The sequence below is a fragment of the uncultured Tenacibaculum sp. genome (assembly GCF_947499065.1).
Taxonomy (GTDB): Bacteria; Bacteroidota; Bacteroidia; order Flavobacteriales; family Flavobacteriaceae; genus Polaribacter.
On the sequence record NZ_CANMMT010000016.1, the window covers coordinates 1 to 57,671 of the forward strand.

Annotated in this window: 56 protein-coding genes and 1 riboswitch (1 of these 57 running past the window's edge); of the genes, 41 read left to right on the forward strand and 15 right to left on the reverse strand. The window is 30.1% G+C overall.

From position 1 onward, the window contains the following. Positions 1-323 precede the first annotated feature (323 nt). The 27 genes from Q0958_RS18350 (at position 324) to Q0958_RS18480 (ending at position 31,967) form a co-directional block, all read left to right on the forward strand. Positions 324-3,551, forward strand: a complete 3,228-nt coding sequence (locus Q0958_RS18350; RefSeq protein WP_299125879.1) for an RHS repeat domain-containing protein — start codon at positions 324-326, stop codon at positions 3,549-3,551. A 6-nt stretch (positions 3,552-3,557) separates the two neighbouring features. Then, entirely contained in the window at positions 3,558-9,014 is a 5,457-nt protein-coding gene (locus tag Q0958_RS18355; protein ID WP_299125882.1) for a DUF6443 domain-containing protein, read from the forward strand. Positions 9,015-9,019: 5 nt separating this feature from the next. Then, positions 9,020-9,538, forward strand: coding sequence for a hypothetical protein (locus tag Q0958_RS18360; protein ID WP_299125884.1), 519 nt, complete (start codon positions 9,020-9,022; stop codon positions 9,536-9,538). A gap of 141 nt (positions 9,539-9,679) precedes the next feature. Next, positions 9,680-10,540 carry an RHS repeat-associated core domain-containing protein gene (locus Q0958_RS18365; RefSeq protein WP_299125886.1) on the forward strand — a complete coding sequence of 287 codons (861 nt, stop codon included), beginning with the start codon at positions 9,680-9,682 and terminating at the stop codon, positions 10,538-10,540. A gap of 3 nt (positions 10,541-10,543) precedes the next feature. After that, the gene (locus tag Q0958_RS18370) at positions 10,544-11,173 is read left to right on the forward strand and encodes a hypothetical protein (RefSeq protein WP_299125889.1); all 630 of its coding nucleotides are present in this window, start codon (positions 10,544-10,546) and stop codon (positions 11,171-11,173) included. Between the two features lie 210 nt (positions 11,174-11,383). Continuing rightward, positions 11,384-12,016, forward strand: coding sequence for a hypothetical protein (locus tag Q0958_RS18375; RefSeq protein ID WP_299125892.1), 633 nt, complete (start codon positions 11,384-11,386; stop codon positions 12,014-12,016). A 195-nt stretch (positions 12,017-12,211) separates the two neighbouring features. Beyond that, positions 12,212-13,153, forward strand: a complete 942-nt coding sequence (locus Q0958_RS18380; RefSeq protein ID WP_299126027.1) for an RHS repeat-associated core domain-containing protein — start codon at positions 12,212-12,214, stop codon at positions 13,151-13,153. 3 nt (positions 13,154-13,156) lie between these two features. Next, the gene (locus tag Q0958_RS18385) at positions 13,157-13,666 is read left to right on the forward strand and encodes a hypothetical protein (RefSeq protein ID WP_299125895.1); all 510 of its coding nucleotides are present in this window, start codon (positions 13,157-13,159) and stop codon (positions 13,664-13,666) included. A 270-nt stretch (positions 13,667-13,936) separates the two neighbouring features. Next, positions 13,937-14,533 (forward strand): hypothetical protein, encoded by a 597-nt coding sequence (locus Q0958_RS18390; RefSeq protein WP_299125898.1) that lies wholly within the window; start codon positions 13,937-13,939, stop codon positions 14,531-14,533. Between the two features lie 162 nt (positions 14,534-14,695). Beyond that, positions 14,696-15,037 (forward strand): hypothetical protein, encoded by a 342-nt coding sequence (locus Q0958_RS18395; protein ID WP_299125900.1) that lies wholly within the window; start codon positions 14,696-14,698, stop codon positions 15,035-15,037. A gap of 112 nt (positions 15,038-15,149) precedes the next feature. Then, positions 15,150-15,584 carry a hypothetical protein gene (locus tag Q0958_RS18400; protein WP_299125903.1) on the forward strand — a complete coding sequence of 145 codons (435 nt, stop codon included), beginning with the start codon at positions 15,150-15,152 and terminating at the stop codon, positions 15,582-15,584. 491 nt (positions 15,585-16,075) lie between these two features. After that, positions 16,076-16,522, forward strand: coding sequence for a DUF4265 domain-containing protein (locus tag Q0958_RS18405; RefSeq protein WP_150901333.1), 447 nt, complete (start codon positions 16,076-16,078; stop codon positions 16,520-16,522). A gap of 81 nt (positions 16,523-16,603) precedes the next feature. Beyond that, positions 16,604-16,945, forward strand: a complete 342-nt coding sequence (locus tag Q0958_RS18410; RefSeq protein ID WP_299125906.1) for a cytochrome c oxidase assembly factor Coa1 family protein — start codon at positions 16,604-16,606, stop codon at positions 16,943-16,945. A 167-nt stretch (positions 16,946-17,112) separates the two neighbouring features. After that, complete coding sequence (locus Q0958_RS18415) at positions 17,113-17,481, forward strand: hypothetical protein (RefSeq protein ID WP_299125909.1); 369 nt, start codon at positions 17,113-17,115, stop codon at positions 17,479-17,481. 101 nt (positions 17,482-17,582) lie between these two features. Then, the gene (locus Q0958_RS18420; RefSeq protein ID WP_150901331.1) at positions 17,583-17,912 is read left to right on the forward strand and encodes a YegP family protein; all 330 of its coding nucleotides are present in this window, start codon (positions 17,583-17,585) and stop codon (positions 17,910-17,912) included. 94 nt (positions 17,913-18,006) lie between these two features. Continuing rightward, complete coding sequence (locus tag Q0958_RS18425; RefSeq protein WP_299125913.1) at positions 18,007-18,456, forward strand: hypothetical protein; 450 nt, start codon at positions 18,007-18,009, stop codon at positions 18,454-18,456. Positions 18,457-18,555: 99 nt separating this feature from the next. Beyond that, a complete protein-coding gene (locus tag Q0958_RS18430) occupies positions 18,556-18,912 on the forward strand; it encodes a DUF6678 family protein (protein WP_299125915.1) in 357 nt (118 codons plus the stop codon). A 261-nt stretch (positions 18,913-19,173) separates the two neighbouring features. After that, entirely contained in the window at positions 19,174-20,196 is a 1,023-nt protein-coding gene (gene ruvB, locus Q0958_RS18435) for a Holliday junction branch migration DNA helicase RuvB (RefSeq protein ID WP_299125918.1), read from the forward strand. A 15-nt stretch (positions 20,197-20,211) separates the two neighbouring features. Continuing rightward, positions 20,212-21,513 carry a hypothetical protein gene (locus Q0958_RS18440; RefSeq protein ID WP_299125921.1) on the forward strand — a complete coding sequence of 434 codons (1,302 nt, stop codon included), beginning with the start codon at positions 20,212-20,214 and terminating at the stop codon, positions 21,511-21,513. Further along, positions 21,514-23,244, forward strand: coding sequence for a solute carrier family 26 protein (locus tag Q0958_RS18445; protein ID WP_299125924.1), 1,731 nt, complete (start codon positions 21,514-21,516; stop codon positions 23,242-23,244). A 9-nt stretch (positions 23,245-23,253) separates the two neighbouring features. After that, positions 23,254-24,663, forward strand: coding sequence for a rhodanese-like domain-containing protein (locus tag Q0958_RS18450; protein ID WP_299125927.1), 1,410 nt, complete (start codon positions 23,254-23,256; stop codon positions 24,661-24,663). A 6-nt stretch (positions 24,664-24,669) separates the two neighbouring features. Then, positions 24,670-25,047, forward strand: coding sequence for a rhodanese-like domain-containing protein (locus Q0958_RS18455; RefSeq protein WP_299125930.1), 378 nt, complete (start codon positions 24,670-24,672; stop codon positions 25,045-25,047). 2 nt (positions 25,048-25,049) lie between these two features. Then, positions 25,050-25,319, forward strand: a complete 270-nt coding sequence (locus tag Q0958_RS18460; RefSeq protein ID WP_299125932.1) for a heavy-metal-associated domain-containing protein — start codon at positions 25,050-25,052, stop codon at positions 25,317-25,319. 207 nt (positions 25,320-25,526) lie between these two features. Continuing rightward, a complete protein-coding gene (locus tag Q0958_RS18465) occupies positions 25,527-26,240 on the forward strand; it encodes a hypothetical protein (protein ID WP_299125934.1) in 714 nt (237 codons plus the stop codon). A gap of 13 nt (positions 26,241-26,253) precedes the next feature. Beyond that, positions 26,254-29,001 carry a carboxypeptidase-like regulatory domain-containing protein gene (locus tag Q0958_RS18470; RefSeq protein ID WP_299125936.1) on the forward strand — a complete coding sequence of 916 codons (2,748 nt, stop codon included), beginning with the start codon at positions 26,254-26,256 and terminating at the stop codon, positions 28,999-29,001. Between the two features lie 2 nt (positions 29,002-29,003). Further along, complete coding sequence (locus tag Q0958_RS18475) at positions 29,004-30,236, forward strand: DUF4249 domain-containing protein (RefSeq protein ID WP_299125938.1); 1,233 nt, start codon at positions 29,004-29,006, stop codon at positions 30,234-30,236. 12 nt (positions 30,237-30,248) lie between these two features. Beyond that, the gene (locus Q0958_RS18480; protein ID WP_299125941.1) at positions 30,249-31,967 is read left to right on the forward strand and encodes a hypothetical protein; all 1,719 of its coding nucleotides are present in this window, start codon (positions 30,249-30,251) and stop codon (positions 31,965-31,967) included. A 210-nt stretch (positions 31,968-32,177) separates the two neighbouring features. Here Q0958_RS18480 and Q0958_RS18485 read toward each other — a convergent pair whose 3' ends face one another. Next, positions 32,178-32,417: a hypothetical protein gene (locus Q0958_RS18485; RefSeq protein WP_299125943.1), complete on the reverse strand. Its 240-nt coding sequence runs from the start codon at positions 32,415-32,417 to the stop codon at positions 32,178-32,180. A gap of 231 nt (positions 32,418-32,648) precedes the next feature. Between Q0958_RS18485 and Q0958_RS18490 the strand changes: the two genes are divergently transcribed. The 3 genes from Q0958_RS18490 (at position 32,649) to Q0958_RS18500 (ending at position 35,119) form a co-directional block, all read left to right on the forward strand. Further along, on the forward strand, positions 32,649-33,446 hold the full coding sequence (locus Q0958_RS18490) for an MBL fold metallo-hydrolase (protein ID WP_299125945.1): 798 nt from the start codon (positions 32,649-32,651) through the stop codon (positions 33,444-33,446). Positions 33,447-33,717: 271 nt separating this feature from the next. Continuing rightward, entirely contained in the window at positions 33,718-34,590 is an 873-nt protein-coding gene (locus Q0958_RS18495) for an AraC family transcriptional regulator (RefSeq protein ID WP_299125948.1), read from the forward strand. A gap of 73 nt (positions 34,591-34,663) precedes the next feature. Then, complete coding sequence (locus Q0958_RS18500) at positions 34,664-35,119, forward strand: hypothetical protein (protein WP_299125950.1); 456 nt, start codon at positions 34,664-34,666, stop codon at positions 35,117-35,119. Between the two features lie 233 nt (positions 35,120-35,352). On the opposite strand, the gene Q0958_RS18505 is transcribed toward Q0958_RS18500, so the two are convergent. From Q0958_RS18505 to Q0958_RS18520, 4 genes are all read right to left on the reverse strand, one after another. Then, positions 35,353-36,054: a DNA-binding domain-containing protein gene (locus Q0958_RS18505; RefSeq protein WP_299125952.1), complete on the reverse strand. Its 702-nt coding sequence runs from the start codon at positions 36,052-36,054 to the stop codon at positions 35,353-35,355. Positions 36,055-36,241: 187 nt separating this feature from the next. After that, positions 36,242-36,640, reverse strand: coding sequence for a hypothetical protein (locus Q0958_RS18510; RefSeq protein WP_299125955.1), 399 nt, complete (start codon positions 36,638-36,640; stop codon positions 36,242-36,244). A 39-nt stretch (positions 36,641-36,679) separates the two neighbouring features. Continuing rightward, a complete protein-coding gene (locus tag Q0958_RS18515; protein ID WP_299125958.1) occupies positions 36,680-36,862 on the reverse strand; it encodes a hypothetical protein in 183 nt (60 codons plus the stop codon). A 52-nt stretch (positions 36,863-36,914) separates the two neighbouring features. Further along, the gene (locus Q0958_RS18520) at positions 36,915-37,838 is read right to left on the reverse strand and encodes a hypothetical protein (protein WP_299125961.1); all 924 of its coding nucleotides are present in this window, start codon (positions 37,836-37,838) and stop codon (positions 36,915-36,917) included. 164 nt (positions 37,839-38,002) lie between these two features. Between Q0958_RS18520 and Q0958_RS18525 the strand changes: the two genes are divergently transcribed. Beyond that, the gene (locus Q0958_RS18525; RefSeq protein ID WP_299125964.1) at positions 38,003-38,749 is read left to right on the forward strand and encodes a hypothetical protein; all 747 of its coding nucleotides are present in this window, start codon (positions 38,003-38,005) and stop codon (positions 38,747-38,749) included. A gap of 5 nt (positions 38,750-38,754) precedes the next feature. Here the strand turns inward: Q0958_RS18525 and Q0958_RS18530 are convergent, their stop codons facing one another. Continuing rightward, positions 38,755-39,684, reverse strand: coding sequence for an MBL fold metallo-hydrolase (locus Q0958_RS18530; protein WP_299125967.1), 930 nt, complete (start codon positions 39,682-39,684; stop codon positions 38,755-38,757). A 212-nt stretch (positions 39,685-39,896) separates the two neighbouring features. Between Q0958_RS18530 and Q0958_RS18535 the strand changes: the two genes are divergently transcribed. The 8 genes from Q0958_RS18535 to Q0958_RS18570 all read left to right on the forward strand — a co-directional run bounded on the left by Q0958_RS18535 (position 39,897) and on the right by Q0958_RS18570 (position 43,859). After that, positions 39,897-40,346 (forward strand): hypothetical protein, encoded by a 450-nt coding sequence (locus tag Q0958_RS18535; RefSeq protein ID WP_299125970.1) that lies wholly within the window; start codon positions 39,897-39,899, stop codon positions 40,344-40,346. Between the two features lie 116 nt (positions 40,347-40,462). Next, positions 40,463-40,867 carry a hypothetical protein gene (locus tag Q0958_RS18540; protein ID WP_299125973.1) on the forward strand — a complete coding sequence of 135 codons (405 nt, stop codon included), beginning with the start codon at positions 40,463-40,465 and terminating at the stop codon, positions 40,865-40,867. Then, entirely contained in the window at positions 40,839-41,606 is a 768-nt protein-coding gene (locus Q0958_RS18545; protein ID WP_299125975.1) for a hypothetical protein, read from the forward strand. Before Q0958_RS18540 ends, Q0958_RS18545 begins: the two co-directional genes overlap by 29 nt. Position 41,607: 1 nt before the next feature. Then, complete coding sequence (locus Q0958_RS18550; RefSeq protein ID WP_299125977.1) at positions 41,608-42,033, forward strand: hypothetical protein; 426 nt, start codon at positions 41,608-41,610, stop codon at positions 42,031-42,033. 47 nt (positions 42,034-42,080) lie between these two features. After that, complete coding sequence (locus tag Q0958_RS18555; protein ID WP_299125979.1) at positions 42,081-42,596, forward strand: ClbS/DfsB family four-helix bundle protein; 516 nt, start codon at positions 42,081-42,083, stop codon at positions 42,594-42,596. A gap of 7 nt (positions 42,597-42,603) precedes the next feature. Continuing rightward, positions 42,604-43,020, forward strand: coding sequence for a hypothetical protein (locus Q0958_RS18560; RefSeq protein ID WP_299125982.1), 417 nt, complete (start codon positions 42,604-42,606; stop codon positions 43,018-43,020). Positions 43,021-43,055: 35 nt separating this feature from the next. After that, a complete protein-coding gene (locus tag Q0958_RS18565; RefSeq protein ID WP_299125985.1) occupies positions 43,056-43,400 on the forward strand; it encodes a hypothetical protein in 345 nt (114 codons plus the stop codon). 51 nt (positions 43,401-43,451) lie between these two features. Beyond that, entirely contained in the window at positions 43,452-43,859 is a 408-nt protein-coding gene (locus Q0958_RS18570; protein ID WP_299125988.1) for a hypothetical protein, read from the forward strand. 385 nt (positions 43,860-44,244) lie between these two features. On the opposite strand, the gene Q0958_RS18575 is transcribed toward Q0958_RS18570, so the two are convergent. Both Q0958_RS18575 and Q0958_RS18580 read right to left on the reverse strand, forming a co-directional pair. After that, positions 44,245-44,949 carry a LytTR family DNA-binding domain-containing protein gene (locus tag Q0958_RS18575; protein WP_299125990.1) on the reverse strand — a complete coding sequence of 235 codons (705 nt, stop codon included), beginning with the start codon at positions 44,947-44,949 and terminating at the stop codon, positions 44,245-44,247. Beyond that, positions 44,946-45,752 carry a histidine kinase gene (locus Q0958_RS18580; protein ID WP_299125992.1) on the reverse strand — a complete coding sequence of 269 codons (807 nt, stop codon included), beginning with the start codon at positions 45,750-45,752 and terminating at the stop codon, positions 44,946-44,948. Before Q0958_RS18580 ends, Q0958_RS18575 begins: the two co-directional genes overlap by 4 nt. A gap of 482 nt (positions 45,753-46,234) precedes the next feature. Between Q0958_RS18580 and Q0958_RS18585 the strand changes: the two genes are divergently transcribed. Beyond that, complete coding sequence (locus Q0958_RS18585; RefSeq protein WP_299125995.1) at positions 46,235-48,409, forward strand: DUF5916 domain-containing protein; 2,175 nt, start codon at positions 46,235-46,237, stop codon at positions 48,407-48,409. 72 nt (positions 48,410-48,481) lie between these two features. Here Q0958_RS18585 and Q0958_RS18590 read toward each other — a convergent pair whose 3' ends face one another. The 6 genes from Q0958_RS18590 to Q0958_RS18615 all read right to left on the reverse strand — a co-directional run bounded on the left by Q0958_RS18590 (position 48,482) and on the right by Q0958_RS18615 (position 53,762). Then, the gene (locus Q0958_RS18590; protein WP_299125998.1) at positions 48,482-50,827 is read right to left on the reverse strand and encodes a TonB-dependent receptor; all 2,346 of its coding nucleotides are present in this window, start codon (positions 50,825-50,827) and stop codon (positions 48,482-48,484) included. 161 nt (positions 50,828-50,988) lie between these two features. Then, positions 50,989-51,081, reverse strand: a riboswitch (TPP riboswitch). 87 nt (positions 51,082-51,168) lie between these two features. Continuing rightward, positions 51,169-51,573 carry an alternative ribosome rescue aminoacyl-tRNA hydrolase ArfB gene (gene arfB / locus Q0958_RS18595; RefSeq protein WP_299126001.1) on the reverse strand — a complete coding sequence of 135 codons (405 nt, stop codon included), beginning with the start codon at positions 51,571-51,573 and terminating at the stop codon, positions 51,169-51,171. Position 51,574: 1 nt separating this feature from the next. Further along, the gene (locus Q0958_RS18600) at positions 51,575-52,228 is read right to left on the reverse strand and encodes an ATP-binding protein (RefSeq protein WP_299126003.1); all 654 of its coding nucleotides are present in this window, start codon (positions 52,226-52,228) and stop codon (positions 51,575-51,577) included. Next, the gene (pnuC, locus tag Q0958_RS18605; protein ID WP_299126005.1) at positions 52,189-52,821 is read right to left on the reverse strand and encodes a nicotinamide riboside transporter PnuC; all 633 of its coding nucleotides are present in this window, start codon (positions 52,819-52,821) and stop codon (positions 52,189-52,191) included. Before pnuC ends, Q0958_RS18600 begins: the two co-directional genes overlap by 40 nt. Further along, complete coding sequence (locus tag Q0958_RS18610; RefSeq protein ID WP_272151282.1) at positions 52,805-53,065, reverse strand: thiamine-binding protein; 261 nt, start codon at positions 53,063-53,065, stop codon at positions 52,805-52,807. The genes pnuC and Q0958_RS18610 overlap by 17 nt, the downstream gene beginning before the upstream one ends. A gap of 70 nt (positions 53,066-53,135) precedes the next feature. Continuing rightward, positions 53,136-53,762 (reverse strand): 4'-phosphopantetheinyl transferase superfamily protein, encoded by a 627-nt coding sequence (locus Q0958_RS18615; RefSeq protein WP_299126009.1) that lies wholly within the window; start codon positions 53,760-53,762, stop codon positions 53,136-53,138. A gap of 63 nt (positions 53,763-53,825) precedes the next feature. On the opposite strand from Q0958_RS18615, the gene ahcY reads away from it, so the two are divergent. Continuing rightward, on the forward strand, positions 53,826-55,142 hold the full coding sequence (ahcY, locus tag Q0958_RS18620) for an adenosylhomocysteinase (RefSeq protein WP_299126010.1): 1,317 nt from the start codon (positions 53,826-53,828) through the stop codon (positions 55,140-55,142). A 55-nt stretch (positions 55,143-55,197) separates the two neighbouring features. Here ahcY and Q0958_RS18625 read toward each other — a convergent pair whose 3' ends face one another. Beyond that, positions 55,198-57,671, reverse strand: partial view of a T9SS type B sorting domain-containing protein gene (locus tag Q0958_RS18625; protein WP_299126012.1) — the 3' portion only. It continues 1,345 nt past the right edge of the window; only the last 2,474 of its 3,819 coding nucleotides appear in the window; the start codon falls outside the window, past its right edge; its stop codon occupies positions 55,198-55,200.

Consider the following 57,671-nt stretch of genomic DNA (forward strand, 5'->3'; position numbering starts at 1 on the left):
AGTAGGTCGTTGCCTTTCTTTTTAACCTCAATCTTATACAATAAGATTGAGGTTTTTTTTTGCCCTAAATCTAAATACTTACTGAAAGAGGTTTAAATTTTTGTTATTATAATACAACTCGATACTTCGATGTTTTACCGTAAAAAAGAAACATAATCATTTCTTAATATAACTTGTAAAAAGGACTTAAAGGTATGCTAAATCACTTCATTTACACTTTATTAGGAATAATTTAAAACCAGAGGTTTTTGTAAAGTCAAAATTAAGATTATATCTTTGTTTAGCTATAAAAAATCAAATTGCTAATATTCAATACAAATTTTATGAAAAAAACAGATCTGAGCATTATTATAATGCTTTTGTTCGTGTGGGTGGGATATTCACAAGATTTTAAAGATAATTTAAACTTTTCTCCAACCACACCAGAGGTTTCAAATTTAGGGAAATTTATAGAAACACCTGTTTCATTATATACAGGTATTCCAAGTATTTCCATTCCTTTAGGAGAAGTAAAAAGTGGTTCACTTTCTTTACCAGTAGGATTAAGTTATCATGCAGGGGGAGTAAAGGTAGAGGGAGATGCTTCATGGGTAGGAACTAATTGGAATTTAAATGCTGGAGGTTCAATTTCACGAGTTGTTAGAGGAAATCCAGATGATTCTCCGGGAGGATATTTAAATACATCACATAAAGTATCTTATTTATCAAATTTAATTAGTAATAGGTTTAATACCTCAGAAATTAATTGTGTTTCTCCAGGGGGGACAGGTACTACAACTTATGTTGAATGTATAAATAACCATGTTCAAGGTTCAATAGATGGGATTTCAGATTATGAGCCAGATATGTATAGTTTTAGTTTTGGTAATTATTCAGGGAGTTTCTTTTTTGATCAATCAGAAAACATCTATGTAACTCCACATACAGATATAAAAATTGTACCTGTAAAAGATTCGGTAAAAAAAATTATAGGTTGGAAAGTAACTACGCCAGATGGGAATACATATTATTTAGGAATATCAAAAGACCAAAACAGGAAAGCGGTAGAAGAAGTGGTGTTAACTACTCCATCAGGAAATAAAGGAACAACTTTAGGAAGTATCAATAGCTGGAAGTTGTTAGATATTGAGGATTTTACAAAGAAGAATAATATAAAGTTGACCTATACAGATGTTTTTTACACAACATGTTCTCGTTCTGGTCAAGAAAGAAATATAAATATTACACAACATGATAACTCAAACCTATATCCGGTTCCAGCTATAACACCAATAACATACTTTACAACAGATGTTAAAACATCTAAGATAGTATCTATCGAAGGGAGTCAGGGAAAAATCTTATTTATAAAGAGTAGTTTAAAGAGAGAGGATTTACAAGATGATTATTCTTTACAAGAAGTTATAACGCAAGATGTACATGGAAAAGAGATAAAAAAGACAAAATTAAATTATACATATAAGGTAAGTTCGTTGCCTTCATTTAATAACCCATGTCAGGGTCAAGGAAATTTTTCGGGAGTAAATAAACGCTTGTTTCTACAATCTGTTCAAGATTTCGATTTTAAAGGTGATAGTAATTCACCTTATTTATTTGATTATATAGGAGGAGATTTACCACATAAACTATCATTTGCACAGGATTATTGGGGAGGATATAATGGAAAAACCTCCAATACTAATTTGATACCTACGGTAGATTATTTAGGAGTAAAATATATAAGTTCAGATAGAACAGTTAGTACAAACGAGGCCCAAATAGGTACCCTAAACAAAATAACCTATCCAACAGGAGGGTATCATTTTTTTGAATATGAAAGTAATACATTAGGTCAAGCAGCATATGCAAATTTATTTGCAGAAAAGCAAAGAACTCTAGTAGCTGATATTAGGTATAATTCTAATGCTTTTGAGTATAATAAGGCCTTTTCAATTACCAATGGTCCTAAGATAGTAGATGTTGTAACTCAAATCCCTTGTGATCCACAACAAAGAGATTGTGGACTAACTTTTTATATTCAAAATATAAGTACAGGAATAAAATATCCAATAATAGGAAATCGACAATTAAATTTAGTTTCAGGGAATTATGTTTTAAAAGGAGAAGCTTTAGGATTTTTAGGTAATGATTTTTCTGTAAAAATATTTAAGGAAGATGTTTTAAATAGAACAAATTATAAAGCAGGAGGCTTAAGAGTCAAAAAAATTACAATTAATGATGGAGTAAAAAGTATAGTTAAAAAATTTAAATATAATACATTTAATAATCCAAATAATAGTAGTGGTTTTATGGGGTCAACCCCTGTTTTTATAGAGCCTAATAGGGTTGTTAATATTGGAGGAAGTAGTTTTTATATAAGTAGTGTTATATCATCTAATAGTAATATTCCATTTACAACAACCAAAGGAAGTACTATAGGTTATTCAAATGTTTCACAAGAAATAGAAGGAGGAGGAAAAACAACATATAGGTATTCACAAAGTTTAGATGGAATAGGAGGGAATAATAGGGTATATCCATTTACACCCGAAATGAATTTAGAATGGAAAAGAGGTCAACTATTAGAGGAAAAGAAATATAATTCATCAGATTTATTACTAGAGAAAAAAGTATTTAATTATCAATATTATTCAAATAACAATGATATTTTTAAGAAGCTAGTTAAAGGAATAAAAGTAGCCAAAAATTACTCTGGTAGAACTTTTCTTGAATATAATGGAGGCTTAAGAGAGTGGTATAAATTAGATCATAGTATAACAACGAGTTATTTAAATGGGATAGAGGTTGTACAACGTGTGGATAATATATATCATAATAATTCTCAAAAACATGTAATGCCAATTGGAAGCATTACAACCAATAGTAAAGGAGATGTAGTGTTGAGTAAAACCGTGTATCCACAAGATAAGGTTTCTCCAACAGCAATAGAACAAGCATTAATAAATGCTTATAGGTTTACTCCAATAGAGAGCTATAGTTATAACGATTTAAATAAAGACAATATAGGTTCAAACAATGAGCTGTTATCAAGTCAGAAGACTATATATAATAATACTCATAACCCAGTAGGATTATATTTACCATCAAAAATTCAAACATCAAAAGGTACAGGAGTATTAGAAGACCGAGTAATTTACCATAGTTATGATGATAAAGGAAAGCCAACAGAGGTAAGTAAAAAGGATGGAACTCATATAGTTTATATCTGGGGATATCATAAAACACAACCAGTAGCAAAAATAGAGAACGCTAGATTATCAGATATTCCAAGTAATACCATTATAAGTATACAAAATGCATCCAATTTAGATAAAGATGCAGCAAGTGAAAATGCACTACGTACAACTTTAAATGCTCTAAGAACAGTTCCAGCTTTATCAAAAGCACAAATAACCACATTTACTTATAATCCATTAGTAGGGGTAACTAGTATTACAGACCCTAGAGGACAAACTATATATTATGAGTATGATAGCTTCAATAGATTAAAATATGTAAGAGATAATGAAGGTAAGCTATTAAAAGAAACAAAATACAACTATAAAAACTAGAGAGCTATGAAAAGACTAGGTAAACAAATCTTCTTCTTATTATTATTTTTAGGAGGAGTTATTTATGGGCAAATAGGTTTAAGCCCAGGAGGACCAGGAGGTGGATTTGCAACGATAACAGGAAGTTCACATGTTACACAAAATGATGTTAAAACCTATACTGTAAGTATATCAGGGGTTAGTATTTACTCAGGTGTTTGGGATATCTCAGGAGCAACTATTTTAAGTCAAAATGCAACAAGTGTAACTGTAAAATGGACAAGTTCAGGAAATAAGACAATATTATATACAGCGACTAATACTAGTAATGGCTTGATAGAAGGAGTTTATTATGTAACAGTACAAGGAGCTTCAGCACCATCTACACCGTCCGCTCCTTTATTATCGAGTCAAAATTGTAGTAATGCAGTTTTGTTAAGAGGAACACCACCATCAGGAGTTACTTGGTATTGGCAGGGAGCTAATAGCCAAGGGACTAGTATGTCGAATTCAAGTAGTACATATACGGTTTCTTCTTCAGGAGTTTATTATTTACGAGCTCGTAATAGCAGCGGTATATGGAGTTCAAATTCGTCATCTATCCAAGTAAATGTTTTTACAATACCATCAATACCTCCAGCAGCATCAGTAGTTAATAACTGTGGAAGTTCAGTATTATCAAAAGGAGGTCAACCAAGTGGTATTACATTTTACTGGCAATCGAGTGCAGGTGGAACATCAACAAGTAATTCATCAAGTAGTATAACAAGAACCAGTGGTTCTGTATATTATTTAAGAGCGAGAAATAACAGTACAGGCTGTTGGAGTTCAGCAAGGGCGGTAAGTTATAGTATCAAAAGTATTCCATCAATACCTCCAGCAGCGTCAGTAGTTAATAACTGTGGAAGTTCTGTATTAACTAAAGGCAGCCAACCAAGTGGAATTACATTTTACTGGCAGTCAAGTGCAGGTGGGACATCAACAAGTAATTCATCGAGTAGTATAACAAGAACCAGTGGTTCTGTATATTATTTAAGAGCAAGAAATAACAGTACAGGATGCTGGAGTTCAGTAAGATCGGTAAGTTATAGTATAAAAACAATTCCTTCAGTACCGCCAGCAGCATCAGTAGTTAACAACTGTGGAAGTTCAGTATTAACCAAAGGAGGTCAACCAAGTGGAATTACATTTTACTGGCAATCAAGTGCAAGTGGAACATCAACAAGTAATTCATCAAGTAGTATAACAAGAACCAGTGGTTCTGTATATTATTTAAGAGCACGTAATAATAGTACAGGGTGTTGGAGTTCGGCAAGAGCTGTAAGTTATAGTATTAAAAATATTCCATCAATACCTCCAGTAGTATCAGTGGTAAACAATTGTGGAAGTACAGTATTAACCAAAGGAAGTCAACCAAGTGGAATTACATTTTACTGGCAGTCAAGTTCAAGTGGAACATCAACAAGTAGTTCATCAACAAGTATTACAAGAACCAGTGGTTCTGTATATTACTTAAGAGCGAGAAATAATAGTACAGGATGCTGGAGTTCAGCAAGGGCGGTAAACTATAGTGTAAATACGATACCATCAGTACCAGCAATTCCAACGATTACAAATAATTGCGATAATACAGTATTAACCAAAGGAAGCCAGCCAAGTGGAATTACATTTTACTGGCAGTCAAGTGCAAGTGGAACATCGACAAGTAATTCATCAACAAGTATTACAAGAACTAGTGGTTCTGTGTATTATTTAAGAGCAAGAAATAATAGTAGTGGTTGCTGGGGAAGTTCAAGAATAATAAGCTATACAATCCAACAATCATCAATATGGTATGCAGATACGGATGGCGATGGTTATGGAAATGCATCAAGTACTAAAAGAGCTTGTTCAAAACCATCGGGTTATGTTTCGAATTCAAGTGATTATAACGATGGCACAGTGAATATAACTAACATAGCTCCACAAACATTTTATTTAGATGCGGATAATGACGGCTTTGGAGATCCAAACAATAGTGTTTATTACAGTGTAAAACCAGCAGGTTATGTAACGAATAATACCGATGCTTGTCCAAATGAAGCAGGAACCAATAATGGATGTACTTATACGCCAGTAGTTTTTAGCAATGAAAACTATGTGTTTAGTAGAACCTATAGAAAAGCAATGACAAGTCCATCAGAAATTACTAGCTCAAACGATGTTTTAGAGAGTATTGCTTATTTTGATGGATTAGGAAGAGGGAAGCAAAATATAGGCATCCGTCAAGGAACTAGCGGAAAGGATATTGTTACCCATATGGAATATGATGCATACGGACGTCAAACCAAAGAGTATTTACCTTATACAGCAACTACTCAAAACGGACAGATAAGAGCAGGGGATGTAGCAACAGAAACTAAAGGTTATTATCAAGCTAATTATAGCGATGATTTTGCAGGTGTGTCTTTACCTAATGTAAATGCCTATTCAGAAAAAGTATTAGAAAGTTCACCATTAGCCAGTGTATTAGAACAAGCAGCACCAGGAAAGGATTGGGCAAAGGGAACAAGTTATTCATCAAAAGGTTATACCAATAACAGTCATAGTATTAAGTTTGAATATCAAACAAACGCAGCAAATGAGGTAAAAATATTTGGAGTAGTAACAACGTTTGCAAATAATACTTATACCCCAAGTTTAACAGGAGGAACCGCTTTTTATCCAGCAAGAACTTTGTATAAAACAGTTACCAAGGATGAGAATTGGACGTCAGGTTTAGATCATACTACCGAAGAATTTAAGGATAAGCAAGGACAGGTAATTTTAAAACGTACCTATAACAATAACCAAAAACACGATACTTATTATGTGTATGATGATTATGGAAACTTAACCTATGTGTTACCACCAAAAATGCAAGGGACTACAGCATTGTTAACTACAATTAACAATAAGTTAAACGACTTAGGGTACCAATATAAATATGACTATAGAAACCGTTTGGTAGAAAAGAAAATACCAGGAAAGGATTGGGAGTATATTGTATATGATAATTTAGACAGACCAGTACTTACCCAAGATGCAAATTTACGAGTACAAAAGAACTGGCTATTTACCAAGTATGATGCCTTAGGTAGAGTTGTGTATATAGGGAATTATACCGATAGTAGTAACAGAACAAGAGCACAATTACAAGAGGTTTTAAAGAACTTTACATCAAATAATTTATATGAAGAGGTTACAGGTTCAAATACGATAAGTGGTATACCAGTATTTTATACATATAAATCATTTCCAAACACTAATGCAGTAACAGTATATACCCTAAACTATTACGATAGTTATGTAGATTTACCAACAGGATTAACACCTACAGTAACTACAAGTTATGGTAAAGCATCAACAGCAAATACAAAAGGATTAGCTACTGGAAGCAAAGTACGTGTATTAGGAACAAATAACTGGATAAGCACAGTAACTTATTACGATGAAAAGGCACGACCAATTTATGTGTATTCAAAGAATGACGAATTACATACGGTAGATATTGTAGAGAGTAAGTTAGATGATTTTACAGGAAGAGTATTAGAAACAAAAACTACACATAAAAAGACAGGGAAAGCAGATATAGTAACTGTAGATAAGTTTTACTATGACAATTTAGATAGACTAACCAAACAAACCCAAACTATAGGAAGTAATACAGAGGTAATAGCAGAGAATAGTTATGATGAATTAGGCCAGTTAATAGAAAAGAAAGTAGGAGGGAAAACAGCCCAGTCTAGATTACAAACAGTAGATTACAAATACAATGTACGAGGATGGTTAAAAAACATTAACCAAGATGCAAATAATGACAACGATTTATTTAACTTTAGCCTAAAGTATAACGATATAACAAATGCTAACAAGCGTTTGTATAACGGAAACATTAGCCAAACAAGTTGGAATACTTTAAATACAGATACAAGTTCAAAAACATATACCTATAGCTATGATGCATTAAATAGAATTACAAATGCAACGGGGGCTACAACCTCAAACTATGATATAGGAAGCATTTCTTATGATAAAAATGGAAACATTTTAACTTTAGTTAGAAAAGGACATATCAATAGTGCTACAACTACTTTTGGAAATATGGATGTATTGTATTATTTCTATGACGCAGGAAATAAACTTACAAAAGTAAGAGATGACGGTAATGATACTTATGGATTTAAAGATGGAGCAAATCTAGGAACAGAATATGTTTACGATGCCAATGGAAATATGGTTCGTGATTATAATAAGGGAATAGGTACTTCATCGATAAATGGTATAACTTATAATCATTTGAATTTACCAACAGAGGTTAAGTTTAATAATTCAGATGCTCAAAAAATTAGTTATGTGTATGATGCAAGTGGAGCAAAGTTAAAAAAGGTTGTTAATAACAATGGAAACATAACTACTACTGAATACGCAGGAAACTACATCTATGAGAATAATGTTTTACAATTCTTTAACCACCCAGAGGGGTATGTAAAGAAAGAAAATACAGGTTTCAAATATGTATACCAATACAAAGACCATCTTGGGAATGTTCGATTATCCTATACAGATAGTAACAACGATGGTGTTATTACTTCAAGTACTGAAATTATAGAAGAATCTAATTACTATCCGTTTGGACTTAAACACAAAGGGTATAATGGGAATGTGTCTTCTTTAGGGAATAGTGTTGCGCAGAAATTTGGATATAGCGGAAAAGAGTTAAATGAAGAATTAGGAATTCAATGGCATGACTTTGGAGCAAGAAATTATGATGCTGCTATAGGTAGATGGTTTAGTATAGATAATGAAGCTGAATTATATGTTGGAAATTCCACTTACCATTATTCAGCTAATAACCCTATTTATTTTAAAGATGTTGATGGTAATTATTATGTAGGTGCTGATGGCAAAAGAGTAACAACAAGTGTAGCTAAAGATGGCTCTATTAAACTTAGTAGTAATGCATCAACTGATTTAAAAAAAATGGCTAATCTAATAAATAAGAGTGGTAGCAAAACAGCTATTTCACAATTTAATAAAGTAGGGAATAATAACACTAAAGTTCATTTTAGGTTTTCACAGGAAATAATTCAAGATGAAGATGGTGCAGTTCTATTTGGTCTTCACCAAGCTCATGATAGTGATGGGAATATTTTAAAATGGGATAATGATACAGGTACATTTGATGGAAAAGTAGCTTTTGAAACTGATGAAGATGGGAATATTATTTATAAAGAAGCTACCATAACTATTTTTGAAGCAGCAATTCGATTTTTAAACATTACAAATGAAGATGGGGAAATAGTAGTAGTAAATGCACATGAGAATGAACATAATTTGAATAAAAAAGACATAAAGGCAATTAAAGAAAGACAAAAAGGAAAATCCAATAAAAGAGATGTTGAAAAAAAAGCTACAGAAATAGAAGAAAAAACAAGAAAAGAAATCAAAAAAAATAAAAATTAATAAAAATGAAAAATGATACTCTAATTATTTATTGTTGTTTTATAATCTTTTTTTTTAGTTGTTATTCTCAAAAAAAAGAAGTAGATGATAATAAATTATTGAATTCTATGGCAGAAATTTTAAATCAATCAATCCCTATTTATAAAGAAGTTTATAAAGAAAAAGGGTTTTATGTATCAGATAAACAGCCTAAAAACTTTTTTGTATATGATTTAATTAATATAGATGATAACTTAATTAAATCACCTGTTAATTTAAAAAATGGAGGTATTTATCATTTTTCAGCTTTACACTTCAGATTTTCTTACAGCCATATAGCTGTAATTATAGATGGAGAGTTGAAAATCTTTAGCTTTCTAAACTGTGATGATAAAGGAGATAAAATAGAAGATGTTATATCTTACCTGAAAAAAAACTTTAATTTAACTAATGAAGTGTTAAACCAAGTTAAAAATTATAGAAAGTATGGAGTTTATTACAAGGTAGATTCTCAAGAAAAGCTTCAATGTGAAAGAGGTAAATAGTTGGTAGTGTAGAAAAATAGGTCATGAGATATTTCATGATTGTAAATGAATAAAAGTCAGTAGTTAGTAAAAATTCTAGCTACTGATTTTTCAAGTTCATTGATATATTATGAGAGTTGAAAATTTCTTAAAAGTGATATAATGGCGCAGAAATTTGGGTATAATGGAAAAGAGTTAAATGAAGAACTAGGAATCCAATGGCATGACTTTGGAGCTAGAAATTATGATGCTACTTTAGGTAGGTGGATGAATTTAGACCCTCTTGCTGATCAGATGAGAAGACATAGTCCTTACAATTATGCCTTTGATAATCCTATATATTGGATAGACCCTGATGGTATGGCACCAATGGGTCCTCAAGATGATTTTTATTATAATAAGCAAGGTGATTTGGTGAGCAGAGTTAAAAACAATCAACCAGATAGATTTTTTGTTCAAGTTGATGAAGCCTCTCCACCACCAGCAGTATCTTCTGAATTGGATGGTTCTGGAGCTCAGTCAACTCCAATCTATGAAGAGATTTCTCTTGATAGTGATCTTGGACACATGGCTAGAACGGTATATGCGGAGAGTGCTGGTCAATCGAAAGAAGGCAAAGTTGCAGTAGCCGAAGTAATTCGAAACAGAGCTGATGATGATACCACTAGGTCAAGTAGTAATGACTATAATGCTGCATTCTCTGGAGTTTCTACTTTTGAAGAAGTTGTCACACAGAAAGGGCAATTTGAATCTGTTGGATCAAATACAGCTAGATATAGCGACCCATTATCAGTAACTGGTGGTGATGGAGAAGGAGGTGCTAGACGAAATAGTATCGAAACTACAGCTTTTTCGGATAGTGTTGGTGCTTCAATTGAAGCAACAAATCAAAACACCAATACTGCTCAGGGAGCTACATATTTCTTTTCGCCATATATAGCAACACCAAATTGGGCAAAAAATATGTCAGAAGTTACAATCCCAGGTGTTCAAAAAACTGATTTTAAATTTTATAAATACTAATCAATGAAGAAGATATTTTTAATAATCCTACTAATCGTCGTTTCTATATCATGTAAAGACAAAAAAAAATCTAAAATAGATGAAACAGATAAGGCTGAGATTAAAACGCAAGTTAAACCTGAGGTTTCTGTCGATAAGAATATTGTTTTTCATAGAAATGACACCATCATTAAATTTTATAATATAGAAAATAGTTACGGCGTTTTTAAATGGAGCGTTGATGGTAAATTTGAAAACCAAGGAAAAGATACTTTATCATTTGATGAAACTAAGATTAATAAAATCAGGAAAATCGGAGATAGTTTTATCTATACTGATGGATGTGGTTCAGCTTGTGATTATATACTAATCTCTAAATTCATTTCAGAAGACAAAGGGACTACTTTCCTGTATCCTCTTCTTGTTGATGAGAAAAAAGAATTAATTATATATAAAGGAGACAAAGAGAATGTTTTACTTTCAATATACGATCTTAAGACTGGCGAGATTAAGGAAGTTATTGAAGATTTTGATAAAACTATACGTCCTCCCAAAAATGTTGTTGAACAAGTAAGTATTAATGAAAAAGGTAACCTTGTTATCGAATGGGTTAAACCTAATTCGATAAAGACCAAAAAGGAAATAGTTTTATAAGATTAATAGAGATGATTAAAAACGCTCACTTGAAAAAGTGGGCGTTTTTTATTTACACTCTCTGGTAGTGTAGTAAAATAGGTCATGAGATATTTCAAGATTATAAATGAATAAAAGTCAGTAGTTAGTAAAAATTTTAGCTACTGATTTTACAAGTTCGTTGATATATTATGAGAGTTGAAAATTTCTTAGAAGTGATATAATCAGGGATTGTTATTCCAAGATGCAAATAATGACAACGATTTATTTAACTTTAGCCTAAAGTATAACGACATAACAGATGCTAACAAACGTTTGTATAACGGAAACATTAGCCAAACAAGTTGGAATACTTTAAATACAGATACAAGATCAAAAACATATACCTATAGCTATGATGCTTTAAACAGAATCACAGTAGCTACAGGGAGTTTAACACATAATTATACTCTTTCTTCTGTTTATTATGATAAAAATGGTAATATCACTTATTTAAGCAGAAATGGACATACCAATAGTAATGCTACTTCTTTTGGTTTAATGGATCAACTTTATTACAGTTATGATGCTGGAAATAAATTACTGGGTGTACGTGATGATGGTAATGATACCTATGGTTTTAAAGATGGTACAAATACAGGAAACGATTATATGTACGATGCCAATGGAAATATGCTTCGTGATTATAATAAAGGAATAGGAACCTTATCAACAGATGGTATTACCTATAATCATTTGAATTTACCAACAGAGGTTAAGTTTAATAATTCAGATGCTCAAAAAATTAGTTATGTGTATGATGCTAGTGGAGTAAAGTTAAAAAAGGTTGTTAATAACAATGGAAATATAACCACTACAGAGTAAGCTGGAAACTACATCTATGAGAATAATGTTTTACAATTCTTTAACCACCCAGAGGGTTATGTATCATCAGTAAATGCTAATGATATATCACAAGGTTTCAAATATGTATACCAATACAAAGACCACTTAGGTAACGTTCGTTTATCATATACTGATAGTAACAACGATGGTGTAATTACACCAAGTACAGAAATTATAGAAGAATCTAATTACTATCCATTTGGTTTAAAACATAAAGGGTATAATGGAAATGTTTCTTCTTTAGGGAATAGTGTTGCTCAGAAGTTTGGGTATAACGGAAAAGAGTATGAAGAAGGACTAGGATTAGATTTGTATGAAATGGATATGCGTCAATATGACCCAGCCATTGCTAGATGGACTTCAACAGACCCAGTTACTCATTATTCGGCAAGTACATATAATGCTTTTGATAACAATCCTGTTTTCTTTGCTGACCCAAGTGGTGCTGATTCCATATATAATTTTGAGACTGGTCAGTATGTGATAAATGGGACAGTAGTTTCATTTGATGAAGCTATGGCTTACGCTCAAAACGGAGGTAATGCAGATGGAGGTAATAATAATACTCCTAATAAGGATTCAAAAAGTGAATCGAAGAAGGATGGTGATGAACCAATAGATAGAACTTATAAAGGTAAAAAACAGACTGGTCCAGCAACACCATTGGTAATTGAAGGTATATTTAGTGATTTTTACAATATTGATGCATATAATTGTCATTCTTTTGCGTGGTGTAATTCTCAAGGAGATCCTGCCGATCCGGCAAACGCATACTGGGTGAAAAGAGGGGTTACTAAATGGGATAATAACCCTTTAAACAATATGAAAGGGTATAGAGCACTAAAATTTGATGACTCTAATCAAGTAGGTGATAGAGTTATATATTATGCATGGAGTTCTTATTCTGGTAAGGTTGAACCCACACATTCAGCTATTGTTACTAAAGTAAATGAAAAGGGTAATGTTATTGAAGTCGAAAGCAAATGGGGGACACTACCTAGATATAAGCATCATCCACGAGATATTCCTGCAGATTATGGAGCAAAAGCTCCTACCTTTATAGCTCCAGATGGAAAAAAATATGAAAGTAGAATATATTATAGAAAAAAACCTTAAAAAATGAATAAAGTTTTTATTATACCAATATTGTTTTTTTTTCTTAGCTGTACTAATAGCTATGATTTAATCTTAAATGGACTATCCAATAATTATGTTTTACTATTCGATGAAATGGATAAGAATATTTATTTAGAGCATTACAATTTAACAGAAGTTAGTCATAAAACTAAATTTAAGGAGTACAGAAATGCAGTAAGTAATTTTTATGCAGCAGACAAAGATATTTTAACTTATTTGTTAAAATATGAGAAAGATACAGTTAATGTTTGTGATTGGATAAAAACAAGAAATCCATTGTCTTCTAAGCTGAATGAAATGGATTTTATAACTAATTCTAAAGGAGCTTTAGTTCTTTTTGATAATTTTCTTTCTAATGAATCTGATATAAGAATACCAGACTATATAGATAAGTTATCTTACAAGGGTATTGTGCATTTTTATTCTAGTAATAAAAATCTTTCGAAGGAAGAATTAAAAAAAGAATACAGAAGCTATATAAAAGGGTTGTAATTTTTGGTAGTGTAGTAAAATAGGTCATGAGATATTTCATGATTATAAATGAATAAAAGTCAGTAGTTAGTAAAAATTCTAGCTACTGATTTTACAAGTTCGTTGATATATTATGAGAGTTGAAAATTTCTTAAAAGTGATATAATCAGGGATTGTTATTCCAAGATGCTATGATTTATATTGAACTTTATTTAAAAAACTAATTGTGTTTACCACTAGACAGAGACTAGCAGTAGTGTGAGGTAATAAATTGAATAAATAGTAATAAACATGAAATTTAAAAAGGTATTTAATTTAATTATTTTATTAGTTTTAATTTGTAGTTGTTCCAACTTACAAAAAGAGAAAAAATTTATACTAAAGAATAATATTGTTTTCTTAAAAACAGAGTTAAATTCAGATTCAAAAATAGGAATGTATGATTTTTTTAAAAATGTTACTTCCTTATCTGAAAATGAGAAGATAGAATTAATAGAAGAGCTTTTGAAGTATAAAGGAAATAATAGAGTAAGTAAACCTTTTATACTTTGTTATAATAAAAATCTATCCCAAATGTATTTAGGTAATATTAAGAATACTACTGTTGAAATAGAGGCTTTATTATTTATTAATCAATTATATTTTGATAACCCTTTTTATTATTCACCTTATCCTATAATTATTGATTCAAATCAAAAAGCAATTAATAATAATCAAAAAGCCATGGATAGTGTATATAATTCTTACATTAAATGGTTTGAAATAATTAAAAAGAAAGGTATAAATAAAGCAAAAAGAGAGAATATATTACCTCTTTTAAATACTGATTATAAATGGATTTATGGTATAGATGTATCACCTATTTCTAAGCTTCAATTCAAAATATAAAAAGAATAAAGAAGTATAGTAACAATAAATTGAAACAAAAAAATGGACTTAGATTCCTCGCTCCCGCATGATTGCATTGTGTGGTAAAAAGAAATCAGAATTTTTAATAAAGAAAAACTACTTTAAGAAATTGAAGTAGTTTTTTATCCGTTGGCTGAACAAATGCGTAGACATAGTCCGTATAATTATGCATTTAATAATCCTATTTTCTTTATTGATCCTGATGGGATGAAGCCTTTAGGGTACGATGGTATCTTTGTAGATGAAAATGGTAATAAAATAGGTGATGACGGGATTGATGATGGCAAGGTTTATGTTGTAAAGACAGATGTAAAGAGTGTTGAGACTGGTGCATCAATAGATGGTATTTCAACAGAAGAAAAAAACAATACAGTATCATTTATTAAAGAGAACAGTGGTAATACAGCACCCCAGGTTCTGGAGATGCAAGTAATGAAAATTCTGGTTATTTATCGGCTCATAAAAAGACCAACGATATTTTGAAAGAAAGTGGAAAAGCTATTAATCCAAAAGGGGCTATAATTACAGTTAATAGAGCTAATGGTAAAGTTGTTATAACAAATAAAAATAGAGAATATAAAGAATTGAATTAGTTATGAGAAAAATAACATTTATTACAGTAATTATAATAATTGTAATGAATTTTTCTAATTGTTATGTTAGAAATGTTCAAAATAACGAATATTCGGAGTTGGTATATAAACCTCTTGATAATAATATTAACGCCTCTGCAGAAGTATTAAATCAAATTAATTTTATAGAGAGACAATTAAAAAGAAAATTAGACGGTAGGAACTATATCAATTACGGTGTTGTTGAAAATATTATAATCTTATCAAAGATAGAAACTAAAATAACAGCTTTAGGGACTTTTGGAAATTCGTATGAAATAACTAAGGAAAGTTTATCCAAATGGAAAAAATGGTATAAAAATAATAGCAAATACTTTTTTTTTCGTAATGAGGGGAATGACAAATTTTTAGGAATAAAATATCCAAATGGAGAAAAAATAGTACTTATCGATAAATAGGTTGTAAAGTAAATTACCCCTTCCTGTCTCTCACTCTCGCACGATTATATCGTGTGGTTGAGTAAGAGTAAGCAACAAGAGTAAGTTAATAATTAAAACAATCAAGAAGATGGACTTAGGTTCATCTTTTTGTCTTCTTAAAATGTTGTATTTTCACTTAAAAGTTCTTTGAAAGAAATTATTGAAGAAACCCGATAGCGCGGATATAGATATAGGCACACAACCCGATAGCGCGGAAATGTTTTCCGTGCCGAGTATGAGTAAGTAAATAGAATTTAAATTATTAAAAATAAATAAAGCCACAGCAAAAATGTTGTGGTTTTTTTCCCCGCTCCCACACGATTGATTGTATCGTGTGGTAAAAGGAACTGAGAATTAATTTCAGAATTTTTAATAGAGAAAAACTACTATAAGAAATTGAAGTAGTTTTTTTATTTTAGATAAAAATTGTAAAATGCTAAGAGTTTCGTAGAGTTTTATTAAATAAAAATATGAAGAAAATACTTTTTGAATATGAAATATTGGATGAGTTTGGAGTAGAAAGTATTTGGACTACAAGCTTAGGGAATGATGTTTATAGAATAGAAAATATTCCTTTTTATGCTAAAGAATATGCTTACAAGGACCTAGTAAAAGTGAAAAAAATAAATGATAGTCTTTATGTTGATGTTTTATACGAAGAATCGGGAAATAGTGTTATAAGAATATTATTTAATGAGGAAGATTTAGATTTGAAACAAGAAGTAACATCTGAATTAGAAAGATTAGGTTGCGGCTGGGAAGGAAGTAATATAGATAGATTGATATCAATTAATGTTCCTAAAAATATAGATTATTCTGAAGTTGAAGATTTTTTAATTAAAGGAGAATTATTAGAAACTTTTGAATATGAAGAAGCTTGTATTTCAGAAAAGCATCAAGAGGATAATAATGAATAAAGTATATAAGGTCGGTATTACTCCGTTCTCGCACGATTGCATCGTGTGGTAAGAGGAAAATAAAAAAAGAACTAGATTAAAATGAATAAAAAAATAGTAAAAAGACTTATACTTATTATTACTATTATCATTAGTTTGATGATTATAGTTACAGTCGGCAGTGCTATCAAAATAAAAAATTCAGAAGCATATCCTTTTGCTAAGGAGTACATAATTAATGATAAAGAAGTACATGAAAAAACAGGAGACATATTAGCATTTGGTAGCTTTCCTTCTGGTTTAATAAGAGAGGATTATAGAAAAATTAAAGCACAAATAGAAATTGATGTAGAAGGTACAAAGTGGAGCGGAAAAATTATAGTTATAATGGAAAGAAGTAAAGATTCTATTAAATGGAAATATAAAAAAGTACATTATTTATAAAAATAAAATATAGTATAATTATTGTTTCTTTCTATTAATACTGCTCCCGCACAATTGCACCATGTGGTAAAAGGAACTAAGAATTAATTTAAGAATTTTTAATAGAGAAAAACTACTTTAAGAAATTGAAGTAGTTCTTTTAATTTAGACGAAAATTGTAAGATGCTATGAGTAATAATACTATAACAGATGATTTCAAAGATTTTTTTTCATACTTAAATGAATCTTTACCTGATAGTACTAACTATATGGATTTATCTAATTTGTGTATAACAATGTTTTTTACAGTAGATTTTTTACCAGAAGAGTTTAAATCATTAGAACTTAAAAAAGAGGCATTGTCAATTGTTTTTTCAAAAATATGTGAAAAAAGAAATATAGCTACTTATCCATACGATGCTTATATTTATGGAGCTTCGTTTCATAATACCCATGATAAAGGGCATTGGTTAGAGGTATTAGCAAGTACTTTAAAATTAAATACCAAACCAGATATAGAAGAGGCAAAAAAATTATTGTTAAAGACGAAAGAATGATGCCGTAAAAAAGTTTTCTTAAAAATTAAAACAGTTTTTTCAACAATACGTATGAGAATACACATATTTGTGTATTTTTATTGGTACAAAAATTACATAACATGGGAAAATTCGAAATTAAAACAGATAAATCTGGGCAATTCAGATTTAACTTAAAAGCGGGAAATGGACAAGTAATTCTTTCAAGTGAAGCTTATACTACAAAAGCAGCTTGTAATAACGGAATTGACTCTGTAAAAACGAATTCGCAAAATGATGCTAGATTCGATAGACTAGAAGCAAAAAACGGAAGTCCATATTTTAACTTAAAGGCAGCTAACGGACAAGTAATTGGAAATAGCGAAATGTATTCAAGTAAAGATGCGATGGAAAACGGAATAGCTTCAGTGAAAAAGAATGCACCAGATGCAACAGTAGAAGATAATTCTTAAAAAGAATATATACTTACAATAAAAAAGATGAACCTAGGTTCATCTTTTTTGTTTTTAGAAAAATGTTATTTTAGAATTTCAAATTAAGTTAGCTATGAACAAGAAATATATTATTTACATGATAACTGTTGTTGTACTTATAATAGTAACCAGATTTATGTACAATATGTATCAATTTGCAAAAGGAGTAGAAGAAGATATAGGAAAATATACTAGGTTGAAAGACACAATTCATATTAATACAGATACGATTAATCACATTCCTAATAAAGAACAACAGAAAAAATTAAAAGCTTTGCTAAACGGAGTTTGGGCAGAAAATGAAGAAGACAATGCATTATTTCAAATCGAAGGAGATACATTAAGGTATGTAGAATATTATAATACACCTTATTTAGCTTTTTTAAACGAAAACTATTTTGAAATAAGATATTTAGATAATAAGGTGTTATCAAAAAGTATAATTTTAAAATTAACTAAAGACAGTTTAATCCTAAAAACAGCAGCAGAAAAACCATTAAGATTATTTAATAGAAGGGAATAATTAAGTAAAGATGAACTTAGGTTCATCTTTTTTGTTTTTAAAAGAATATGATTAATTTTCGCAAAATTGTATTACAACATATATTTTAAGTTGATAATTATGAAAAGTAAAAAGATGTTAGAGAAGATATATGAAATAGTTAAAGAGAAAAACTGTACAATTAGATTAAACTGGTTTTATGATCCAGACTATGAAGTATCAGATTGGAATAGTTATTTGAACTTTCCTATAGAAGGATATTTTGAGCCTCAGCACATTGGACCTATAAAAGTTAATCAATGGAAATGGTTGGAAATAAACCCTATTGAAATTAAAATTATAGGAAAATTAATTCAGAACAAAGAAGTTGATCATTCAATAGAAATAATTAGAATGTTAAAAGAGAATAACATTAGTTTCTCTCAAAACAGGAAATATTTAAGGGTAGAAAATACTTGGTTTGTAGCAGAAACATAAGAAGAGGTTATTTAATAGAGTTTAACATATAAATTACAATTGTAAGTAAAAAAGAGACACTTCTAACGATAAAACAAAACTTTTTTAACCTTCCCAAAAGAATAAATTCAATAGCCTAAGCAACTTAGAAAAAAGCGCAGGTTTCAGAGGCTTTTTAGGGCTAAAACATTAAGTACTAATATGTATCTTAGCAGCCATAAAGTGATCAAAGTAACTTTTATTACAAACCTAAAATAATATTTCAAGTATATTTGTGCGTGTATGAATGAAAATCTAAATCCTGAAAATACAAACTTTTCAAATGAAGAATTAGACGTAGAAAAGAAGTTACGTCCGTTGTCATTTGACGATTTTACAGGTCAAGATCAAGCGATTGAGAATTTAAAAATATTTGTAGAGGCTGCCAATCAAAGAGACGAGGCATTAGACCATGCATTGTTCCATGGACCTCCAGGTTTGGGAAAAACAACCCTAGCCAATATTTTAGCAAATGAGTTGGGAGTAGGCATCAAAATAACTTCAGGTCCAGTATTAGACAAGCCAGGAGACTTAGCTGGATTGTTAACCAACTTGGACGAGCGTGATGTATTATTTATAGATGAGATTCACCGATTAAGCCCAATAGTTGAGGAGTACTTATACTCGGCAATGGAAGATTATAAAATAGATATTATGATCGAATCAGGGCCTAATGCACGTACGGTACAAATAAACTTAGAGCCTTTTACATTAGTAGGAGCCACAACGCGTTCAGGATTACTTACAGCTCCAATGAGAGCACGTTTCGGAATCAGCAGTCGTTTACATTATTATTCAACAGAATTACTAACTACCATTATACAGCGTAGTGCGCATATATTGAGAGTACCAATTTCAATGGAAGCAGCTATAGAAATAGCGGGGAGAAGTAGAGGTACACCACGTATAGCCAATGCATTGTTACGAAGAGTACGAGATTTTGCACAAATAAAAGGCGATGGAACTATAACCATTGAAATAGCAGTATATGCATTAAAAGCATTGAATGTAGATGCCCATGGATTGGACGAAATGGATAATAAGATATTAACAACAATTATCGATAAGTTCAAGGGAGGGCCAGTAGGAATAACCACATTGGCAACAGCAGTAGCAGAAAATGCAGAAACCATAGAAGAGGTGTATGAACCATTTTTAATTCAGCAAGGATTCATAATGCGAACACCTCGAGGAAGAGAAGTAACTGATTTAGCCTATAAACATTTAGGTAGAATCAAAGGAACAAGTCAAGGGGAATTGTTTTAAAAAGAAAAGGTACAAATGGGAGAAAATAAAGGAAATAGTAATAATACGTGGTTACAACGTTTAAAAGACGAAAGTTGGGAGGCAGAACTATTGGTATCGGCCATCGCAATATTTGGTACATTTAAATTGTTTGATATGATTGCGTGGGTTACCAATTTCTTTATAGATACCTTACATCCAAGTCAGTACTTTATAGCATATTTTATAGTCACTTTTGGATTGTTAGCCATAAGCATACTGGCGGCAATGTTTGTAATCCATTTTGTGTTACGAGCCTATTGGATAGGATTGGTCGGATTAAACTCCGTGTTTCCCGATTATAGTATAGAAGACAGTGCCTATTCTAAGATATATACAGAAAAGATACTATCTATATTACCAAAGTTAAAAGACTCCATAAAAAAGGTAGACGAACTGTGTAGTGTAATTTTTTCAGTAGCCTTTACATTTCTACTAATCTATACCTATGCAGCTATTTTTTCGAGTTTGTATTTATTGTTATTCAATTTGTTGGTGCCTTATGTAGATGCATTCATACTACTAATTCCAGCAGGAATTATCATCATAGGAGCCTTTACACAAACCATTCTAACATTTTTCTCCAACCTTAAAATGAATAAGGAAAAAGAAGGCTTACAAATTCTAAACTTTAAACTAGTAAAGTTTGTATCCATAATTATGTTTGGACCCCTGTATAAAAATATACTACAGGTTTCCATGATATTTGGTTCTAACTTTAAGAAGAAAAAGAGTATAGTGTATTTAATATTTGTTTTTGTTATAGGAGGAATATTCATGTTTGCAGTACAATTAAAAGATACAAATACGCTTCATTTAATTGCAAAAAAAAATAGATACGATAGTACAAGAGCTTATGCTGATTTTTACAAATCGGACAATGAGAAAAACGATTTCTTACTAACTCCAGAAATAGAATCGCATAAGGTAACTTCCAATACATTAGAGCTATTTATACCAGTGTATGAATACGAATTAAAAATACGAAAGGAGAATTGTGGAGAGTATCAAGAAGACGATAAGAAATCAGATATAGAACAAAAAGAAGCAAGAATACAGCATTTATTAGATTGTTATAAATCATACAACATAGTTTCATTAGATGGAAAGAAATTAGACGTAGAATTTTTACGTTATAATAATCACCCAAGAACCAATCAGTTTGGTTTGGTATGCTATTTAGATTTAAATGAAATATCTAAAGGAATGCATAAAATAAAGGTAGAAAAGAAAAGTTATGATAAGAATTATTTAGAATGGACCATTCCGTTTTATTATAATTTTAATGAAAAGAGATAAATGAAGTTATTAAAAAAGCTCATACCAATACTAGAGTGGTTACCCAACTATAGGAAGTCGCAATTAAGAGGCGATGTAGTAGCGGGTATAACTGTGGCTATAGTATTAATTCCACAAGGAATAGCCTATGCATTAATTGCAGGCTTACCACCTATATACGGATTATACGCAGCTTTGGTACCACAGTTAATGTATGCAGTTTTCGGATCGTCGCGCCAAGTGGCCATAGGACCAGTGGCAATGGACTCGTTAATAGTAGCTACAGGTGTTTCTACTTTAGCCTTAATCGGTTCCGAAAGTTATATAGCCATTGCCATATTGCTAGCTTTGCTGGTAGGAGGAATACAGTTTTTAATGGGGATTTTCCGTTTAGGGTTTATTGTAAACTTTTTATCAAGACCCGTAATTATTGGGTTTACATCAGCAGTAGCATTGATTATCGGATTAAATCAGTTTAGAAATTTATTAGGCGTAGAGTTTTTACAAAGCGATCAAATTCACATTTTATTAGAAGACATCATTTCTAGATTCATGTATTTCAATACACCAACAACCATTATTGGTATTATAGCGTGTATTATTATCATGATTTTTAGAAAGATTAATAAAAAAATACCCAATGCCTTAATTGTAGTGGTCTTAGGAATTGTAGCAGTTCGATATTTCGGGAATCACTTTTCAGAAGTAGCCATTGTAAAAGACATTCCTTCAGGATTACCAAAGTTTGTAATGCCGGTAATAGATATTGCCTTAATTAGAGAATTAATGCCTATTGCCGGAACCTTAGTAATGGTAGGATATTTAGAAACTATTTCTATAGGAAAAACCTTAGAAGTAAAGCAAGACGAATATAGAGTGCGACCAAATCAGGAATTGGTAGCTTTAGGATTGAGTAATATTGTAGGGTCGTTGTTTCAATCCTATCCTTCAACATCAAGTTTTTCGCGTTCGGCAATCAATGAAGAAGCGGGAGGAACAACAGGAGTATCGGCAATAATATCGGCTATCATTGTAGTGCTTACCTTATTGTTTTTAACACCGGTATTTTATCACTTACCAAAAACAATCTTAGCAGCTATAATTATTGTAGCGGTATTTAACTTAATTAATGTAAAAGAAGCCAAAAGGTTATGGAAAGCTAACAATTTAGATTTCTGGCTGTTGGTAGCTACATTCTTTTCAACATTAATCTTTGGTATAGAATATGGTATTGTAATCGGAGTAGGATTATCGTTGGTAGTCTTAATATTTAGAACATCAAGACCCTATGTTACCGAATTAGGAAAAGTACCGAACTCAGATTTTTACCGAAACAAAAACAGATTTAACGAAGTAGAAATAGACAAAGAAGTATTGGTATTCCGTTTCGACGCCCAATTATTTTATGCCAATGCCAATTACTTTAGAGATACCTTAGAGGAAATGACCGAAGAAAAGGGAGAAGCTTTAAAGTTAATCGTGTTAGATGCAGAAAGCATTAACCGCGTAGATAGTACAGGAATAGAAATGCTTAAAGAACGAATTAAGTATTATAATAAAAGAGGAGTAGAGTTTTATTTAGCAGGAGTTAAAGGACCTGTTAGAGATGCATTCTTTAGAGGAGGTTTATTAGACATTATTAGTATAAACCATCTTTTTATGAGAGTAAATGGAGCAGTAAACTTCTTTAAAACAGGAGATAATCAAAATCAAAAGAAATACGCACAGTATATACACCAAGCGTATGAATAATTTAATATTATGAAGATAGAGCAAATTTATACAGGTTGTTTAGCACAAGGAGCATACTACATTGAAAGTAATGGAGAGGCTGCTATTATTGATCCCTTAAGAGAGGTACAACCTTATATAAACAGAGCTGAAAAAGATGAAGCGAAGATTAAGTACATTTTTGAAACTCATTTTCATGCCGATTTCGTGAGTGGTCACGTAACTTTAGCAGAGAAAACAGGAGCTTCAATTGTATTTGGACCTACGGCAAACCCAAAGTTCAACACGCATATTGCAACAGACAACGAGGAGTTTACCATAGGAAATGTAACTATAAAAGCATTGCATACTCCAGGACATACCATGGAGAGTACTACTTATTTATTAATAGATGAGGAAGGAAAAGAGCATGCAATATTTAGTGGAGATACTTTATTCTTAGGAGATGTAGGACGTCCAGACTTAGCACAAAAAGCAGCAAGCTTAACGCAAGAAGAGTTAGCGGGAATGTTATACGATAGCTTACGAACTAAAGTAATGACTTTAGGAGATGATGTAATAGTATATCCAGGACACGGAGCAGGATCGGCATGTGGAAAGAACCTAAGTAAAGAAACAGTAGGGTCTATAGGAGAGCAAAAGAAAACCAACTATGCTTTACGTGAAAACATGACACGTGAAGAGTTTATTGCTGAGGTAACAGATGGATTGTTACCACCGCCAGCATACTTCCCATTAAATGTAAAAATGAACAAGGAAGGATACCAATCTATAGATGAGGTAATTAAAAGTGGAGCCAAAGCATTATCGGTAGATGAGTTTGAAAAAGCAGCTAACGATACTGAGGTAATTGTATTAGATGTACGTCACCAATTCGATTTTATCAAAGGATTCATTCCACAATCAATATTTATAGGATTAGGCGGAACCTTTGCACCATGGGTAGGAGCTTTAATAAAAGACGTAGCACAACCAATTTTATTAGTAACACCAAAAGGAGAGGAAGAAACAACCATTACACGTTTATCGAGAGTAGGATTTGATAATGTAGTAGGATATTTAGATGGAAGTTTTGAGGCTTGGGCAGCATCAGGAAAAGAAGTAGATACATTACGTTCGGTATCGGCAGTAGCATTAGAAGAAGCAATGAAAAACGATGCGAAAGTATTTGATGCACGTAAACCAGGAGAGTATGCCAATGAGCATATTGTAGACGTACCAAGTACACCGTTAGATTTCTTAAACGATCATGTAGCGGAGTTCCCAACAAAAGAAGATTTTTATATCCACTGTGCAGGAGGATACCGTTCGGTAATCGCAGCATCAATCTTAAAAGCAAGAGGATATCATAATGTAATAGATGTAGCAGGAGGATACAAGGCAATAAAAGAAACTAATATTGAGAGAACAGCCCAAGTTTGTCCTTCAACATTAAAATAATTTAAGATGAAAAAGTACGTTTTAATACTAGTAAGTTTACTAGCCATTGTAATGTCGTGTAAATCGAAAAACGAAGGCGTAAAAGATATTACGGTAGAAGATTTACAAGTGGTTTTAAAAAACGAAGCCAACATTCAGTTGTTAGATGTACGTACACCACCAGAATGGGCACACGGTATTATTAAAAATGCGACAGAAATAAATGTAACATCAGATGGTTTTAAAGAGGAAGCTTTAAAAAAGTTAGACAAAACAAAACCAGTATATATTTATTGCCGATCGGGTGGAAGAAGTAAAATAGCTTCGGAAATGTTATCGAAAGAAGGCTTTGAAACTTATAATATTTTAGGAGGCTATTTAGAATGGCAAGAGAAAAATAAGTAATCATGAAACAAGAAGTATATATAGAAAACCTAAAATGCGGTGGTTGTGCAAATACCATTGTAAACGGAGTAAGTAGCATAAAAGGAGTGGACAACGTTGCCGTAAGTGTAGATAATTCCTTAGTTACCTTTGTAAGTAACGAAGCTACATTAGGATTGGTAAAAGAAAAATTATCAAAACTAGGCTATCCAGAAGTAGGAGCAGACAATACGGTACTGCACAAAGCAAAATCGTTTGTAAGCTGTGCTGTAGGAAGAGTACAAAAATCATAAACAAAAATCCCGAGTGAAGAACTCGGGATTTTTTTATTAGAATAAAAAAACAATTATAATGTTTGTTATAAAATTTTTATTTGAAAGTTTTCGAGCTATGATTTTACAGCTTATTACGTAATTTTCATTTTACGATATTTATTGTAATATTTTGATATTGTTGATGTTTTGATAAAAAAAATATATATTTACAACAAAAAAAATGTTATGATGTATGATTTAAAGATAATACTGTTTTTTTTGTTTTTTACTTTTTTAAGCTATGGTCAAGACAAAAAAGACTTATACAGCTGGTTTGATAAAGAAGTAGGAGTACATTCTTCATCTATATTTGAAGGGGAAACTTATAAAAAAAAGCATATTCCAGTAAAAAATAGTCACCCATTTTATAAAAACAATCAATTTTATAAAGGAGATATTGTTTATGATGGTGAATCCTTTTTCGATTTAGATTTGAAATATGATTTGCATGATCAAGAAATAATAGTTCGGTTAAAAGATAAAAACGGAACCCACTTACCAATTAAAATCTTTAAAGATAAGATTCAGTATTTAACAATTGATGGCGCAAAATTTATAAATTTTAAAAAGGGGAATTCTAAGGAGAATGATAACTTTTTAGGTTTATATGAAATCATTTATGATTCGAAAAGAGTTAAGCTTTTAGTAGGGCATAACAAATCAATTTCAGAGAGGTTAGATAGAGGAAAAATGTTTGCAAAATATGTAAACGATGAAGAGAAGTATTTTATATTTTATAAAGGGAAATATAATGAAGTGAAAAGCAAAAGAGATTTAAGAAGAATTTTTCCTGAAAAAGAAAAAGTAGTAGAAAAATATTATGCTACATATAAAAAATTGAGAAAAGATAATAAGAGTCTTTTTTGGGTTAAGTTAATCGAGGCTTTAGATCAGAATTAAAATAAAAACAGTTATGAAAAAAATACTAGTGTTGTTTGCAATTTTATATTGTACAATAGTTACTGCTCAAGATTTTTCAAAAAAAATTACAATATCTTTTGTAGATAGTCCCTTAGAAAAAGTGTTAAATGATCTTGAAAGTAAAACAGGTTATTCTTTTTTTTATATAGATGGATGGTTGAAGGATATAAAAGTAACGGGTAGTTATACCGATAGTTCTTTAGAGAAAATACTAACAGAAGTTTTAAAGGAGACTCCCATAAATTTTTATTTGCATGAAGGAAAAAAAATAATTCTAACCAAAAACAACGTAGTTTTTAATAAGCTTCCAGAAGGATTTCTAACATCAAAAACAAAAAAAGAAGTAAATCTAGAAGAAGAAGTAGCGCCTGTATTTTTTGAAGAGAATTCACAAAATCAATCGAAAGTTATCAAAATAGGAAAAGCTAATTTAAATTCAAATGATAAATATTTCTACATAACAGGTACAATTAAAAACAGTATAACAAATGAGCTAGTACAAGGAGCAGTAGTTAGTGTTAAAGGAAAGCAAGTTGTCACAGAGACCAATGAAAAAGGTTATTATAAGTTAAGAGTTCCGAAAGGGTTTAATACAATAGAAGTTGAGTTAGTAGGAAATGAAAAGATAAGCAAGGATGTTGTAATTTATAACAATGACAGGTTAAATTTTGCAATGAATGAGACATTTGAATCGTTAGAAGAAGTAGATATTTATGCAAAAAAAGATATAAACGAAATCAAAGCAATTACTGGTGTATCTCAAATAGAAGTTGCAAAAATAAAAAATATACCTCTAGTGTTAGGAGAACAAGATATATTTAGAGTTGCAACAACTTTACCAGGTATAACTACAGCTGGAGAAGGAGCATCAGGGTATAATGTAAGAGGAGGAAAAACAGATCAGAATTTAATTCTTTTAGATGGTATGACTATATATAATCCAACTCACTTTTTCGGATTGTTTTCAAGTATAAATCCCTTTGTTTTAAAATCTGTTGATATTTATAAAGGAAATATACCCTCAGAGTTTGGAGGGAGATTATCATCAGTATTTGATATAAAGTCAAAAGATGTTCATGTTAATAAAATCCAAGGAGAAGCTTCTATAGGAGCTATAATGAGTAATTTAGCGTTACAAGTACCTGTTTTAAAAGATAAATCTACTTTGATGGTGGGAGCAAGAAGTACTTATTCGAACTGGATTTTAAGGTCTTTAGATTCAAAAAATCTTAAAGATAGTGAAGCATCATTTTATGATGTTAGTTTAAAATATTTACATAAAATTAATGATAAAAACTCATTAAGTGTTAGTGGTTACCTTAGTAAAGATCGCTTTAATGTAACTCTTGACTCTATACATTCATTTACCAATAAAGCTATATCTATTAGTTCTAATCATAAATTTAATGAGAAAAATAATTTGAATGTATTGTTAACAAATTCGAACTATGGATTTAACATTGATTATTATAAACAAACTACAGGAGGGTTTGATTTAGGTTATAATATTAATGAAACAGAATTGAAATTAAATTTTTCATATTTAAGAAGCAAACAGCATCACTTTAATTATGGGGTTTCATCAAAACTATATAATGTAAACCCAGGAAATATAAAGCCAATAGGACAAAATTCGTCATATGCAAAAATAGATATACCAAAAGAGAAAGCACTAGAATCAGCTTTTTTCATATCAGATGATTTTAAACTTAATGATAGATTACAGTTTTATTTAGGGTTAAGATATTCTAATTTTTTATTCTTAGGACCAGGAAGCCAAAGAATTTATACAGAAGGAGCTCCTAAGGATATAACAACGTTACTGGAAGAAGTTCAATATAAAAATAATGAAGTGATAAGTAATTATGGAGGATTAGAATACAGATTATCAGCTAAATATTCTTTTCCAAATGATTTAACGTTAAAAGCAAGTTATAATAGCACAAATCAATATATCCATACATTATCAAATAACACAACTAATTCTCCTACAGATACATGGAAGCTATCTGATTTGAATATAAAACCACAAACCTCTAAGCAGTTTTCTTTTGGAGTTTATAAAAATTTAAAAGAAGACGAGTATAAAATTAGTTTAGAAGGTTATTACAAAATATTACAAAATACGCTTGATTTTAAAACAGGAGCCAAATTATTATTAAATGAAGAGTTAGAAACAAATGTTGTACAAGGAGAAGGAAAAGCTTACGGAGTAGAGTTTCTAATCAAGAAAACCAGAGGTAGATTAAATGGTTGGCTAGGGTATACTTATTCTAGGTCTTTTAACAAGTTTGATAGTAATTTCGCTACAGAAAATATTAATAGAGGAGAATATTTTCCTTCCAATTATGACAAGCCTAATGATTTTAGTCTTGTAGCAAATTATAAATTAACAAAAAGGTATAGTGTATCTCTAAATGGAGTATATCAAACAGGAAGACCTATTACTTTTCCTATAGGACAATTTGTTTTTAATAATATAGAATTTGTAACCTATAGTGATAGAAATAAATTTAGAATTCCGGACTATTATCGTTTAGATTTAAGTGTAAATATTGAAGGAAATCATAAACGTAAAAAATTAGTTCATAGTTTTTGGAGTTTTTCAATTTATAATGTTCTGGGAAGAAATAATCCATATTCAGTATTTTTTGTTTCTGAAGATTCTGAAATAAAAGCTTATAAAAGCTCTATATTTTCTGTACCTATTCCTACAATTACTTTTAATATTAAATTTTAGCTATGATGATATATTTAAAAAATAAAAAGGCAATTATCGTATTTTGTTTTAGTTTCTTCTTCTTATTGTTAAGTTGTATAGAACCTTACAATATTAATTCTACAGAAAACTTTAAAGAGTTATTAGTAGTAGAAGGTAGAGTTACAAATAGATTAGGGTACCAAAAATTAAGTTTAACAACAACGTATCCTTTGGAAGGGATAAAAGTTCCTCCTTCTGTTAAAAATGCAAATGTTGTAGTTTATGAAGATTCTAATTTAATGTACGAATATGAAGAAGAATCACCAGGGAAATACAAATCTAAAGTTGAGTTTAAAGCGCAAGAAAATAAGACATATCAATTAAAAATTACATTACAATCTGGAAAAGAATATGTTTCGGATATTCTTAAATTGCCAGAAGGTCCTAATCAAGATTTTAATATTACAATAAAAAAGACAGAAAACTCTGCAGGTAATCAAGGGGTTCTTTTTGAATATGAGAAAAACACGAATAACACTATAGATATCCCAACTTTTTATAGATTTAATCTCAATGCTACTTATGAAATTGCTGCGCCATTTTGGACAGCGTTTAAGTTTAAGTTATTTCCAGATACTAAAACTATAGATGTAGTGCCTAGAGGTAATAAAAAAGGAAGCATATGTTATATTGAAGAAAATAATTCAAAATCATTTTTATTTAATTCAAGAAATTTTAGTGGAAATTTACTAGGGCCTTTTGAAGTAGTTTTTTTAGATAAAGAGGATAAAAAAATAGGACGTAGATACAGCGTAGAATTAGAACAATATGTTCTTTCTAAAGAAGCATTTTCTTTTTACAGAAAATTAAAAGAATTTTCAGAATCGGAAAGTGTTTTTTCAGAAAACCAACCAGGTAATATAGTTGGTAATGTAAGATCATCAGAGAATCCCAATGATGTAGCTTTAGGTTTTTTTGAAGTGTCTAAAGTAATTTCTAAACGAGTATTTTTTAGTTACAAAGAATTTTTTACACTTAATGGAGCCCCACCATATGTAGAAGCATGTTTTACCTCTGCTCCTCATCTTGAAGCTTCACATAATCCAATAGGTTTATCTTTATATGAAATGATAGAAAAAGGAATGGTTGAGTTTTGGGGAGATACAGGTGTACCTCCTATCCCAAACCGTCCTTACAAAGTAGCGTCTAAAATTTGTGCTGATTGTACTTTAGTACCAGGCTCAAAAGAAAAACCAGATTATTGGATAGATTAAAATATGAAAAAGATGAGAGTATTTCTAATATTTCTAGCATTTATAGTTAGTCAAAACAATATTTTTTCACAGAAAAAAAAGAAGGATTATCCAGAAGAAACAATCTTTGTACATCTTAATTCTACGATGTTACTTTCTGGAGAAAAGTTATATTATTCTTTATATTGTTTAGATTCTAAAGGAGAAAAGAGTCCTTACAGTAAGATTGCATACGTATCACTTGTTGATATTGAAAAAAAAGAGAAATTAAAATTAAAGTTAAAACTCAATAACGGTTTAGGAAGAGGAGAAGCAAGGATACCAATAGGATTACCTTCAGGTAATTATAAAATTATTGCATACACACAATGGATGAAGAATTTTAAAGATGATGCATTTTTTAAAGAAGATATTACTATTGTAAATCCTTATCAAGAAAACCAAAACGTATTTGTAGTTAAAGAAAAAGATAGTATTACAAGTACCTTAAAGGAAGTAAGTCTTAAAAAACCTGTTCTTTCTCCATATTTTAAGATAGATATAGACAAGAAAAAGTTTTTAAAAAGAGAAAAAGTATTAATAAAAATAAAAAAAGAAGCTGATAAAAATCTTGAAGGAGATTACTCAATATCAGTAAAAAAAATAGACAAATTAGATGAGTTAGGAAAAAGAAGAATAAATGCAATTGGTTTTAAAAGTAGAATAAAAAATAAAACAATAACAGATAATGAAATTGTTTTTTTTCCAGAATTAAGAGGTGAATTAATATCAGGTAAATTATTATTAAAGAAAGATAAATTACCAGTTAAAAACCAAAAACTATCTCTTTCAATACCAGATAAGGATTTTATTCTTGAATTTTCTTCTACTGATTCTCAAGGGCATTTTAATTTTAATTTAAATAAAAAATATATCGGTAGCCGTGGTTTTATCCAGGTTTTGAATAAGAATAATAAAGATTACGATATTGTTTTTGAAAATAGAGAACTTGATTTAACAAAAATGAAATTTACTTTTAACCAAGTAAAAATTCCTGAAAGCTATAAAGATGTAATTTTAAGACGAAGTATAAATAATCAAATAGAGAATAGTTACAAGGCAATTCATCAAGACTCAATAATTCAGTATAAGAATTCTAGTTTAAAAGACTTACCTAAAAAAGTATTTAAATTAGAAGATTATACTAAGTTTAAAACAGTAAAAGAAGTATTTATTGAGATAATTGAACATGCGAGCATCATAAAAGATAGTGAAAACAGAGACGTATTTCATACAGAATCATTAGGTGGATATTTGGAAAATCAACCAAAAGCATTAGTAATAGTAGACGGTGTTTTACAAGAGGATGTTTCTAAAATAATTGATTTTAAGGCAAGTGAAATAGATAATATTAGTTTAATAAGAACAAAGACTAAATTTATTTTTGGAGGAAATGCATATCAAGGAATTTTAATTTTTGAAACTAAGAGCAAAAAATTTAATGAAGAGGTAGAAAATGATTTTTTTATGGTTCAATTATCTCCAACTCAATTAGAAAAAGAATACTTTAAGAAAAGTTATTTGACCCCAAAATCTAGAATACCAGATTATAGGAATCAATTATTATGGAATCCACATATTAAGTTAGATAAATCAACAACAGTACTTGAGTTTTATACATCTGATAATTCTGGGGTTTATGAGGTATGTGTTGAAGGATTCACAAAAAAAGGAATTCCAGTGACTTTAAAAGAATATATTATGATAGAGTAGTTTTTTAGTTGAGTATAATATTCCTAAAAAATTATCAAAACTAGGTTATCCAGAAGTAGAAGCAGACAATACGCTACTGCACAACGCAAAATCGTTTGTATGCTGTGCTGTAGGAAGAGTGTAAAAATCATAAACAAAAACCCCGAGTTCATTGCTCGGGATTTTTGTTTATTTTAATATTAATTGAACTTAGGTTAAACTCTAAGTTTTCTAGTCTTTATTTTTTTTAGGTTTATTAGTTAATATTATTGCTCCTGATATAGCTATTAATCCGTAAAGTATAGGTACTGTATTACTTTGTCCATAGATAAGATTATAAGTTCTTCTTACAAAATTTTTTGAAAAAAAACCTTCGTCTGGATTTTGTAAAAGTACTAAAGAAGTTATTATTCCTTGCATGAGAGCAAATAGAACAAGTATTATACCTAATGCTTTTATTACTTTATTCATAATTAATAAACGTTTAAAATTTAAGAGAAGTTAGAAGTATAACAAACCTACTATTTAAAAACTACCTTTACTTACGGAAAACCATACTAGAAATAAGGGTTTACCTTATTTTTTAAATAGGCTTCATTCAATAGAAAAACACTCGCTTATCAAAATGGTAGGTATTCGTAAATAATTGGTAGCCTAATAACAGGAGAAAGGGAGGATCTTTGCAGAAATAAAATTTTAATAATGAGAAGATTACCTATAGCACTCATAGCCATTATGCTATTAACAGCCTGTAAGCAATTAAAAACAACGAATATGGAACCGGTAAGCATCCAATTAATAAGAAACGCAACCTTAAAACTAAACTATAACGGAAAAACCTTTTTGGTAGATCCATCATTATCGCCAAAACACAGTTTTATGTCGTTTGTAGTGCCTAACAAAAACCTAAACCCAACCGTAGAATTACCTTTACCTGTTAGCGATATTACCAAGGGATTAGATGCTGTTTTAGTAACGCATACACATTTAGATCACTTTGATGAAGGAGCAAAAAAAGCTTTAGATAAAAGTTTGCCGTTGTTTGGACAGCCTTTTGATAAAAAAGTTTTAGAAGAAAGTCCGTTTACTAAGGTACAATTGGTGGAAAAAAAAGCAGCATTTGAAGGAACAACAATTATCCGTACCAAAGGAAAACACGGACCAGATCAGTTATTAAAAGCATTGGGAGAAGTGTCGGGATTTGTATTGCAAGCCAAAGGATATCCAACAGTATATATTGTGGGTGATTGTCTTTTAGATGAAGAGATTAAGAGTACCATTCAAAAATATAACCCAGCAATAATTGTTGTAAATTCGGGAGGAGCAGAATACGGAGGCGCACAAATATTAATGGATGAGAAAAGAGCGGTAGAAGTAGCCAAGTTAGCACCCAAAGCAAAAGTAATAGCAGTACACATGGAATCTTTAGACCATTGTAAAACTACTAGAGATATGGTACGCCAAGAAGCACAAAAAGAAAAGGTAAGTTTTAGTGCCTAACGATGGAGAAACTGTAGTATTATAAAAGTGTAGGTTATTTTAAGCTAAAAATACAAGTGCTATATATATTAATAATGCTATACCCAGAACAATTATTATCCAAGTTTTTAACCGTTTAGTTTTTTTATCTAAAAAAGGAGCAGGATAAACATTACTAATTATTAAGAATATTAAGATAAATAAAAGTAAAAGATCTTTCATAGCATAAATGATTTTGGCAAATATAAAACTAACTGTAGATATAATTTATATCTTATTCTAAAAATAGAAAATGGAATATTTAGAGTTTAACAAAACCATATGCGGGGTTAATTTACACCTCAACGCCATCGACTTTCAGTCCGAATGTCCGTTTGAATTAACCAATGCAACGGTGTCGGCAGATTTCTTTCAGATTTTCTTCTTAAAAAAGGCGGAAGGTTTTCTACAACTCAATGACGAAAAAATAGCCCTAAAATCCAACAGTATTATCTTTATATCAAAACATCAGCACCATTCGTGGCATGCTGATGTTGCCACGTTTGAAGGGCAACTGTTATTGTTCCAAGACAATTTTTTAAACGACTTCTTTTCCGATCAGTATTTTATTTTCCGATTGCTATACTTTTACCAAACTGAGTTTCCTTTGGCAATAGAAGTAGCCCCGTCTTATATGGACGATAACCTATTAAAGTTACGAGAGATTAAACACGAATTGGTACATCCTAAAAGCGATAGTGTACACATTATACGATCGTTATTGTATTATATCTTAATATCGTTAAATAGAAATTACTTCGAAATCAATAAGTTCAACGAGGCAATATCATTAGACAATACCGCCTATCAATTTCGAAAGTTGGTAGAAAAACACATCCATACTCACCAACGTGTGGAAGACTATGCGGGAATGATGAAAATAAGTCGAATATCGCTAAACAAAGCGGTAAAAGCACAGTTCAATGTAACGGTTACGGACTTTATTAAATCGAGACTCCTATTTGAAGTAAAAATGAAACTGATACATACATCAAAAACGATCTCGGAAATAGCGGACGAGTTGCATTTTTCAGAATCCAATCACTTATCGAGGTTTTTTAAATTAAAAACAGGGCAATCTCCCAAAGAATACCGAATCGATTATCAAAATGGTATCTATTCGTAAAAAAACGGTAGCTTGTAACTAGGGAAATCGGAGCATCTTTGTACTAAGAAAAGAATTGATAAAATAAGCATCAATGAAACACTTAACACAAATATGTTTAATCATCTTAACCGTTTTTACCATGGTAGTAAACGCACAAAATAAAACCCATACCAAAGAAGCAATTCGTAAGGCAATGGATTATTTAATAGACAGAGCCACAAATTACGACATAGAAGCTTTAGAAACCATATATCACAAAGACTTTCATACCACATTGGTATTGCCAGATGGCGAAGTAAAAACCTATAACAAGCAAGAGTTTAAAGATCATTTTGCCAAGCAAGCAGCAGAAGGTAAAACCCAGTTAAATACTTGGGCAGACTGGCATGATTTTCATGTATTAGGAGACACAGCTGTTTGTGTACTTACGAGAAAACACAGTGGAATGAATGGAAAAGAAATGCAATTACTATGTAATATTGAATTGCGTTTTGAAGACAATAGATGGCAAGTACTGCGTGAAGCCATTTTCTTAAAGCCTTTGTAAAAAGAAACAGCCTTGGCAAACTAAAATTTAACCACTAAGTGTTTAAAAAGGAGAAGCCTAAGCAAAGTATTTGGAGACCGCTCAGCGGAGTAAATCAAACACGGTAATGAGAGAGTTGCTATAAGCATAGTGATAATAACAGCATAACGGTCGTTATAGATAAACTATAGCGACCGTTATAATATGAAAAGAATTAGAATTTAAATAGTACTTGTTGCTAAGCTAAAAGAAACTTAAACAACAACTAGTTTAAAAGAAGTATCGCTAATACGAACTCCTTTTAAAAAGGCTTGTGGATTTGAGGTAAACTGTGATTTAATTCGAATATGATACCTCCCTGGTAATAGATGAGGAGCTTGTGCAATAATATTTTTAAAGGTATTGCGAGAAAAACGAGTTACTTTAATTTCCGTTTGATCTTCTCCAATAAAGTACAATCCCACACTAGGGTGTGACCCCGCTATTTTTAAACGACTTCCTAACAATTCAAAAAGACCTTCTGAAGTAATTTGCTGATTAGAAGTTCCAGAACCAATGTCTATTACCTGAGTAATTTGTGTATAGGTATTAGGCGCTGCAACCTTATTAATAGGCACTTCATGAAGCACATTTTTAATTAATTTTCCCGTTTTAAGCTTTAAATGTAGTTTGTGCTTTTTCTCGGAAAAGATTTCTTCATCATTATCAAAAACACCAGTTATAGAATAACTAATGTTAAATAGCGGTAAGTTTACAGTATCTCCATCTTTAATGCATTGTATAATAGTTTCGTAAAAAGAATTGAGTACAGCAACAATATCTGTTTTACCTACAGCACTTCGTTTTTCTAGCATCTTTTTAATTAGAGCAGCCTGACTTACACTACGTGTAGCTAACACACGTGCGATGTAATTATCTTCTTCGTTTAAATGATTTTTGGTCAAATAGTACTTCATAAGTTCAACTTTAATAACATTATTTTTAGTTCATAACTAAACCTATTCTATTAGCTATGGGATGTAAGGTTATTTAAAATCGAATGTATAAAGGGAAGTTGTGGAGAAAGTGAAGGACATACAATTTCTACGTCTGCTCTAAGATACGAAATTTTTGTGTCTTATATTAGAAAAGAAGAAGTAATAACTAAAGAAAGACCTCTTTATAGCCTTGTTTGGCCATTTTATAACTTTTAAGGGTTTCTTTTTTCATCTGTTTTAAAAGATTAATTTTTAGTTCTTTTTTCATAGGGTATTCTAAAATACTAACAATAAACTCAGTCCCAATAAGACTAGATATAATGGAATCTGGATGTTTCACTAATATTTCTTCAATTAGTTCTAGTAGTTTATTTGAAATAGTTTTATTTCCTAGTTCGGTTTCCTTCATCATTTTATTAGCTAGCTCATTACATATAAGCAAACCAATATAATCGTCATTGAGTTCATTTTTATGTTGCTCGAAAACTTTCATTTCTCGCAAATCAGGAAGAACTTTAAAAATTAATTCATAAAATTCAGAAAAAGTAATTTCTTTTTGATTCATTGTTTAATATTTAGATTTTTTGAAGGTAAGAGAATTTTGTTAGTTACTTTTCTTTCGTTTTATAATTATGAAACCAACTATAATTAGGGTAGCGCTAATAGCTATGTTTTCATAGGATTTATCAACATATCCTCCAAAACCAGAAAAACCAGCATTTTTATAAAAAAGTACTAAACCACCAATTAAGATGCATAAAAGACCTATAAGTTTTTTGATATTCATTATTTGTAATTTATTGTTTAATGATTGAATAACCTAATTCGTATAAAACAAGTTAGTATCTTTTTAGTTGTTCTTCTTTAGTCATATTGATGATTCCAACTCCATCTACAAGCCAACGATTTTTAACTGGTTTCATTTTAATTTTTAGCTTATAATCTGGTAATTCTTTCCCTTTTACCATAATAAAATTTGGTTTTTCAACAGACTTCGCTAATTCAAAACCATTATCAGGATAATTTTGTGCATCAAATATAGGATCAAAGCCTAAACCTAATTCGGGATCTTCTTTTTCAGCTTCGGTAATTATTGTTTTATATGTTTGTTTGAATTGTTGAGTAACTTTTTGCTGGTCAATCCATTCAAAAACAGAAAGCTCAGAATTAAAATCATCACAATATTTAGCATAAGCATTTATAAAGTTTAAAGCTATAGTACTTGCTACATTTTGTTTTTCTATAGAAATGTTTTCTTTTGTTTTTTTGTTTTTCCACCAAGCTACTATTTCATCTACTTTATATTGAGAATAACTTTTACAAATACAAACATCGTTTGGATAAGGTTCATTATTTCGATAAGATTCAATTATCGAAATAATTTGGTGTCCGAGAGTTATGTTTTTTGAATTAGGAATAATAGATGAAATTCTTCTATTAATACAGTTAGCTTTTTCTTTAGAGTTAATTTTAGAAATTAGAAAATCTAAATCATTATTACTAATCCAATTGCTATTTGTTTGTCCAACTGTTATAACAAAATCAAGAGTATCTTTATCTGTTGTATTGGCTTTTAGTATGTTTACAAAGTCTTTAACGTTTGTATCAGACATGTAGACTTTCTTTTTTAAAGAAGATTGTTTGATATATTCTTTCTCTAGTTTTTCATAATTATTAATCATCAATTTATTCTTTTCTTGGGTATGTTGATTTTTACAAGAGTAACTAATGATTAAGAAGAGTAGTATAAGTGTATTTTTCATAGCATTATAAATATAACTATTAACTCTATTGTTGAGTAAGCAGAAATGCTAAATTAAAAAATATAAGAAGAACCTTTAGTTATAATGTAGAGATACAAGTCTTTTTCCTAACATATAAAATAGTATTTAAGAAAGAAAGTTCTTTTATCTTTACCTTAAAAAATATGAAAAGTAACCTTCTACTCTTATGCTCATTTCTGTTATTGGTTAATTGTAATACTAGCGGAGTAGAGTATATTCCTCAAAAAGATGGAAAAAATCATACAATAGACTTTGAGTTATTTAGTATTATTCTACCAAAAGAGTTTAAATATAAAAAGATAGATGGAATTGATTCTTTTGTTGGGAAAATTGAAAATGGTACTTCTAGTTTTCTTTTTGACTATGGTTGGTATTCACCTAGCCCACCAAAGGATAAAGCTTCTTTTATAAAAGAAAGTCAAAGGAGCATGGACTTTATGACGCTTCAAAAGTTTTTAAACAAAATAAATATAAAGCCATATGAAGATGAAAAAGGGAGCGTAAACTTAGATGAGATAACTAAGAAAATAAAAAACTTAAAACTACATGAGAACAACGAAACTTTAGTTTTTGAAAATGACAAGGAAAACAACTGTGAGTTTTATTACTCATTAGAGTTTGAAGGGAAAGAATATTTGATTCCATTTTGTATTCCAGAAGAAAAGAAAGAACGGTTTAAGTATTGCGAGTTACATATAGATACTGTTGGGAACTATAAACGAACAATTGCTTTGTGGACAGATAAAAAGATTACAAATAGATCAAATGTAAACTTTGAACCATTAGATAAAAAGGAACCCAATGATAAGCTGTTTATAGGAATTAGAACGAATACAGAATTTAACAAAGAAGAGTTAAAAGCTATTTTTGAAACTGTAGTGGTGAAGTAAGGAATTTATAACGTTTTATATAACACCTCAACATAACGTTTTATCTCCGTGGTAAAGTTGGTATACAGGTCTTTGTAAGTAGGAGCAAGCTTGCTTTCAATACTTTTAAGAATTTCTCTTTCTGTTTTTCCTTTTCCTTTAGCTTCTTTAACCAGTTTCCAAACTTTGGATAACAGATTAGCATCGCGTATTACAGCACTTCCTTTGGTAATATTTCCATGACCTGTTAGTACATGTATAGGTTGTAACTCAGCTATAGTGTTAAGTGTTTGAATTAGGTTGGGAACTTTTTTTGGGTTGATAATAATAGGCATCCAGTTAGAGCTTAATACATCGCCTCCAAAGATTATTTTTTGTTGAGGTAACCATACCAATACATCACCGTGTGAGTGACCGTTATTAGAAAAAAGGAATTCGACTTCTACACCACCAAAATTCATTTTTTGATGCTCGGTAATTAGTTTGTTAGGATATAGCAAACGAGTTTTACCAATGGTTCCTTTGGTAGCTCTATTAAAAAAAGCAACATCTTCTTCTCCGTACTTTTTCATGGTTTCTAAAGCAGCTTTGCTAGCAAAAATCTCAGCTTTGGAAAAGGCAGCATTCCCTAACCAATGATCGGCATGACTGTGAGAGTTAATCAACCAACGAACGGGTTTGTTAGTCACTTTTTTAATAGCGTTTTTAATTCCATTTCCAATGGTTTCAGAAGAGCCAGTGTCGAATAACAACACTCCGTCTTTAGTAACTACAAAATGACTGTTAGAGTTCCAACCTTTGTTTTCGGGAGTAGGTAATCCAAATGAAGGAGAAACGATACTATATACATTTTCTGCAACGGGGGTGGCTACAAAATCGAAAGATTTGGTTTGAGCATTAAAACTATGAGATAATAAACTGATGAGAAAGAAGTAATGTATCGTTTCTTTTAACATTTTAATCGCTATTATTAATAAATAGTTCTGTTGGTAAAATTAATTTTTAAAAGAGTGTGTTGTCAATTATTAGCTTAAACCGCTACTTTGAATGACAGATAGGTTCTTTTGATAGATGAAACTTAATTGTTGTTGTCTAAGTTATCCATTAGAAACTTGTCGTTTACTTTTTTGAGTATATTCGTTGGATGTTATAGTTGTTATGATAGTACATGGAAGGAAAAGAAATATTAGATTCTATAATTGGTAAAAAGTTAGACAAAGGACGAACTCAATCTTTTGTTCTAAATGGAGAATTAATTGAAAAAATCAATCTTACTTATTTAAAGTTCGATAATTGGATTAGTATTGTATCGAGTGATGAATTAACTACAGTTAGAAAAGTAAATAAAGATTTCGAGTCAAGAGAATCATTTGGTGATAAAGAGTTTTATTATCCTATTGTTCCGATTAACATATATTTTCCTGATTTTGAAAAATATGTTGGAAAGAAGCTTGTATCTTGGAAAGAGTTAGTTTGGAATAAAAATAATAAGTTGAGTTTTGGTATTAATCTTTACTTTGAAGATAATATGAACTTGATAATTCACGACAATACTTCAGAAGAAAGAAACCAATATGTTTTTAAGAATAGTGTACCAGCTGATTTGATAGAAAAATAGAAGCTAAATAATAAGTTAAGACTTTTTAAAAATAAAAAACTAAGAAAATTTATCGTTTCCTTTTGGAGTATATATTTGTTAAGTGTTAAAATTGTTATGTTGAGAAAGAAAATATTATGAAAAGAAAAGTTAGAGTTATAGATTGTTTCGAAATACCAGGGTTAGGGCTTTTAACCGAACTACAACATATTGAAAATGGAATTCCACCTAATTCTCAAATAATTGATTTAGAGACAAACGAGTCATGGATAGTTAAAAAAAGAGTTTATCATGGTATATTAATTTTGAATGAATTAGAGAAATATTTCGAATGTGAAACAGCTTCAATTCATATAGATAGTGTTTTTCAAAAACAATTAGATAGAGAAATTGCAATAGAGAAAGAATTAGCTAAGAGAGAAAAAGGAATTTATTATTACCTGTTAGCTCCAAAAAATAAAAGACAAAGAAAAAAGCCAAAAACAGGAATCGAATTAAAAATAAATTGTACTAATGAGAATAAGAACAGAAAAAGATCTTGAAAAACTAGATAATAAAATAAAGGAAGAGCTAGGAATTGATATACATAAATATAGAAACGAAGAAGTTGTAGAAAACTTTGTAGAATTATTAGTCTTTCCAAAATATGTTATCAATTGGGTTATTAGACCAGTTTTGATTTCAATTTTGGCTTTTATTATAGGTTTCTATATGTTGGATTTAGTCCATGTTGAATATGTTCTATATAGTATTATTGGACTTATACTTTTTTTGTTAGCTGGATTCTTTATGGGATTACTTTTTCTAATTTGGAAAATGAAATCTGATATGTGGGGGATTATTAATTATTCTTTGGATATTATGAAATCTGCTGTAGCTGATATAAATGAAGTTAGCAACCAGACTACTAAAGAAAATAGAAAAGATGTTTTAAGTTTACTTTTTAAAGGAGTTATTCATATTATAACCATTCCTATGGTTTCTAAAGTTGTATCGGACAAAGTCCCATTCGTAGGCGGAATTGTTAATAGAATAGTTAAAAAGATTTTGACATTAGTTTCTGATAAAGTTAAGTTTGATGAAGAGAAATTAAAGAATGAATTGAGTAAAAGTGAAGACGAACCAAATGCTTTAAAAGTGTACTTAAAGTCAATCTCATTTGCTTCTAATGGAATTAAAAAAGTTATGAACTTTACATTTGGTGTTGCACAGTTTCCTTTAAAAGCATTATTTGGAATTATATTATTATTACTAACATTGTTTATTTATTTGATTAATTAAATTGAAAAAACTAAAATTAAAATATTCTGAATCTCATCCGCTGAAGTCTTACATAGTTAATGAACAATTTTTGACAAAAGAAGAGTTTATTGATAAGTTTGAGAGTTTTCAATGGTTGGAGTTATTGAAATTGCAACTAAATGCAAATGAGAATCAGGTAGATAGTTCTCCTTCACTTACTATTGAAGATGAAAAAGAAAATGCAGTATTTGCATCTATAGTAGGGCAATTAGAGGAATATGAGTTTTATGTTTGTTATAAAAGACCTATAACTAGAAAAAAGAAAAAATGGTTTGGGTTAGTTGAATACGATTATTACGATGAAAACTTTTGTAGTATTATTCCAGAGCAAACCAAACAAGACGCGTTAGACGCTTTTCTCTTGTTTTATGATAGGAACTATGAAGAGTTAGCAAAAAGATGGTGATGATTGTTTGATAATAATGATAAATATAAAAAGTGAAATAAACCTCAATGGCAGTTCCTAAAAATAAAGAAGAGTTAGTTTTTGAAATAGAAAACAATTATTCCAAACTAAAAAAAGATTTGGAAACAGTTCCGTTTGAGTTAACTAAAAAGAAAGAACTGGAAGGACATGCTAAAGGAACACAAATGAGTGTTTCTGATTTGGTAGCTTATCTTATTGGTTGGGGAGTGCTAGTATTAAAATGGCACGAGAAAAAGGAAAAAGGTGAAACGGTAGATTTCCCAGAAACAGGTTATAAATGGAACGAATTAGGAAAGCTTGCTCAAAAGTTTTATTCGGACTATGAACACCTCGATTATCAAACATTGTTAAGTAAATTAGATACCATTGTTAACGAAATTCTGTCTTTGGTAAAAAATACTGAAAACACGGCTTTATATGAAAAGCCTTGGTATGACAAATGGACTCAAGGTAAAATGATACAATTAAATACTTCGTCACCTTATAAAAACGCTAGAAGTAGAGTAAGGAAGTGGAAAAAATATCGTGAAATTAAAATCTAATTATAATATGAAAAAGACTCTTATACTTCTTTTTGTATTTCTTTCCTTTTGTAGTTTTTCTCAAAGTTTTGAAGAGAGGGAAAAAATAAATGAAGGATTTAAAAAATCATCAGATGCAAAGATTATATTATTTAAAAACAGTTTGATACCAAAACAATTAGATTCAATACAATTGAAGTCTGATTTCTTAAATAGTAGAAGAATTAACTATAAAATTATTGGATTTAGAATTTTAGCAATTGATAAAAATGAGGAAGTAGTTTTCTCTTTCAGTTCTAGAAAAAATAATATTATATCTAAAGAGTTTAACAAGAAAATAAATGAATGTTTAGGATGTGAAAAAGTAAAGGTTGATTTAGTAACTATTAATTGGTTTACAGGAACATACACTATAAGAACAAATCAAAGTTGGAATATTAACTAAATACACTGTACTTTCACTTATAAAAATTGCATAAAATGAATAAAGTTTTAAAAATTGTACTAACATGGTTGCCTTCGTTTGTAATTGTACTTATTTACATAGCAAACGGATTAGATAAAATTTTGAATCCAAATCAAACAGGTAAAGTTATAGCCAATAGTACTATAATGACTGTAACAGGAATCTTTTTGTTAATTTCTGTTCTCTTGTTTTTATATCATAAAACATTAGTAATTGGAACTACTTTTTTAGCGCTTTATATGACTTTCATAGTCTTTGTTCATATGTATAAGGGCAAGCCTTATGAAGTTACTGTTTTAATTGTTATAGCAACAATCTTTGCGGCATATCTAAGAAAACCAGTGCTATTTCATAAGTAAGGGTTATTTAAAGAGAATACTAAATTTATCTAGTTTATTAAAAAGGTGAATATGGAAGAACCAAAATTTAGATGTGGAACTAGAGGTGCTATTACTAGTTTAGCAAAAACATTAGAGTTACCATATAGTGATTTGATGCAAGATTGGTCTTATGAAGTGGCTAATCCAAATGATATAGAAAAGTATATTAAACATTATGATAAGCTAACTGATGAAGATCAAAAGTTTGTATTAATGCAAATAATGATACAAGCAACAACTGATCAAAGCAATAAAGATGATTTACAAAAATATTGGAATGAAATAAGTACTAGATTACTGTTCGATAAAACAATTCATGAATATACTATCTTTTATTGGGGCTGTTATGAAGAGGATATAGATATTAATGACTGTTGGGAAGTAACACCGTTTATTCGAAATTTATGGGAAGTAATGCAAAAGAGTTATGAAAAATAACAGAATGTAAAACTTAAGGAATCTATTTTTAATAGATTCTACAAAAGAATAAATATCCTACTTGTTTTTATAGATACTAGAGATAAGTTGAAATAAAAAATAGATAAAAGCATAGGTTAAACTTAACTCTTCTACAGCCGAGATAATGTTTTTATTAAAGTTGTTCCAATCGATTAGAAAGCAAGAAACAATACTTAAGATAATAGAGATTAAAATTAATAAGAATAATAGCTTTTTAGGCGGTTCCCACATATATTAGTTGCTGATTTAATACAGAGGTAGAGGCAACTAAATGTAGGAGTTAAAAAAGCTTTTATATAGAGAGAATTCATAAACGGAAGCTTTTTTGTAATAAACGGTAGTAATATTGTTTTTAAAGGTAAACTTAATTTAAAAAGGCATCAATGTCTTTCCTATAATTATCGCCAATAGGAATTTCCATACGTCCAATTTCAATATCGTTTTTAGTATAAGCAGTAATCTTATTTTTATTAATAATATAAGAACGATGTATCCGAATAAAACGATGATCTAGCTTTTGTAAAAAAGCCGAAATACTGGTTTTGGTAATATGATGTTCATTAGCCAAATGAATTTTGATATAATCTTTTAAGCTTTCAATATATAAGATGTCTTCAAAATTAACTTTAACTTGCTTTCTATCTTTCCTTATATAAATAAAGGAAGCATTGTTTTCAGGTAAACTAGCAATTATAGGAGTTGAGGTATTTATTATTTGTAGTGCTCTAAACTTTTCAATCGCATTAAAAAAACGTTGAAAGGTTATAGGTTTTAAAATATAATCAACAGCATTTAGTTCAAAACCGTCAATAGCATAATCTCTATAAGCAGTAGTAAATATTACTTTAGGTTTATGGAGTAGATTTTTATAAAAATCAATTCCCTTTAAAACTGGCATTTCAATGTCTAAAAACAAAAGATCGATAGTGTTTTCTTGTAAAAACTTACTTGCTTCAATTGCACTGGCACAAGAAGCCACCAATTCAAAATCATCCAATTGCATTAAATGATTTTTAAGTAACCTTCTTGCTAGCTCTTCATCATCAATAATTAAACATTTGTAGGTCATTTAATCGGAATTTTTAAATCAACATTAAAATTATCGTTTTCCTCTAGAATAGTTAAAGAGTAAGTGTCTGCATACAATAATTCTAATTGCTTTTTAACATTACTAATACCAATACTTTCTTTTCGAGATGGTATTTTATTTTTAGCAATAGAGTTTTCAATTTTAAAATGAATCATAGTTTCCTCTAATTCAATATTGATATGAATAAAAGCTTTATTCAACTCTTGTGAAACCCCATGTTTAAAAGCATTTTCAATAAAGGTTAATAAAATTAAAGGAGCGATCTTAGCACTAGAATTTTCAGGAGTATTTAATTGAATTATAACACGATTACCATAGCGTATTTTCTCTAAAGCCAAGTAGTTTTTTATCAAATCAATTTCCTTTTGTAAAGGCACAAATTTCTCATTACATCCATATAACATATAGTCTAACATTTCAGAAAGCTTTTCAATAACTTCAGGAGCTTCATCCGATTTTTCTATAGTTAATGCGTATAAGTTATTTAACGTATTAAATAAAAAGTGTGGATTTAATTGATGCTTTAATGTAGTTAATTCTGTAGCTTTTTTTTGCTCGTTTATTTTAAGGAAACGTTGTTGCTCGTTATAAAACTTTATGATTAATAATATAATTGTTGGTGTTAAAAACTTTACCGATTTACTTACTATAATTTGAATTTTAAAAATATGATCCAAAAAGCCTTTCATAGAATCGTAATCCGTATTGTTTTGTGTTTTGTCAAAATACCTTGGTAGATGCCAAAACTCTTGAATACTAACAAAAAGGGCATAATTAAACATAAGTAGTATGAGTAAGAAAAAGCTAAATTGGATGTATTTCTTAGGGGTTAAAAAATAAGGGATGAGTATGTAAAGTATACAATAGGCAATTATAATTTGTATTGATAACAGAATTAATCGCGACTCAAGACCTTGATAGTAACTCCTAAAATAAGAAGCTTCTAGTGTAATTAAGAAATAGGAGAAAATCCCTAACCAAAATAACAAATGACGTATTAGGGGAATCTTAATTAAAGAAGCTATTTTTTTTGTTCTACCCATTAAGCGACTAAAATACGATATATATAACATTGAAAACTAAAAGTAGCTTAAATATGAATTTAGGTAGCTTAATAGATAAATATCATAGACTAAAACAAAATTTGATGCTTCATGAGTTTCAAGAGGCTAAAATAGCTGCTTAGTCTACTTTTTTTAAAGCAATTCTTTCTCAGGATACTTTAGCAATCCAAGCAATATGTTTAATTATTGAAATTTAAAAAATGAAAAGAATTGTTTTATTCATGCTCCTGCTATTAGGAGTTTTTAATACACAAGCTCAAAAGCAAGATAGAATTGTATTTAGCAATACTACCATTAAACTAGATGGTGAATTAAATGAACCTATTTGGGAACAGTTAGATGTACATGGGAATTTTATTGATTATATGCCTAAGAATGGAAGTGTAGCATCAAAACAAATGGAAGTAAAGATGTTTCACAATGGTAAAAAACTATACATAAGTGCTATATATTATGACGTAACAGATCAGATACAAATAGGATCGTTAAAACGAGATGATATAGCCAACTCTGGAGGAAACAGTGACTCTTTTGCTATTATTATTGACACCTATAACCAACAACAATCAGGGTATTTTTTTATTGTGAATATGGGAGGTGCTTTAATTGATGCATTGGTATCTAGAAAAGGAAGTGGATATTGGATTAGTAGGAGCTGGAATACAATTTGGAATGCTAAAACCTCAGTAAAAGGAAATCAAAAAATATACGAAATTGAAATTCCATTAAAAGCTTTAGGGTATAAAGAAGACAGTCCTAATTGGGGAATTATGTTTCATGCTAGAGATATTAAAACAAATGAATGGATTACGAGTACTAAAATAGACCGTAATTTTTCACAATTTGATTTACGTTTCTCAGAACCTTTTGAAGTTGAAAACTTATCAAATAATAAGCCTACAAAATTCACAGTAACGCCATCATTAACCATGGATTATCAGGAGAGCTTGGTAAATAAAACAGAAGACTCTAATGTAAAGCCAAGTTTAGATTTTCAATACAATGTAAGTTCTTCTTTAAAATTAGATGCCACGCTTAATCCAGATTTTTCGCAAATAGATGTAGATACACAAGTTACTAACTTAAGTCGTTTTGCAGTATTCTTTCCAGAGCGACGTAATTTCTTTATAGAAAATAGCGATTTATTTACCTCATTAGGTGTAAGTGGTGTAAATCCGTTTTACTCTAGAAGAATAGGAGCAGAAACTGATATCTTATTTGGTTTAAAACTATCAGGAAATGTAGCAAAGAAAACACGATTAGGAGTCTTGAATGTGGCTACAAAGAAAGAAGATACGAAGCCAGCTCAAAATTATGGAGCATTAGTAGTAGAGCAACAATTATCGAATGTTTTTAGAACAACAGGATTCATAATTAACAGACAAGAAACTGATGGTTTTTCATTTTTGAATGATTACAATAGGGTAGCAGGATTGAATGTAAACTACAATTCAAAGAATAATAAATGGACAGGATTGGCAAATTATGCCCAGAGTTTTACGAGTAATGTGTCTGGAGATAATAAGTTTTATAGTTTAAGTCTTTGGTATAATAGCTTAAAAACATCTTGGAAAACCTCTGTAAGAAAAGTAGGAAGAAATTACATTACCGATGTTGGATTTGTTCCAAGACTAGATAATTATGATGCAATTAATCAAACAATAGTCAGAGAAGGATATACACAAGCTATTGGACGATTGAGTTTGACTTATTTTCCAAAGGATTCTAAAAAGATTAACTCTTATAAATACTTAGGGTTTTCAAACAATACCTATTTTGATGAGGAAGGAGTAGTTACTCAGTCTTCAACCAATATTAATAACGACTTATTATTTAATGATAGCTCCCTAATTTACGGAGGAGTTGGGCATAATTATGTTAATTTAAAGTATGCTTTTGATCCTCTAAGAAATGGAAATTATATACAGCCAGGTATTTATAACTATTATCGATTTTCTGCTGGGTATCGCACTACAAGAAATAGAAAATTAGAGTTTAATGGAAGTTATGAATTGGGGGGGTATTATGGAGGTTCTAGAGATCGTTTAATCGCAAGAGTAGATTATAAATTAATGCCTTTAGCACGATTATATGTAAGATACGAACGTAATGATATTGATTTAAATGAATTGGGAAATGATACTTTCCATTTAGCTAGATTCTCAGGTGAAGTATTCTTTTCTAACCGATTAAATTGGACAACTTATGTGCAATACAATACACAGTTTGATAATTTTAATGTAAACTCAAGATTACAATGGGAGTACAAACCATTGTCTTATATCTATTTGGTAATTTCAGATAATTTTAATCAAGAGATTTCAAGGCAAAACTGGGGAGTAGCTTTTAAAATGAATTATAGATTCGATTTTTAGTATTGAACAAAAAAGAGCCATACAATTGTATGGCTCTTAGGTTTCATAGTTTATTCAAAGCATTTTTCCCATTTAAAACTTTAAGGTAGCACCTATTAAAAAGTTTCTAGTTGCTTGAGGATAATATCCAGAACCATCCACAGTTTTAGTAGTACCAGGGTTAGTCCAATCATCGTCATACGTATAATAATAACCTCTATCTACATACTCTTTGTTAAAAATATTGTTTATCAAAGCAGTAAATACAACCGATTTAAATATTTTATTTATTTGAATTTCATAGACAAAATTTAAATCACCTGTATAAAACCCTTCTAATACATCTAAATCAGAAACTCTACTATCTAAATTACTCATAAACTGTTTTCCAACATATTTATATAAGAAAGCTAATTGTAAGTTTTTTAATGGTTTGTATACAAATGCATTTCCGAAAACAATATCTGGAGAAAAAGTAATTGTAGTGTTTCCTAAGTTTTGTAAAACTCCGTCAATTTTAGCGTGATAATCTCTATTGATGTTTTTACTAAAAGCAATGTTTGGGCGCATAGAAATTTGTTCAGATAATTTAAGATCAGCATCTATTTCTATACCTAATCTATAACTGCTACCACTAGAAGCTCTTAAAGGTTCTCCTGTGTTAGGATCAATAGCTCCTGTTAAAATTAATTGGTTTTGGTAATCCATATAATATACATTGGTATTTATCTTAGCTACAGGAGTAGATAAACGCCAACCTAATTCGTAATCGTCTAAGCTTTCATGTTTAGAATTTCCTCCTTCAAAGTCATTTCTATTTGGTTCTCTATTTGCTTTTGCATACGAAACATATAAACTATGCTCATCATTCACTTTATATGTTAAACCAGCTTTAGGATTAAAGAAGTTATAATCTTTGTCTACATTAATAGGAACTCTATCAGAAGTTAAACCAGAGGTTTTATAATTAACAAACCTTCCTTGAATATCTACAAAAGCTTTTAAGTTATCGGTAACATTAAAAGTAGCTTTAGAAAAAATACTTAAATCTGTTTTTTTTGAAGCACTATCATAGTAGTGATCTCTAATATTTACATTAGGAGCTAAATCGCTTCCCCAAATTACTTCTCCGTAATGATCGTTATCATATTTACTATAAGAACCACCAGTAATAATTTCTAAATTATCTTTTTTATATGTTACGTTTCCGTTTGCAACATAGAAATGGTTATCTAACCATCTTCTTACGATAACATCACTTCCGTCAACAATTAAATTGTTATAATCAGCAGCATTTCTACCAGCTTTGAATTGTTCAAAATAACCTTTACCACGTGTATAGTTTAAACCAATATTAGTAGACCAATTTTTGTTGATTTTTTCATTCCAGTGTAATTGGTAGTGGTCTTGTTGATAGTTATCAGTTTCGTTATCGTATGTATAAGGATTGAATCTTCTGTTTGTTTGTAATTGTTTAAGATCAATTCCTGCCCAAGCTTGGAAAGTTTTTTCTTTACCTCCAAAAACTAAAGCTTTAATTAAAGTATTATCATCTGTATAACTTCCTTGTAAAAAGTACGATTTTAAATCGGTAAAAGCTTTATCAATATATCCATCAGAATAGATGTTAGATAAACGTCCAGCAAATTCGAAATGCTCGTTTACTTTACCAGTAGTAAATTTTACAGTGTGTTTTCTAGTTCCATAAGAACCAAAAGAGTTAGAAATTTCTCCACCAGCTTCTTCAGCAACAGCATCAGTTAATATATTTAAACTAGCCCCAAATGCACCAGAACCGTTTGTTGAGGTACCCACACCACGTTGTAATTGTAAACTTTGAGTAGAAGAAGCAAAGTCTCCCATATTTACCCAGAATGTACCTTGGCTTTCAGCATCGTTATATGGAATACCATTTACAGTAACATTTACACGAGAAGCATCAGAACCACGAACTCGAATGTACGTATAACCAATACCAGCACCTGCATCAGAAGAAGAAACAACGTTTGGTAAATAATTCATTAAAATAGGAATGTCTTGTCCTAAGTTACGTTTTGCAATTTCTTTCTTAGTTAAATTAGAATGCGTTACAGGAGCATCAGCCTTTACACGTACTGCTGATACTAATACTTCATCTAAAACATTTGCATCAGATGTTAATTGAAAGTTTACTGTTTGGTTAGCTGTAATATCAACTTTTTGAGTTATGGTTTTAAAACCAACATACGAAACGGTAACATTATAGGTTCCTTTGGCAAGGCTTAATTTAAAACCTCCTTCAAAATCGGAAGAAGTTCCTTTTTTTAAGCTTTTTACAGCAACAGTTGCCCCTACAAGAGGTTCTTGTTGGCTATTCACTACTTTACCAGATAGGATAAAGTTTTGAGAATTTGCATTAAACGCTGCAAATAATAGCATTAGAGAAGATAAAATCTTCATTTTTTTAATAAAAGACATAGGTCTCATTTTTTCTAAAATAAAATTGAATAAAAAGAGGTAATTATTCGTTGTTTTGGTTTGAATAATTGTTTGGTTATTACAGAGTCTTATAATGAAGATATTACTTCATTAGTATTAATTATAAGGTAAATTTACCTCACTTTGTAATAACAATTAAATCCCTAAACAGCATTACCTGTTCTAGGTTCATTGGGTATGATCTCAGCCTATATTGGGCACCCCTTTACGAGAACGGTGCAAAGGTAAAGCGGTTTTTTATAATAGCATACAAACAATTGAGAATTTTTCTAAATAATCAGTTATTTTATAGAAGTAAAATGCTAGTCGAGCCTTGGTTTCTTTCGAAGTGTTTTTTTTAGTGAATGCTGCTTTTTGTTTTCTGCCTTTTTTAAGATTGAACTTCTACTAGGTTTAGTAGCTTTTCTAATCTTAGGTTTCTTTAAACCTTGTTTTATGATGTCAAGAAAACGTTTTATAGCAAGTTCTTTATTGGCGTGTTGACTTCTAGTTTCATCACAAAAAAGAACGAGCGTATGTTCTTTCGTTAAACGATTAGAGAGGTTCTTAACCAATAGCTGTTTTTCTTCAGAAGATAAAAATTTAGAGTTTTCTAAATCGAAAGTTAATTCAATTTTAGAAGAGACTTTATTCACATGTTGACCACCAGCACCAGAACTACGAATAGCTTTAAAGTTTAATTCTTTTAGTAGTTCTGGGATATACATATTATAAAGAATAATCGGTAGTATCTATATTCTGATGCATAAAATGCATGTCTAAATCTGTTAAGGTATCAGAAAAAGAATATAAGTTTTCTTTCTTAGAAAGTATTTCATCAATAATCTCTACTGCCTTTTTAAAACGTGTTTCTTTATCTCCTTTCAATAAAACATAAGGACGATTGTATTTCTTTAAAGTGTTTTCAAAAGCAGTAAACATTTCTAAACGTTGTTCAGGTCTGTCGCGTAAATCGTCAGCTTCCCAAGGAGTATCAATGTAGGTTAAGAAATAAATATCGTAGGTGTTTTCAACAGCAGCTTCATCAAGAATAGGGTCTACAAAACCTCCATAATATTCTTCAGAGTATACTTTAGTTTCTAATAAGTCGGTATCACAAATTAAAATTTTATCCGCTTTTTTAGCTAAATCGTTTTCTAATTTTATTTGACCCTTTGCAATAGGAATAATATCTTTTTGTTCACAAACTTTACGTTCGTTGTTCCATTTGTCTTGTAAATAATCACGTGCAAATTCAGGAGCCCAAACGGTATTATAATGACGCGCTAATTGCCCTGAAAGTGTAGTTTTTCCAGTGCTTTCTGGTCCGAATAAAACAACCTTTACAAGGTTGATGTTTTGTTGTCTAAGTGCTTTTTCCATGCTAAGTAACCTGAAACGGCAATAAAGGTAAAAATTAAATATTGAAAACTAGTAAAAGTGAATCCTTTGTATAGATATAGTGGTATAGAAATTAAATCTCCAATAATCCAATAGATCCAGTTTTCTATTTTTCTTCTCGCCATTAACCACATTCCAACAAAAAATACGGCAGTGGTAATGGTGTCTACATATGCTGTCCAATTATTCCATTTGTCGAAATAAGTGTATACACCATACACAAAAACTAGAGTTGTTATAAAAATAATAATACTTGTTTTCTTTTCCTTCGTTGTTGTTCTCGATATAGGGGTAACATGAGTTTCATCAACCCTACGAGTCCAAATATACCAACCATAAACACTCATGATAAAATAATATCCATTAATCATCATATCTCCTAATAGTTGCCATTTGAGTAATAAGTAAACAAATATAGAAGTGCTAATCATTCCGGTAGGGAAAACCCAAATTTTATTCTGTTTAGAATACCAAACAGATAGAAAACCGAAAATAACAGCTATAATTTCTAGCCAAACATCTAAAGGGTCATAAGTGGCGTATTGTCCAAAAAGGAAATCAAAAATTTGGCTCATAATCGCTACGGTCAGATTTTACAATTTTCATTAATAAGATTCCATTATCTATCAATTCAAATGAATTTTTTAATTCGGAAGTAATTAATTGCATTACTTTATCATAGTCACCATACACTTGAGTACTTAAAGGATTTTCAAGAATGGTTAATCCAGATGCTCTTAACTTTTTTATAAAGTCGATAATAGGCTGTTCAAACTCATTTTGAAGAGGAGTCAAAGTCAATTCAACAGATATTTTCATTGTAAAAATAAATTAGGAGAACAAAGATAGTGTAGTATGCTATAATATAGGTTTTTAAAAATCCTAAATTTTAACTAGCATACACACAAGTAAACCCTTCCGTTTCTAAGAAGTGAATATCGTATTCAGAAGTTACACCTTCGTATAAAATTTTACCGGTAGTTTGATTGGTGTCAAAAGAGAAGTCTTCTATATAAATGTTTTCTAAGAAGAGTAATTTTTTCTTTCCATAAATTTTATACAAACTTTCTTTAGCGCCCCAAACAATAGTTAATTTACTCACCAAAGCATCGTGGTTGGCTATCGATTTATATTCTTCAATAGGAGTAAATTTATGTGCAATTTTTACAATTTTGTCGCGTTGCTTCTCAATGTCTATTCCTACAGGCTTTTTACTCGAAATGATAATACCCGAAAAAGTAAAAGAATGTGTAATAGAAATAAAGTTTCCGTCTTTTAAATGTGGTTTACCATACTCATCATAGACTAAATCGGCATCAGTATAACCTACTTCTTTTAGCAATTGACGAACACTTAAAAAGCCTCTTCTGTGTAAATCAGACTTCATGTTATTAACACGTTCAGAGCTACTTTGCGTAAGTTCAATGTCTTTAGATAAATCTTCAAAAGACTCTTCAATCTTCCAAATCAATACTTTAGAAGTGTCGTTTACCGTTAATGTTTTGTGAATAGGCATATTTTAGAAAGTTATTTCGTAATTTTGCGATTCAAAAATTTAGATACATAAATATACAAAAATATGAGCACAAAAACCGCTGCATACGTTCCTTACAAAGTTAAAGATATTTCTTTAGCTGATTGGGGAAGAAAAGAAATTAAATTGGCAGAAGCTGAAATGCCAGGTTTAATGAGTTTACGTGAAGAATATAAAGATGAGCAACCATTAAAGGGAGCAAGAATTGCAGGATGTTTACACATGACGATTCAAACTGCGGTTTTAATTGAAACTTTACAAGCTTTAGGAGCTGAGGTTACTTGGAGTTCTTGTAATATTTTTTCTACACAAGATCAAGCTGCTGCTGCAATTGCTGCTGCTGGAACGCCAGTATACGCTTGGAAAGATATGACTGAAGAAGAGTTTGATTGGTGTATTGAACAAACATTATTCTTTGGAGAAGATAAGCAACCATTAAATATGATTTTAGATGATGGTGGAGATTTAACTAACATGGTGTTAGATAAATATCCTGAGTTAGCAGAAGGAATCAACGGATTGTCTGAAGAAACAACTACAGGAGTTCACCGTTTATACGAAAGAGTAAAGAACGGAACTTTACCAATGCCAGCAATTAACGTTAACGATTCTGTTACTAAATCTAAATTTGATAACAAATATGGATGTAAAGAATCTGCTGTTGATGCAATTCGTAGAGCAACTGATATTATGTTAGCAGGTAAGCGTGTAACTGTTTGTGGTTATGGAGATGTAGGTAAAGGTACTGCTGCTTCTTTTAAAGGAGCTGGTTCTATTGTAACTGTTACTGAGATTGATCCAATTTGTGCTTTACAAGCTGCTATGGACGGTTTTGAAGTTAAGAAATTAGAAACTGTTGTTGGAAATTCTGATATTATTATTACTACTACAGGAAATAAAGATATCGTTCAAGGACGTCATTTCGAAGCGATGAAAGATAAAGCAATTGTTTGTAACATTGGACACTTTGATAATGAAATTGACATGGCTTGGTTAAATGAGAACTATGGTGATACTAAAGATACTATTAAGCCTCAGGTAGATAAATATAACGTTAATGGAAACGATATTATTATTTTAGCAGAAGGACGTTTAGTAAACTTAGGATGTGCTACAGGTCACCCAAGTTTTGTAATGTCTAACTCATTTACAAACCAGACATTAGCTCAAATTGAGTTATGGAACAATGCTGATGCATACAAGAACGAAGTATACATGTTACCAAAGCACTTAGATGAGAAAGTAGCAAAATTACACTTAGCTAAAATTGGTGTAGAGTTAACTGAATTACGTGAAGAGCAAGCATCTTATATTGGAGTAACTGTTGAAGGTCCGTTTAAACCGGAACACTACAGATACTAAAATATATAGTATAGAAATAGAAAAAGGTTCGTATGAAAATACGAACCTTTTTTATTTACTTTCTGATTAAACTAAAGCTGCCTTTTTTTGTAATTACTATACCTTTTGGGTCAGTAAGTTCAGCATAAAACCAATAGTCATTAGAAGGTAGTTTTACTCCATCAGAAGTACCATCCCATCCAGAACTATCTATAGATAAAGTTTTTAATAGCTTACCAAAACGATTATAAATTTTTACATTTCCATTTTTGTAAAAGCTTTTTCCTATACCTAAAATATGCCAAGTATCATTAACACCATCTTGATTTGGAGTAAAAAACTTAGGATAACTAATTATAGAAATTACAAAGGACTGTACACCACACTTATTTATATCTTTTATAAGTATAGTATAAATACCACCTCTTAAATTATCAAAAAAAGGAACTTTTTGAAAATCATATATTGTATTTGAATTAGAATCTAATAAACTGAATTCATAATTTCCTGAACCAATATTTGAGGTGTTTATTTTAATACTATTATTCTCTGAATCATCGGTGATTTCTAAATCATTAACAGTAATTGAAGAAATACTAGACTCTATTACTTGAATGCTTTTTGTGTCGGATTCACAACCAAAATTAGAAATAGCTGTTACAAAATAGTTTCCTCCTTTGGATGCTTTGGCTTTTATATCATTACTAATAATATTACCATTTTCATCTTTCCATGTATAATAATAATTTCCTTTAGGATTTAGTACTGTCATGTCTATTGATGAATTAATATTAGTACAAATAATGGTTTGAGTATCTAATTCGAAATAAGGCTTTTCATTAACAATAAAATCAATAGTTGTTTCATTAAAACATAATGAATATTTAGGGTTTTCAACCCTCACTCTTATAGTTTGTGTTGAAGAAGTAAAAGGGTTTGGCAATGGACTAGGCAAAGGGTTATTATTTTCATCAAAATATTTTACTACCATGCCTGTCTGATTTCCTAGTAAAGTATTTTCTATTGCTGAAGTATCAAAACTTTCAATGCCATCAAAATCACGATCACATTTTTTTTGTGCAGGAACTCTACTTAAAGTAGGTGTTGTATTAACTAGAAAGTTAATTAATGTTTCATCATAACATTGACCATTAGGGACTTTTGATACTGTATTTAAAACTCTAGCTGTAACTGTTTGTGTAGAGGTAGAAAAAGGGTTAGGTAGTGGACTAGGCAAAGGATTATTATCCTTATCAAAATATTTTACAGTTACATTAGTTTGATTACCAATAATTGTTTTATGAATAGTAGATGTGTCAAAATCAAATATTCCATCTTTATCATTATCACATTCTGGGTTTATTGTTACCGAATTTGCAATAGGAGGTTTTTCTACATTTAATGTAATATGATGTCCTAAAGCTAAACAATCATTATTTAGTTTATTGTCTACTCTTATGTAAATATTTTGACTATTAGGCGATTCGGTATTTTGATGATTACTAATGTTTGTTATCTCATTTGACTCAGATAAAGCATCATTTTCATTTTTATAATATTTTATAATCAAGTCTTGATTACTTGGAAATAAATTGATTACTTCTTGAGTAACAGAACTAAAATCAAACGACGCAATTCCGTCTTTAGTGTCTGTACCATTATCACATTGATAAAAAATCTTTGAAAAAGAGTTTGGAATTTGAGTGGTAGAAATAATTAAATTCACTTCACTAATATTAAAGCATCCATTGTTATTTTCAACTCTTGCCCAAACCTTATCATTACTTATTACCTGATTTGTATAAGTAGAGGGATTTAATATAGGGTCAATATTATTTTCGGCAAGATTCTTCTCTTTAAAAAAAGTAATAGTATAATTTTCTGAATTAGATATTATTTTAGTTTTTGTTTCGTTTAAATTAAAACTAGTAAATCCATTAATGTCTTCATTGTCACATTGTTTTAATGTAATTGAATTAATTGAGTTAGGTAAATCCATAACATTAATAATAAAAGAAGTTGTACCAGATTTTGATGAGTCAGATAAATGTTTTGCTTTTATATAAATAGTTTCTTTTTGTGTTGAGTTTATATAAACTTTTGGATTAGAAATTAGTTTTGTTAGGTTTTTATCTTTATAATATGATATTTGATAATCCGATAAAGTTTCATTAATTAAAATTTCATTTTCGTTTTGGGTTAAATCAATTTGAATAATTCCATCAGAATTAGTACCAAAAGAAATGTTATCACAAATCGATAATGGTGGGATATTTTGATTGATAGTATTACCGAGTATAAGACTACATTTCTCGTTAAATCTAGTTATTGTTCCTTCATATTCATTACCATCACTTGTCTTAATAATATGCCCAAAGTTTTGATATTCTTGAGAAGAATTAGAGTTAAAGTATAAATTTCTACTCAAATAATAATTTTCATTAATAGAACTCTTAAAAAAACCACTTATTCTTCCCCAAAAACTTGAGTCTTTATTAATTCCGTTAGTTATAACACGTTTTATATTTCCATCAAAATCATAAACAGTTA

What these genes read in the sequence shown, in the direction of transcription:
- Q0958_RS18365 (WP_299125886.1), top strand. Translation starts at nt 9,680, where the DNA reads ATGGCGCAGAAATTTGGGTATAATGGAAAAGAGTTAAATGAAGAACTA.
- Q0958_RS18565 (WP_299125985.1), top strand. Translation starts at nt 43,056, where the DNA reads ATGAATAAAGTTTTAAAAATTGTACTAACATGGTTGCCTTCGTTTGTA.
- Q0958_RS18530 (WP_299125967.1), bottom strand. Translation starts at nt 39,684, where the DNA reads ATGTTAAAAGAAACGATACATTACTTCTTTCTCATCAGTTTATTATCT.
- Q0958_RS18460 (WP_299125932.1), top strand. Translation starts at nt 25,050, where the DNA reads ATGAAACAAGAAGTATATATAGAAAACCTAAAATGCGGTGGTTGTGCA.
- Q0958_RS18555 (WP_299125979.1), top strand. Translation starts at nt 42,081, where the DNA reads ATGGCAGTTCCTAAAAATAAAGAAGAGTTAGTTTTTGAAATAGAAAAC.
- Q0958_RS18420 (WP_150901331.1), top strand. Translation starts at nt 17,583, where the DNA reads ATGGGAAAATTCGAAATTAAAACAGATAAATCTGGGCAATTCAGATTT.
- Q0958_RS18410 (WP_299125906.1), top strand. Translation starts at nt 16,604, where the DNA reads ATGAATAAAAAAATAGTAAAAAGACTTATACTTATTATTACTATTATC.
- Q0958_RS18495 (WP_299125948.1), top strand. Translation starts at nt 33,718, where the DNA reads ATGGAATATTTAGAGTTTAACAAAACCATATGCGGGGTTAATTTACAC.
- Q0958_RS18485 (WP_299125943.1), bottom strand. Translation starts at nt 32,417, where the DNA reads ATGAATAAAGTAATAAAAGCATTAGGTATAATACTTGTTCTATTTGCT.
- Q0958_RS18600 (WP_299126003.1), bottom strand. Translation starts at nt 52,228, where the DNA reads ATGGAAAAAGCACTTAGACAACAAAACATCAACCTTGTAAAGGTTGTT.
- pnuC (WP_299126005.1), bottom strand. Translation starts at nt 52,821, where the DNA reads ATGAGCCAAATTTTTGATTTCCTTTTTGGACAATACGCCACTTATGAC.
- Q0958_RS18480 (WP_299125941.1), top strand. Translation starts at nt 30,249, where the DNA reads ATGAGAGTATTTCTAATATTTCTAGCATTTATAGTTAGTCAAAACAAT.
- Q0958_RS18500 (WP_299125950.1), top strand. Translation starts at nt 34,664, where the DNA reads ATGAAACACTTAACACAAATATGTTTAATCATCTTAACCGTTTTTACC.
- Q0958_RS18525 (WP_299125964.1), top strand. Translation starts at nt 38,003, where the DNA reads ATGAAAAGTAACCTTCTACTCTTATGCTCATTTCTGTTATTGGTTAAT.
- arfB (WP_299126001.1), bottom strand. Translation starts at nt 51,573, where the DNA reads ATGTATATCCCAGAACTACTAAAAGAATTAAACTTTAAAGCTATTCGT.
- Q0958_RS18505 (WP_299125952.1), bottom strand. Translation starts at nt 36,054, where the DNA reads ATGAAGTACTATTTGACCAAAAATCATTTAAACGAAGAAGATAATTAC.
- Q0958_RS18430 (WP_299125915.1), top strand. Translation starts at nt 18,556, where the DNA reads ATGAAAAGTAAAAAGATGTTAGAGAAGATATATGAAATAGTTAAAGAG.
- Q0958_RS18580 (WP_299125992.1), bottom strand. Translation starts at nt 45,752, where the DNA reads ATGTTTAATTATGCCCTTTTTGTTAGTATTCAAGAGTTTTGGCATCTA.
- Q0958_RS18445 (WP_299125924.1), top strand. Translation starts at nt 21,514, where the DNA reads ATGAAGTTATTAAAAAAGCTCATACCAATACTAGAGTGGTTACCCAAC.
- Q0958_RS18515 (WP_299125958.1), bottom strand. Translation starts at nt 36,862, where the DNA reads ATGAATATCAAAAAACTTATAGGTCTTTTATGCATCTTAATTGGTGGT.
- Q0958_RS18570 (WP_299125988.1), top strand. Translation starts at nt 43,452, where the DNA reads ATGGAAGAACCAAAATTTAGATGTGGAACTAGAGGTGCTATTACTAGT.
- Q0958_RS18575 (WP_299125990.1), bottom strand. Translation starts at nt 44,949, where the DNA reads ATGACCTACAAATGTTTAATTATTGATGATGAAGAGCTAGCAAGAAGG.
- Q0958_RS18545 (WP_299125975.1), top strand. Translation starts at nt 40,839, where the DNA reads ATGAGAATAAGAACAGAAAAAGATCTTGAAAAACTAGATAATAAAATA.
- Q0958_RS18615 (WP_299126009.1), bottom strand. Translation starts at nt 53,762, where the DNA reads ATGCCTATTCACAAAACATTAACGGTAAACGACACTTCTAAAGTATTG.
- Q0958_RS18370 (WP_299125889.1), top strand. Translation starts at nt 10,544, where the DNA reads ATGAAGAAGATATTTTTAATAATCCTACTAATCGTCGTTTCTATATCA.
- Q0958_RS18390 (WP_299125898.1), top strand. Translation starts at nt 13,937, where the DNA reads ATGAAATTTAAAAAGGTATTTAATTTAATTATTTTATTAGTTTTAATT.
- Q0958_RS18535 (WP_299125970.1), top strand. Translation starts at nt 39,897, where the DNA reads ATGGAAGGAAAAGAAATATTAGATTCTATAATTGGTAAAAAGTTAGAC.
- Q0958_RS18360 (WP_299125884.1), top strand. Translation starts at nt 9,020, where the DNA reads ATGAAAAATGATACTCTAATTATTTATTGTTGTTTTATAATCTTTTTT.
- Q0958_RS18585 (WP_299125995.1), top strand. Translation starts at nt 46,235, where the DNA reads ATGAAAAGAATTGTTTTATTCATGCTCCTGCTATTAGGAGTTTTTAAT.
- Q0958_RS18355 (WP_299125882.1), top strand. Translation starts at nt 3,558, where the DNA reads ATGAAAAGACTAGGTAAACAAATCTTCTTCTTATTATTATTTTTAGGA.
- Q0958_RS18520 (WP_299125961.1), bottom strand. Translation starts at nt 37,838, where the DNA reads ATGAAAAATACACTTATACTACTCTTCTTAATCATTAGTTACTCTTGT.
- Q0958_RS18425 (WP_299125913.1), top strand. Translation starts at nt 18,007, where the DNA reads ATGAACAAGAAATATATTATTTACATGATAACTGTTGTTGTACTTATA.
- Q0958_RS18470 (WP_299125936.1), top strand. Translation starts at nt 26,254, where the DNA reads ATGAAAAAAATACTAGTGTTGTTTGCAATTTTATATTGTACAATAGTT.
- ahcY (WP_299126010.1), top strand. Translation starts at nt 53,826, where the DNA reads ATGAGCACAAAAACCGCTGCATACGTTCCTTACAAAGTTAAAGATATT.
- Q0958_RS18415 (WP_299125909.1), top strand. Translation starts at nt 17,113, where the DNA reads ATGAGTAATAATACTATAACAGATGATTTCAAAGATTTTTTTTCATAC.
- Q0958_RS18560 (WP_299125982.1), top strand. Translation starts at nt 42,604, where the DNA reads ATGAAAAAGACTCTTATACTTCTTTTTGTATTTCTTTCCTTTTGTAGT.
- Q0958_RS18610 (WP_272151282.1), bottom strand. Translation starts at nt 53,065, where the DNA reads ATGAAAATATCTGTTGAATTGACTTTGACTCCTCTTCAAAATGAGTTT.
- Q0958_RS18510 (WP_299125955.1), bottom strand. Translation starts at nt 36,640, where the DNA reads ATGAATCAAAAAGAAATTACTTTTTCTGAATTTTATGAATTAATTTTT.
- Q0958_RS18455 (WP_299125930.1), top strand. Translation starts at nt 24,670, where the DNA reads ATGAAAAAGTACGTTTTAATACTAGTAAGTTTACTAGCCATTGTAATG.
- Q0958_RS18400 (WP_299125903.1), top strand. Translation starts at nt 15,150, where the DNA reads ATGAGAAAAATAACATTTATTACAGTAATTATAATAATTGTAATGAAT.
- Q0958_RS18395 (WP_299125900.1), top strand. Translation starts at nt 14,696, where the DNA reads ATGCGTAGACATAGTCCGTATAATTATGCATTTAATAATCCTATTTTC.
- Q0958_RS18450 (WP_299125927.1), top strand. Translation starts at nt 23,254, where the DNA reads ATGAAGATAGAGCAAATTTATACAGGTTGTTTAGCACAAGGAGCATAC.
- Q0958_RS18540 (WP_299125973.1), top strand. Translation starts at nt 40,463, where the DNA reads ATGAAAAGAAAAGTTAGAGTTATAGATTGTTTCGAAATACCAGGGTTA.
- Q0958_RS18590 (WP_299125998.1), bottom strand. Translation starts at nt 50,827, where the DNA reads ATGAAGATTTTATCTTCTCTAATGCTATTATTTGCAGCGTTTAATGCA.
- Q0958_RS18465 (WP_299125934.1), top strand. Translation starts at nt 25,527, where the DNA reads ATGATGTATGATTTAAAGATAATACTGTTTTTTTTGTTTTTTACTTTT.
- Q0958_RS18490 (WP_299125945.1), top strand. Translation starts at nt 32,649, where the DNA reads ATGAGAAGATTACCTATAGCACTCATAGCCATTATGCTATTAACAGCC.
- Q0958_RS18475 (WP_299125938.1), top strand. Translation starts at nt 29,004, where the DNA reads ATGATGATATATTTAAAAAATAAAAAGGCAATTATCGTATTTTGTTTT.
- Q0958_RS18350 (WP_299125879.1), top strand. Translation starts at nt 324, where the DNA reads ATGAAAAAAACAGATCTGAGCATTATTATAATGCTTTTGTTCGTGTGG.
- Q0958_RS18405 (WP_150901333.1), top strand. Translation starts at nt 16,076, where the DNA reads ATGAAGAAAATACTTTTTGAATATGAAATATTGGATGAGTTTGGAGTA.
- Q0958_RS18440 (WP_299125921.1), top strand. Translation starts at nt 20,212, where the DNA reads ATGGGAGAAAATAAAGGAAATAGTAATAATACGTGGTTACAACGTTTA.
- Q0958_RS18385 (WP_299125895.1), top strand. Translation starts at nt 13,157, where the DNA reads ATGAATAAAGTTTTTATTATACCAATATTGTTTTTTTTTCTTAGCTGT.
- ruvB (WP_299125918.1), top strand. Translation starts at nt 19,174, where the DNA reads ATGAATGAAAATCTAAATCCTGAAAATACAAACTTTTCAAATGAAGAA.